At 27.3% G+C, this 57671-nt stretch carries 56 protein-coding genes (1 of these 56 running past the window's edge); 8 read left to right on the top strand and 48 right to left on the bottom strand.

Annotated features, from left to right (window positions below; translation table 11 throughout):
• From RGC78_RS09435 to RGC78_RS09385, 11 genes are all read right to left on the bottom strand, one after another.
• Positions 1–735: the 5' portion of a V-type ATP synthase subunit B gene (locus tag RGC78_RS09435; RefSeq protein ID WP_252213723.1), read on the bottom strand. The gene continues 645 nt to the left of window position 1, outside the view; only the first 735 of its 1380 coding nucleotides appear in the window; its start codon is at positions 733–735; the stop codon falls past the left edge of the window.
• Complete coding sequence (locus RGC78_RS09430; protein ID WP_252213724.1) at positions 728–2506, bottom strand: V-type ATP synthase subunit A; 1779 nt, start codon at positions 2504–2506, stop codon at positions 728–730. The genes RGC78_RS09435 and RGC78_RS09430 overlap by 8 nt, the downstream gene beginning before the upstream one ends.
• Positions 2507–2523: 17 nt before the next feature.
• On the bottom strand, positions 2524–2835 hold the full coding sequence (locus tag RGC78_RS09425; protein ID WP_003373988.1) for a V-type ATP synthase subunit F: 312 nt from the start codon (positions 2833–2835) through the stop codon (positions 2524–2526).
• Positions 2828–3829 carry a V-type ATP synthase subunit C gene (locus RGC78_RS09420; protein ID WP_252213725.1) on the bottom strand — a complete coding sequence of 334 codons (1002 nt, stop codon included), beginning with the start codon at positions 3827–3829 and terminating at the stop codon, positions 2828–2830. Before RGC78_RS09420 ends, RGC78_RS09425 begins: the two co-directional genes overlap by 8 nt.
• Positions 3830–3841: 12 nt before the next feature.
• A complete protein-coding gene (locus tag RGC78_RS09415; protein ID WP_252213726.1) occupies positions 3842–4432 on the bottom strand; it encodes a V-type ATP synthase subunit E in 591 nt (196 codons plus the stop codon).
• 34 nt (positions 4433–4466) lie between these two features.
• Entirely contained in the window at positions 4467–4952 is a 486-nt protein-coding gene (locus RGC78_RS09410; RefSeq protein WP_252213727.1) for a V-type ATP synthase subunit K, read from the bottom strand.
• A 13-nt stretch (positions 4953–4965) separates the two neighbouring features.
• The gene (locus RGC78_RS09405) at positions 4966–6930 is read right to left on the bottom strand and encodes a V-type ATP synthase subunit I (protein WP_252213728.1); all 1965 of its coding nucleotides are present in this window, start codon (positions 6928–6930) and stop codon (positions 4966–4968) included.
• Complete coding sequence (locus tag RGC78_RS09400) at positions 6917–7243, bottom strand: ATPase (RefSeq protein WP_252213730.1); 327 nt, start codon at positions 7241–7243, stop codon at positions 6917–6919. The genes RGC78_RS09405 and RGC78_RS09400 overlap by 14 nt, the downstream gene beginning before the upstream one ends.
• Before the next feature lie 206 nt (positions 7244–7449).
• Positions 7450–9114 (bottom strand): B12-binding domain-containing radical SAM protein, encoded by a 1665-nt coding sequence (locus RGC78_RS09395; protein WP_252213732.1) that lies wholly within the window; start codon positions 9112–9114, stop codon positions 7450–7452.
• Entirely contained in the window at positions 9089–9652 is a 564-nt protein-coding gene (locus RGC78_RS09390) for a hypothetical protein (RefSeq protein WP_252213734.1), read from the bottom strand. Before RGC78_RS09390 ends, RGC78_RS09395 begins: the two co-directional genes overlap by 26 nt.
• A 194-nt stretch (positions 9653–9846) precedes the next feature.
• Positions 9847–11151, bottom strand: coding sequence for a hypothetical protein (locus RGC78_RS09385; protein ID WP_252213736.1), 1305 nt, complete (start codon positions 11149–11151; stop codon positions 9847–9849).
• A gap of 196 nt (positions 11152–11347) precedes the next feature.
• On the opposite strand from RGC78_RS09385, the gene spoVB reads away from it, so the two are divergent.
• The gene (spoVB, locus tag RGC78_RS09380; protein ID WP_252213737.1) at positions 11348–12847 is read left to right on the top strand and encodes a stage V sporulation protein B; all 1500 of its coding nucleotides are present in this window, start codon (positions 11348–11350) and stop codon (positions 12845–12847) included.
• Between the two features lie 175 nt (positions 12848–13022).
• Here spoVB and RGC78_RS09375 read toward each other — a convergent pair whose 3' ends face one another.
• The 5 genes from RGC78_RS09375 to RGC78_RS09355 form a co-directional block, all read right to left on the bottom strand.
• Entirely contained in the window at positions 13023–14630 is a 1608-nt protein-coding gene (locus tag RGC78_RS09375; protein ID WP_252213739.1) for a putative polysaccharide biosynthesis protein, read from the bottom strand.
• Positions 14631–14639: 9 nt separating this feature from the next.
• Positions 14640–15608, bottom strand: a complete 969-nt coding sequence (locus tag RGC78_RS09370; RefSeq protein ID WP_252225416.1) for an RluA family pseudouridine synthase — start codon at positions 15606–15608, stop codon at positions 14640–14642.
• A gap of 30 nt (positions 15609–15638) precedes the next feature.
• Positions 15639–16820 (bottom strand): M20 metallopeptidase family protein, encoded by a 1182-nt coding sequence (locus tag RGC78_RS09365; RefSeq protein WP_252213742.1) that lies wholly within the window; start codon positions 16818–16820, stop codon positions 15639–15641.
• A gap of 24 nt (positions 16821–16844) precedes the next feature.
• Positions 16845–18959 (bottom strand): cell division protein FtsA, encoded by a 2115-nt coding sequence (locus RGC78_RS09360; protein WP_252213744.1) that lies wholly within the window; start codon positions 18957–18959, stop codon positions 16845–16847.
• Positions 18960–19528: 569 nt separating this feature from the next.
• Complete coding sequence (locus RGC78_RS09355) at positions 19529–21535, bottom strand: ATP-dependent helicase (protein WP_252213746.1); 2007 nt, start codon at positions 21533–21535, stop codon at positions 19529–19531.
• A 183-nt stretch (positions 21536–21718) separates the two neighbouring features.
• Here RGC78_RS09355 and RGC78_RS09350 point away from each other — a divergent pair, with 183 nt between their 5' ends.
• Complete coding sequence (locus tag RGC78_RS09350; protein WP_252213748.1) at positions 21719–23197, top strand: nicotinate phosphoribosyltransferase; 1479 nt, start codon at positions 21719–21721, stop codon at positions 23195–23197.
• 117 nt (positions 23198–23314) lie between these two features.
• Here the strand turns inward: RGC78_RS09350 and RGC78_RS09345 are convergent, their stop codons facing one another.
• The 3 genes from RGC78_RS09345 to RGC78_RS09335 form a co-directional block, all read right to left on the bottom strand.
• Positions 23315–23521, bottom strand: a complete 207-nt coding sequence (locus RGC78_RS09345) for a hypothetical protein (protein WP_252213750.1) — start codon at positions 23519–23521, stop codon at positions 23315–23317.
• Between the two features lie 281 nt (positions 23522–23802).
• Complete coding sequence (locus tag RGC78_RS09340; RefSeq protein WP_252225422.1) at positions 23803–24120, bottom strand: hypothetical protein; 318 nt, start codon at positions 24118–24120, stop codon at positions 23803–23805.
• Between the two features lie 247 nt (positions 24121–24367).
• Positions 24368–24685 carry a hypothetical protein gene (locus RGC78_RS09335; protein WP_252213754.1) on the bottom strand — a complete coding sequence of 106 codons (318 nt, stop codon included), beginning with the start codon at positions 24683–24685 and terminating at the stop codon, positions 24368–24370.
• A gap of 276 nt (positions 24686–24961) precedes the next feature.
• On the opposite strand from RGC78_RS09335, the gene perR reads away from it, so the two are divergent.
• Positions 24962–25378, top strand: coding sequence for a transcriptional regulator PerR (gene perR / locus RGC78_RS09330; RefSeq protein ID WP_205449880.1), 417 nt, complete (start codon positions 24962–24964; stop codon positions 25376–25378).
• Positions 25379–25502: 124 nt separating this feature from the next.
• Positions 25503–26411: a hypothetical protein gene (locus RGC78_RS09325; protein WP_252213756.1), complete on the top strand. Its 909-nt coding sequence runs from the start codon at positions 25503–25505 to the stop codon at positions 26409–26411.
• Positions 26412–26548: 137 nt separating this feature from the next.
• Here the strand turns inward: RGC78_RS09325 and RGC78_RS09320 are convergent, their stop codons facing one another.
• From RGC78_RS09320 to RGC78_RS09275, 10 genes are all read right to left on the bottom strand, one after another.
• Positions 26549–27136 (bottom strand): hypothetical protein, encoded by a 588-nt coding sequence (locus tag RGC78_RS09320; RefSeq protein WP_252213758.1) that lies wholly within the window; start codon positions 27134–27136, stop codon positions 26549–26551.
• Positions 27137–27250: 114 nt separating this feature from the next.
• On the bottom strand, positions 27251–27514 hold the full coding sequence (locus RGC78_RS09315; RefSeq protein ID WP_205449878.1) for a hypothetical protein: 264 nt from the start codon (positions 27512–27514) through the stop codon (positions 27251–27253).
• A gap of 31 nt (positions 27515–27545) precedes the next feature.
• Entirely contained in the window at positions 27546–28070 is a 525-nt protein-coding gene (locus tag RGC78_RS09310) for a hypothetical protein (protein ID WP_309556537.1), read from the bottom strand.
• 183 nt (positions 28071–28253) lie between these two features.
• Entirely contained in the window at positions 28254–28850 is a 597-nt protein-coding gene (gene yihA, locus RGC78_RS09305) for a ribosome biogenesis GTP-binding protein YihA/YsxC (protein ID WP_252213762.1), read from the bottom strand.
• On the bottom strand, positions 28840–31173 hold the full coding sequence (gene lon / locus RGC78_RS09300; protein ID WP_309556536.1) for an endopeptidase La: 2334 nt from the start codon (positions 31171–31173) through the stop codon (positions 28840–28842). Before lon ends, yihA begins: the two co-directional genes overlap by 11 nt.
• Before the next feature lie 303 nt (positions 31174–31476).
• Positions 31477–32766, bottom strand: a complete 1290-nt coding sequence (clpX, locus tag RGC78_RS09295) for an ATP-dependent Clp protease ATP-binding subunit ClpX (RefSeq protein ID WP_252213766.1) — start codon at positions 32764–32766, stop codon at positions 31477–31479.
• Between the two features lie 38 nt (positions 32767–32804).
• Complete coding sequence (clpP, locus tag RGC78_RS09290; protein ID WP_252213768.1) at positions 32805–33404, bottom strand: ATP-dependent Clp endopeptidase proteolytic subunit ClpP; 600 nt, start codon at positions 33402–33404, stop codon at positions 32805–32807.
• Positions 33405–33557: 153 nt separating this feature from the next.
• Complete coding sequence (gene tig, locus RGC78_RS09285) at positions 33558–34841, bottom strand: trigger factor (RefSeq protein ID WP_309556535.1); 1284 nt, start codon at positions 34839–34841, stop codon at positions 33558–33560.
• A gap of 92 nt (positions 34842–34933) precedes the next feature.
• Positions 34934–35731, bottom strand: coding sequence for a hypothetical protein (locus RGC78_RS09280; RefSeq protein ID WP_309556534.1), 798 nt, complete (start codon positions 35729–35731; stop codon positions 34934–34936).
• 98 nt (positions 35732–35829) lie between these two features.
• Entirely contained in the window at positions 35830–36036 is a 207-nt protein-coding gene (locus tag RGC78_RS09275) for a hypothetical protein (protein WP_252213774.1), read from the bottom strand.
• Positions 36037–36357: 321 nt separating this feature from the next.
• On the opposite strand from RGC78_RS09275, the gene RGC78_RS09270 reads away from it, so the two are divergent.
• Positions 36358–37128: a histidinol phosphate phosphatase gene (locus RGC78_RS09270; protein WP_286673965.1), complete on the top strand. Its 771-nt coding sequence runs from the start codon at positions 36358–36360 to the stop codon at positions 37126–37128.
• A 167-nt stretch (positions 37129–37295) separates the two neighbouring features.
• On the opposite strand, the gene hisE is transcribed toward RGC78_RS09270, so the two are convergent.
• From hisE to hisZ, 10 genes are all read right to left on the bottom strand, one after another.
• Positions 37296–37622 carry a phosphoribosyl-ATP diphosphatase gene (gene hisE / locus RGC78_RS09265; RefSeq protein WP_252213778.1) on the bottom strand — a complete coding sequence of 109 codons (327 nt, stop codon included), beginning with the start codon at positions 37620–37622 and terminating at the stop codon, positions 37296–37298.
• Positions 37623–37643: 21 nt separating this feature from the next.
• Positions 37644–37973 carry a phosphoribosyl-AMP cyclohydrolase gene (gene hisI, locus RGC78_RS09260; protein WP_252213780.1) on the bottom strand — a complete coding sequence of 110 codons (330 nt, stop codon included), beginning with the start codon at positions 37971–37973 and terminating at the stop codon, positions 37644–37646.
• A 51-nt stretch (positions 37974–38024) separates the two neighbouring features.
• Positions 38025–38786 (bottom strand): imidazole glycerol phosphate synthase subunit HisF, encoded by a 762-nt coding sequence (gene hisF / locus RGC78_RS09255; RefSeq protein ID WP_252213782.1) that lies wholly within the window; start codon positions 38784–38786, stop codon positions 38025–38027.
• Positions 38787–38823: 37 nt separating this feature from the next.
• Positions 38824–39537, bottom strand: a complete 714-nt coding sequence (gene hisA / locus RGC78_RS09250) for a 1-(5-phosphoribosyl)-5-[(5-phosphoribosylamino)methylideneamino]imidazole-4-carboxamide isomerase (RefSeq protein ID WP_252213784.1) — start codon at positions 39535–39537, stop codon at positions 38824–38826.
• Positions 39534–40154, bottom strand: a complete 621-nt coding sequence (gene hisH / locus RGC78_RS09245; RefSeq protein WP_252213787.1) for an imidazole glycerol phosphate synthase subunit HisH — start codon at positions 40152–40154, stop codon at positions 39534–39536. Before hisH ends, hisA begins: the two co-directional genes overlap by 4 nt.
• Positions 40155–40175: 21 nt before the next feature.
• On the bottom strand, positions 40176–40763 hold the full coding sequence (gene hisB, locus RGC78_RS09240) for an imidazoleglycerol-phosphate dehydratase HisB (RefSeq protein WP_252213789.1): 588 nt from the start codon (positions 40761–40763) through the stop codon (positions 40176–40178).
• Positions 40753–41805, bottom strand: a complete 1053-nt coding sequence (gene hisC, locus RGC78_RS09235) for a histidinol-phosphate transaminase (RefSeq protein ID WP_252213791.1) — start codon at positions 41803–41805, stop codon at positions 40753–40755. Before hisC ends, hisB begins: the two co-directional genes overlap by 11 nt.
• A complete protein-coding gene (gene hisD, locus RGC78_RS09230; RefSeq protein ID WP_252213793.1) occupies positions 41806–43092 on the bottom strand; it encodes a histidinol dehydrogenase in 1287 nt (428 codons plus the stop codon).
• A gap of 61 nt (positions 43093–43153) precedes the next feature.
• Positions 43154–43777 carry an ATP phosphoribosyltransferase gene (gene hisG, locus RGC78_RS09225; protein WP_252213795.1) on the bottom strand — a complete coding sequence of 208 codons (624 nt, stop codon included), beginning with the start codon at positions 43775–43777 and terminating at the stop codon, positions 43154–43156.
• A 2-nt stretch (positions 43778–43779) separates the two neighbouring features.
• Positions 43780–44928, bottom strand: coding sequence for an ATP phosphoribosyltransferase regulatory subunit (gene hisZ, locus RGC78_RS09220; protein ID WP_309556533.1), 1149 nt, complete (start codon positions 44926–44928; stop codon positions 43780–43782).
• 282 nt (positions 44929–45210) lie between these two features.
• Between hisZ and RGC78_RS09215 the strand changes: the two genes are divergently transcribed.
• A complete protein-coding gene (locus RGC78_RS09215) occupies positions 45211–45597 on the top strand; it encodes a hypothetical protein (RefSeq protein WP_252213799.1) in 387 nt (128 codons plus the stop codon).
• 420 nt (positions 45598–46017) lie between these two features.
• Here the strand turns inward: RGC78_RS09215 and RGC78_RS09210 are convergent, their stop codons facing one another.
• The 8 genes from RGC78_RS09210 to RGC78_RS09175 all read right to left on the bottom strand — a co-directional run bounded on the left by RGC78_RS09210 (position 46018) and on the right by RGC78_RS09175 (position 54497).
• Positions 46018–46524: a GNAT family N-acetyltransferase gene (locus RGC78_RS09210; RefSeq protein ID WP_252213801.1), complete on the bottom strand. Its 507-nt coding sequence runs from the start codon at positions 46522–46524 to the stop codon at positions 46018–46020.
• Between the two features lie 126 nt (positions 46525–46650).
• Positions 46651–47808, bottom strand: coding sequence for a tRNA uracil 4-sulfurtransferase ThiI (gene thiI / locus RGC78_RS09205; protein ID WP_252213803.1), 1158 nt, complete (start codon positions 47806–47808; stop codon positions 46651–46653).
• Positions 47808–48953 carry a cysteine desulfurase family protein gene (locus RGC78_RS09200; RefSeq protein WP_252213805.1) on the bottom strand — a complete coding sequence of 382 codons (1146 nt, stop codon included), beginning with the start codon at positions 48951–48953 and terminating at the stop codon, positions 47808–47810. Before RGC78_RS09200 ends, thiI begins: the two co-directional genes overlap by 1 nt.
• 564 nt (positions 48954–49517) lie before the next feature.
• Positions 49518–50369, bottom strand: coding sequence for a DegV family protein (locus RGC78_RS09195; protein WP_252213807.1), 852 nt, complete (start codon positions 50367–50369; stop codon positions 49518–49520).
• Between the two features lie 269 nt (positions 50370–50638).
• The gene (locus RGC78_RS09190) at positions 50639–51076 is read right to left on the bottom strand and encodes an ACT domain-containing protein (RefSeq protein WP_252213809.1); all 438 of its coding nucleotides are present in this window, start codon (positions 51074–51076) and stop codon (positions 50639–50641) included.
• Positions 51073–51972: a homoserine kinase gene (gene thrB, locus RGC78_RS09185; RefSeq protein ID WP_252213811.1), complete on the bottom strand. Its 900-nt coding sequence runs from the start codon at positions 51970–51972 to the stop codon at positions 51073–51075. Before thrB ends, RGC78_RS09190 begins: the two co-directional genes overlap by 4 nt.
• A 3-nt stretch (positions 51973–51975) precedes the next feature.
• Positions 51976–53439 (bottom strand): threonine synthase, encoded by a 1464-nt coding sequence (gene thrC / locus RGC78_RS09180; RefSeq protein ID WP_252213813.1) that lies wholly within the window; start codon positions 53437–53439, stop codon positions 51976–51978.
• 119 nt (positions 53440–53558) lie between these two features.
• Complete coding sequence (locus tag RGC78_RS09175; protein WP_252213815.1) at positions 53559–54497, bottom strand: DUF6414 family protein; 939 nt, start codon at positions 54495–54497, stop codon at positions 53559–53561.
• A 271-nt stretch (positions 54498–54768) separates the two neighbouring features.
• Between RGC78_RS09175 and RGC78_RS09170 the strand changes: the two genes are divergently transcribed.
• Positions 54769–55752: an alpha/beta hydrolase fold domain-containing protein gene (locus tag RGC78_RS09170; protein WP_309556532.1), complete on the top strand. Its 984-nt coding sequence runs from the start codon at positions 54769–54771 to the stop codon at positions 55750–55752.
• Between the two features lie 264 nt (positions 55753–56016).
• Here the strand turns inward: RGC78_RS09170 and RGC78_RS09165 are convergent, their stop codons facing one another.
• Positions 56017–56574 (bottom strand): DUF3867 domain-containing protein, encoded by a 558-nt coding sequence (locus RGC78_RS09165; RefSeq protein WP_252213819.1) that lies wholly within the window; start codon positions 56572–56574, stop codon positions 56017–56019.
• 189 nt (positions 56575–56763) lie between these two features.
• Between RGC78_RS09165 and RGC78_RS09160 the strand changes: the two genes are divergently transcribed.
• On the top strand, positions 56764–57534 hold the full coding sequence (locus RGC78_RS09160; RefSeq protein WP_252213821.1) for an alpha/beta hydrolase: 771 nt from the start codon (positions 56764–56766) through the stop codon (positions 57532–57534).
• The last annotated feature ends 137 nt before the right edge of the window (positions 57535–57671 follow it).

The following is a 57671-nucleotide window of genomic DNA, read 5'->3' as shown; positions in this document are numbered from 1 at the left end:
AACTAGAACTTGCATTCCTTTTTCATAAGCTAAGTATTCAGCACAAGTAAGAGCCATTCTTGGTGTAGCTATTCTTTCGATAGCTGGGTCAGATGCTAAGTTCATAAATAGAACTGATCTATCGATGGCACCTGTTGATTTAAATTCATCTACGAAGAATTGAGCTTCTTCGAAAGTGATACCTATAGCTGCAAATACAATCGCAAACTTAGAATCTGAATTTAAAACTTTCGCTTGTCTTGCAATTTGTGCTGCAAGTTCTGCATGTGGAAGTCCTGCTGCTGAGAAAACAGGTAACTTTTGTCCTCTAACTAGAGTGTTAAGTCCATCAATTGCAGAAACTCCTGTTTGAATAAATTCTGATGGGAAGTCTCTAGCCATAGGGTTAATAGCTTCACCATTTATATCTACTCTTTTTTCGGGTATTATGTCTGGACCATTATCATTAGGTCTACCCATACCATCAAATACTCTTCCTAACATGTCTTCAGATACACCAAGTTCAAGTGGTCTACCTAAGAATTTAGCTTTAGTACCTTTTAAATTTATTCCTGAAGATCCTTCGAATATTTGAACCATTGCTTTTGATCCATTAACTTCCAGAACCTTACCTCTTCTTTTTTCACCAGTATGAAGTTCAATTTCAACTAGTTCATCATACTTAACGCCTTCAACACCTTCAACAACCATCAAAGGGCCAACAACTTCAGTAACTGTTCTATATTCTTTAAGCATTTGCTACCCCTCCTTTGCTTATTAGGTTATCAATTGCAGTTTTTAAGTCTACAGCGATTTGATCAATTTTATCTAAATCATCTTCGTGTATGTACTTACTTCTAGCAATTCTATCTTTTAAGTCTTCCATAGCTAAGATATCATTTAAGTATACTCCAGCTTCTAAAGCTCTTTCTGCTTCTTTTCTATATCCTAATATAAGACTTAGCATCTTATATTGTTTCTTTAATGATGTATAAGTATCAATTTCATGGAAACCATTTTGTTGTAAATAGTCTTCTCTGATTGATTTAGCAACATCTAATTTTAATCTATCTTTTTCAGATAATGCATCAATACCAACAAGTCTTACGATTTCTTGTAATTGAGCTTCATCTTGAAGTATAGTCATAGCTTCTAATCTTAATGCTCCCCAATTTTCAGCAACATTACCATTCATCCACTTGTCTATTGTATCAGCATATAATGAATATGATGTTAACCAGTTAATAGTTGGGAAATGTCTTTGATATGCAAGTTGTGCATCTAGACCCCAGAACACTTTAACTATTCTAAGTGTTGATTGTGATACTGGTTCTGAAATATCTCCTCCTGGAGGTGATACTGCACCGATTGCTGTTATAGAACCAATTCTTCCATCATTACCTAAACATTCAACTTTACCAGCTCTTTCATAGTAGTCAGCAAGTCTTGATCCAAGGTAAGCTGGATATCCTTCATCACCAGGCATTTCTTCAAGTCTACCAGACATTTCTCTTAATGCCTCAGCCCATCTTGAAGTTGAGTCAGCCATTATTGATACTGCGTATCCCATATCTCTGAAATATTCAGCTATTGTAATACCTGTATATATTGAAGCTTCTCTAGCCGCAACTGGCATGTTTGAAGTATTCGCTATAAGAACTGTTCTCTTCATTAAACTTTCGCCAGTCTTAGGGTCAATAAGTTCTGGGAACTCATTAACAACGTCTGTCATTTCGTTACCACGTTCTCCGCATCCAACGTAAACAACGATTTCTGCATCTCCCCATTTAGCAATTTGATGTTGTGTTACTGTCTTACCAGCTCCGAATGGTCCTGGAATAGCAGCAGCTCCACCTTTAGCAACAGGGAAAAATGTATCTATAACTCTTTGTCCTGTAAGCATTGGCTCAACTGGGTTAATCTTTGCTGAATATGGTCTTCCTTTTCTTACTGGCCATTTTTGCATTAATTGAACTTCTCTATCGCCTTTTTCAGTTTCAACTATAGCAATTGTTTCAGTAACTGTGAAGCTACCAGCTTTAATTTCTTTTATTTTACCTTCAACTCCAATTGGAACCATTATTCTTTGTTCAACAACTGGTGTTTCTTGTACTGTACCTATTACAGTTCCAGATTTAACTTCATCTCCAACTTTTGCTGTTGGTTTAAAATCCCACTTCTTTTCTCTATTTAATGAAGGAACTGATACTCCTCTAGTTAAGAAGCTTGACTTAGCAGCCTCCATAAATGCATCTAGCGGTCTTTGTATTCCATCAAACATTGATTCAATAAGTCCTGGTCCAAGTTCAACACTTAAAGGTTCTCCAGTTGTAACAACTGGATCCCCAGGTCCTATTCCTGAAGTTTCTTCATATACTTGGATTGATGCCTTATCGCCTCTCATTTCGATGATTTCTCCGATAAGACCCTTTTCTCCAACCTTACAAACGTCATATATATTAGCTTCATCCATACCTTCAGCAACTACTAAAGGTCCTGAAACTTTAATTATCTTTCCGGTCTTCACCTTACCAACCTACCTTTCTATAAAATATTAACGCCTACAGCTTTTTCTACGTTATCACTTATTCTTTGCATACCTATATTTAATGTTCCTTGATTGCTTGGAATTAATATTACAGCAGGAAGTACTTCTTTATTGTATCTTTCAATTGTTTCTTCGATACCTTGTGCAACATGTTCTGTTACAAAAACAACTGCGTAATCATTCTTTGCTAATTTATCAACAGTTTTTTTTGCTTCTTCGTTTCCAACTACAGGGAAAACGTCGATACCTAAAGCTTTAAAAGCTAAAACTGAATCCTTATCACCAACTACACCTATTTTCTTAAACATAAATATCACGCAGCCTTTCTCTAATTACTTCCGCAGAAATATTATTGAGTTTGCCAACCATTACAATTCTTATAATCTTTATTTCTGTTTCTTTTGCATAAATATAAGCTACTAAAGGCTCGACTCCAAAAGGTATTATTTTAGCGTCTTTCATCATATCCATGATATAGTTATCAACTAACTTTTCTAATAAACTCACAGAACCTGTCTTTGTATAGTACTCTATACCTGATTTTATTAAATCATTATAATCAGTGAACGAAAGCTTATTAGATATGTTTTCTACTGCATCATTTAACATTCCTAATAACTTATCTTTATCTAAAGAACCTCCTTCAATAATAACTGAAGCAAAGAATTCCCTGCCTTTGTTTTGCTTTTTAACTCTTAAAAGAGTTTTCAAGTTTGTAGAATCTATAAGAGCTTCTACGTATTTATTAACAAAGTTATCTTTTATTTCATTCTTAATTTGTACTAATTGTTTAAACATATATTTATCTAAAATAATGTCAAGTATTTGAGGATCTTTAGTATTTTCAAATTTATCCTTTGACTCTTCTATTGCTTCTCTCATAACTTTAGGTAAATCTCTTAATTCATTATTTTCTACTAAATACTTTAATCTTGAAGCTTCAATAGTTCCAACATGAATTAATAGATAAGATAAATCTTTCTTTAAAAAGATACCTTTTAATATTACTTTTATATTTTGATAATCATATTTAATACTCATTAAGTCAACAAGAGATTTCATTGGACTTATTTCATACATTAAATGAAACAATCTTTTTAATTCTTCACTTAATATAATTTCATAGTCTTCTGCTCTCTTAACATTTGTCATAACATTGGCATACTCTGTTTCTTGAAGCACTTTTAATGCTTCATTGGCAGAATTGGAATCGATCATTCTGTCAATCTTTGATTTATCAAGGAGTTTTGTTTCGTATACTCTTAGTCTCGGTATAACTTGACTAAATTGCATTATATCCATTAGTTAACCTCCTTAACTAAACAATACTCTTGCTACTTCAAGACCCATTTCATCTTTTAATGAATTTACTAAAGCTTCAAAAGTATTATTTATTTCTATGCCATCTTTCTCTAATACGAATCCGCCTTTAAAGTTTCCAGCTTTATCACTTAGAGTTATATTTCCTTTTGAACCAATTTCTCTATTTAATTCTGCTACAAAATCAGAATCAATCATTTTCTTCCCTTGTTCATTTAATATTAAATTTTCATCTCCTGAAATATTGCTATTTAATATTACAGTTTTTACAAATCCTTTAAAATCATCACTTGATGCATTACAAAGTTCTTCTATAGTAGTTTCAAAAACTTCACTAATAACTGTTTGTTTTGATTTTAACTTCTCGTTTCTTGCTTGTAATTCTGCACTAGAAATGATTCTTTCTTCTCTTGCTACAGCTTCTGTTTCAGCTTTTTTTACAATAATCTTTTCTTCCGAAGCAGCTTTTTCTTGCTTTTTAGCAATTATCTTACTTTTCTTCTCTTCAGCTTCTGATAAGATTATTCTTTTTTTATCTTCCGCATCTTTTACGATTTTAGAAGTTAAATTATTTATGTTAGACATAATCTTCACATCCTAATTCTATAATAAGCTATTATTAAAATACACCATTTACTAATAAGAATGATACAACGAATCCTAATAATGCATAAGTTTCAACCATCGCTGCAAGAACCATACCTTTAGTGTTGTGTTCTGGGTTTTTAGCTAATATTTGAATACCAGCAGCTGCTGCTTTACCTTGAGCAATTCCTGACCATAAACCAGTGATAGCTATTGGTAAACAAGCAAATAATAAGTATAAACCTTGTGAAAAAGTTGTTTCTGGACTTAATTGTAAAAATACTAATAATCCTATAACGAATCCATAAAGACCTTGTGTACCTGGTAATAATTCAAGAATTAACGCTTTACCAAATTTTTCTGGTTGTTCTGATAATAATCCTGCTGCTGCTTCACCTACGATACCAACACCTTTTGATGATCCTATTCCTGACATTCCTACTGCTAAAGCAACACCTAGTGCTCCCATAACAAATCCACCGTTATTTTCTAAAAAAAACTTAATCCAACTCATATCCATTTTAAATGTCCTCCTACTCTTCTCTTAAATTAATGTATTCATTTTTTGCTTCAAGTGGCTCAAATGCTTTTCCACCACCATCGTAAAATTTTGAGAAATATTCTACATAAGTAAGTCTTAATGTATGAACATATCCACTTAATAATGATAATAATAAGTTTACTGTTTGGAACATGATAAATATTAATGGTGCAAACAGAATAGTTCCTAAAAGTGAATTACCATTATCTGATACCATTCCCATAATCATGTTTATAGCTCCTGCTATAGATCCACCTGATAAACCTATTGCCATAAGTCTTGTGTATGATACTAAGTCACTTATGTATCCTGTAATACCATATAATTCATAAAGACCTTGGCCTATTTTTCCACCTGTTGATTCCATTTGTCTTCCTTGTGTTAAAACAATTAATATAGAACCAATAATGGCACCTGCTATAGATGCTGTTTTTAGTACTGGTATATTAAGCATTGATCCAGCTCCAATTCCTCCAATAGAACATAGAGTTATAAGCCATGATCCAACATCCATAAAAGCATCTAATTTCTTTCCTGCCCTTATTAATACAGCTGCTTTTATAAATAATCCAAACACAATTTGAATTGCACCAAATACTACTGACATAACTAGTATTGTCATAACATCTGTACTTGTATCAATTAAACCTTTAATACCTATTAAGTCTCCAAAGAATGAACCATAAATTAATCCAAATATAATTGTTGGGAAACTTAAATACATAAAGAACTTAACCATTTTTTTCGTTTCTGCATTAAAATTAAATAACTTTAATGCTCCAAGAGTTCCTAATAACAATAATAATCCATATCCTGCATCTGCAACCATCATTCCAAAGAAAACCAAATAGAATGGTGTAACAAATGGAGTGGGGTCTATATCATTATACTTAGGTAAAGCATACATTGATGTTACTGATTCGAATGATGCATTTAAATCATTGTTTTGCAATTTAATAGGTACATCATCAATTTCTTCTTCTTTAACATCTTCAAAAGCTAAATAGTAATCCTCACCTAATACATCCTTAGTAATTTGAGTTAACCTATCATTTTTTTCACTAGGAACCCATCCTTGTAATAAGACTGTTTTATCAGTCTTCAAAAATCTATTAGTAATAGATTTTCTATTTACTAAGTTATAGTAATATTCATAAGCTAATTTCAAGCTTTCTAAATTTTCCTCAAATCCTGCTAATTCTTCTTTTACTAAGAACTTTTCAGAATCAATTAAGGACATTCTTTCATTATATTCTTGAATAAGCTTTAAAGGGAGTTCTTTCTCATCTGTTTTAAACGGACTAAATCCAAACCCTCTTAGTACCTCTTCCACTTCTTCTTTCTTATCCTTATGAGCTAAAAGGAAGAAGTAAGTGTCTTGATTGTCTTTTGATATAATTTCTAAATAACAATCACTCAAATCATTTTTCAATGCTTCCTCATATTGGTTAGCAATGCTTCCTAAGAAATATTCAGTTACTTTTAAATCATCTAAAGATCCTAATGCTAAATCAAAATTCTCATATGGTTTTAAACTTTGAACATTTCCTTGTAATCTAGTCTTTTCATTGTCTAATGAAGCTAAAGTATGCTCTTTTTCTTTAACTTTATCATAGACACCTTCCCATTCTCCATTTAATACTTTTTTTTCTAGTTCTTTAGGAGTTAATGAAAGTTTTTCTGTACGTAAAGACTTTATTAATGATTGTTTAGGCACATAGTCCTTTAAGAACTGTAGGGCAAATTTAGCTTTTGATAATTCTTCTTCCCACCTTGATATGTCAGAATCAATTTCATCCTTATCTAACTCATTAAGAACTTCATTTTTTTCTTGAATATTCTCATCTTGTAGATTGATAAATTCAACTTCTGCGAAGTTTTGTACTCTTTCAAGAAGTTCATTTTTCTTTGATTCAAAGGCTAACAAGGTGAACTTATTCATCTTAACTATTGCCATGAATCTTCACTATCCTCTCAATCACTAATTTAACAGCATTATTTTTCTTATCTGCAGATATATGTAGTATATCTTCTGATTCTTGCTTGCCCTTATTTATTATAGGCTCTGCTTTTTTATTTGCTGCTTCTACAGCATTTGAAATAATTTTATTTGCTTTTTCTTTTGCAGAAGATAAAGTATCAAGATATTGCTTTTCTGCTTCATCTGTAGCTTTCATAACAATATCTTTAGCTTCATTATTAGCTTCTTTAAGAATTTCTTCTGCTTGAGCCTCAGCTTTTTTTATTTCTTCAATTGCTTCTAATGCCAAAATATCACCACCTTCATGCCCTTAAATATAAAAATAATATATATATTAATACTTTATATAGTATTAATTACTTTGTGTCTATTTTATTATACACTCTTTTTGTATATTTTCAAGAATTTTAAATTATTAAATGCTAAAATCGGTCAAAATTCAGTAAAGTATCTGTTATGTAAATGTTATCTTTATTTTACATCCTTTTACTTCTTCTAACTTATTTTTAGATTTATATAATCACCAGTATTATTAAACAAATAATAACTTTCTGATATTTGTATATTTCCATTTAAAATATACTCCTCAATATTTATTGAGAATTTTTCTAAATAATACTCCTTAAATGAATATTTATGCTTTAATTTATCTTTTATATCTTTTTCATCTTCTTTTTTAATATTACTTCTTAAAAAATCTGGTAATCCACGCTTTTTATTGAATATTAAATAATCAAATTTTAGTATTTCATTTAATATATCGTTATTATCTTTCAAAACTTCATTATTAAAGTCTAAAAATACTTTATAATATTCTATATTTCCAATGTTTTTATTAAAATATCCTTTTCTATGAAAAAATTTTCCTAGTGAATAATAAAATTCAAATGGTGTATCAAATTTACTCTCAAAAAATCTAATAATATTATTGAATTTTTTGGAATTATAATATTTATCTACCATAGCTTCTACCTTTTTTAATTTTAGTAGTTCATCATAATTAATGCAATCAGTCTTTAATATTTCATATGGTGGATAAGGCGAAAATTTCATTTTATACTTTTCAGCTTCTTCTCTCATTGAAGATCCCTTTAATAGTTTTAAAAAACCTAATTGAATTTCTTCTGGTCTTATTTTATAAACATCATTAAAAGAATTAACAAATGAATCATAATCCTCCCCTGGAAGACCAGCTATTAAATCTAAGTGTTGATTAATATTTTTTATAGCCATAAGTTCATCAACCTTTTCTTTTATGTCTTCAAAATTAACAAATCTATTTATATTATTAAGAACCTTGTCATTTGTCGTTTGAACTCCAACTTCAAATTGAAATCTTCCCTTTGGTGCTTTTGATAATAACTTAATTTCTTCTTCTTTTAAAATATCTGCTGATATTTCAAAATGAAACTTTGTTTCTGTATCTGTTTCTATCAAAAACTTCCATATAGCCATTGAAAATTTATAATTACAATTAAATGTACGATCTACAAATTTAACTAACCTAACTCTTTTATCGATGAAATACTGCAATTCCTTTAGTACTCTTTCAATATTTAAAAATCTCACACCATGACTTGTTGATGAAAGACAATATTTGCAATTAAAAGGACATCCTCTTGAAGCCTCATAATAAACTATCTTATTATCTAAATTTTCATAATCTTCATATGGAAATACTAAGTCATCCATAGACATAAGAGGTCTTTTTTCATTAGAATATACATTTCCATCTTTTTTATAGTGAAGACCTTTTATCTCATTTACATTCTTTAAACCAAGTTTATATAAAATAAAATCTCTATATGTCTTTTCACCTTCACCTTCAATAACATATTCTCCAATGTTATTTTCTAAAAACTTATGTGAATCAAATGACACCTCTGGTCCTCCATATAAAATTTCAATATTTTCATCAACATTCTTAATAAGATTAGACAGTCTTGTAACCATTTCTACGTTCCATATATAAACTGAAAAAGCAACAACATCAGGCTTTTCATTAATAATTTCTTCTAATATCTTTTCTTCTCTATCATTAATAGAAAATTCCCTTATTATACTTTCACAATCCATATCTTTAGTAAAATTTCTTAAATATCTAACTGCTAAATTACTATGAATAAATTTAGAGTTAATTGCTGTAAGTAATATCCTCATTCGTATTTGTCTCCTCTACTTCTTTAGAGTTTATTTCATTTTTAAGTTTTTTAGCTCTTATAAAAAACATATCCTCCCAAACTTTTATCTCTTCTATATCAAAATATTTTAAAAGTATCTTTTTTATATCTTCTACATTTGAACTTATTATTGGATTCAAATTTTTAAATGTAAATTCTTTTACTTTACCCTTTGGAAGTATAACTCTTATTTTATTATTAAATAATTTACCTCTTTCTTTATTAATATCCCAAATTAATATTTCTCCATTCTCTTTTATATAAGAATTAATTTCTTTAATTAACTTTTCTTTTTCTATGTTACTCCAAAATCTATTTAAATTAAAAAAAAGTGTACATGCGTCATATTCACTTCCTTCTAACCCCTCTTTATCATTACTAAAAACATAATCAAGTGACAATTCTGATTCTACTTCTTTGGAAATACTGTATATTACACCAAAATTTTCTTGTCCAACATCTAATACGTCACCTTTTAAATTAATGTCTTCTAAATTAATAACTAATGTTTTCCCCATAAAATTCCCCTCTTTTCCCTCTAAATATATATTCTATCATTATTAAGCGTATTATTAAAGTTATGGAAACAATTTTTTTAATAATATTAAGTCTAAAAATTTAAAATTTCATAAAAAAGTTTAATTAAAATAAGAAACCACTCTATAATATTTACTTTTATAGAGCAGTTTCTATTTCACTTTAAGGCTTTATTTTAAATACTCTTATTCTTTTTATTATTAAATCTAATTATATTTAGTATGAGCAAACTAAATAAAAGAACTATTATAAATATCCAAACTGGCTTTGGTAAGTTGAAATTTAGTCCTAAATTACCACATTGTAATTTATATATGCAACCTATACCTGAATCTAATATATATATATTACCACATGAGTATTTTATTCCTTTTACATCACTTTCACCTTTTAATTTTAACAGCTTGTATAAAACACCATTTGAATTTACTGAACTTATAACGTTATTCTTTTTATCATAAAATACATTAGAATCTTTTTCTAAAATTTTACCTTCTTTATCTATTGCTAAACATTTAATACTATTAACTTTAGAAAATTGATATTCTGGTCCATCAACAATTTTATTAGGTGGATTATTTATTATAGGCATTAATTTATTTTCATCATTAAATCTTGGTGAACTTATTGGATCCCCTCCACTAAAATCTGGCCATCCATACCAGTTTTCTTCCTGTAATTTGTATAAATAATCAAAATCTCTTTTAACAGGTCTTACTCCTTTCTCCTCCATACCACCAACTATTGCTATTAAATTATTATTGCTATCTAAGTCCCACCCTGTTATATTTCTTATTCCACATGCATATAGAGAGGTCTTATTAGTTTTTAAATCTATTTTTATAACAGATGCGTTTCCAAATTTTTCAGCACTTATTTTTTGACCTCTAATACTTGAATTGGTATATGGCATATATGCCCCTGTTTTTTCTTCTCCATAATTTTCACCATTCAATACAATATTTATAGGACTCTTATCGTATGGAATTTTGTTAAAATCTATTTCTCCATTACCTTCTGCAATTCCGGAATTAGTTGCTGCTCCAATTGATAAAAGTAAATTTGAATCCTTAACAATAAGATTTCTATCAAGATTTTCACCGTTTGTTGGTATTTCTTTTAGAATTACCTCCAGAAATTTACTTGCCATATTATAATGATAAAGTTCATCATTTGAAATAAAATACATATCATCCTTTGTACAAACTATACTTTCTATAGAAAACGACTTATTTTCTACCAATGTTTCTTCTCTTCCATCATCTTTTAATAATTTTATATAGTTCTTATACGCCACATATGTATTTTCATATTCATCTTTATCAAAAGCCACTGCATTCTTACAATTTTTTGATGAAATACTCCAATCTATATTATCTTTTAAAATGTTTACTCTATAAATTCCTGAAAATTTAAACAATAAAAAAGCTAAACTTACTATTATAACGGAACTAAATAAAAATTGACAAAATCTTTTCAAATCTTAACCCCCTCAATATAAAATTAACCATATATTTTCCCTTGTTAAATTTATATTTTAAATCTAATAAAATATACCCTTAAGCTTAACCTTTTAAATTAAAATGTTTATCATATCTTAACTTTTAATTTAAAATGTTCATATTTAGTCATTACTTTGAATATGCTTTATTGTAATTTAAAGGAGTGAATTAGATTTGAGTAAGGACAACTTTTTAAAGAATTCTTTTTTACTGACGGCTTCTAATATAACAACAGGAATTCTTGGATTTATATTTACTATATATTTGTCTAAAATACTTGGTCCCGAGGGTATGGGCTTATATAACTTAGTTATGCCAATTTATAATTTGTTCATATGCCTTATGAGTGCAGGAATCGTAGCTGCTATTTCTAAAATATCTGCAATATATAAACAAAAAGGAGAATATAAAAATATAACTAGAACTATACGAATTGTTTCTCTTTTTAACATAACCTGGGCTCTACTTATTGGCATAATGGTTTTTTTTGCTGCACCAATAATAGGTAAATATGGTGTTAATGATGTGCGAACTATTGATGCTATACGTGTTATATGTCCAGCTATGGTTTGTATTGCAATTTCAAATATTTTTAAAGGCTATTTTTATGGAACATCGGAAATAAAAGCACCTGCTATTATTGATATTTTTGAAAAAGCTATGAGAATTGTAACTGTAAGTATTTTAATATTTTTCTTAAAAGCTAAGACACTTCAAAATATGGTTACATTAGCTACTGTTGCATTATGCATTGGTGAATTTCAAAGCTTATTATGTTTATTTATTTACTATAAATACACTGTAAAAAAAATTCCAAAATCATATGAAAAACCAGAAGGTAGATTTCAATTATTGTTTGATGTAATAATAGTAGCAATTCCTTTATGTTTAAATGGCTTCCTAAGCAATATTTTAGCTACACTTTGCACTTTAGTTGTACCTAGGAGATTAGTATGTGCTGGTTTTAATTATTCTGAAGCCTTAAGCTTAATAGGTAAATATAATGGTATGGCTATGGGATTGATCGCTATTCCTCTTATTGTTGTTTCAACTATAAATACTTTGCTTATACCAGATCTTTCGCAAACTTTAAGTCAAGGAAATCAGTATAAGGCTTCTCTTCGTATTAGAAAAGTAATTAAACTAGCCTTTTTACTTGGACTTTCAACGACTATAATATGCAATATCATTCCTGATGAATTAGGAAAAATTTTTTATGGCAGAAATGATTTAGGTCCATATATAAGAGTTGCATCACTTGCTGCACCGATTTTCTTCACTTCTACTACTATGTTTGGAATTTTAAATGGTCTTAATAGGCAGGGTGTTATTCTTAGAAATTCATTAATTGAAGCTTCAATTGAGTTAGTATGCTTATATGTATTTACATCAATACCGTGTATAAATATTTTTGGTAATAGTATAACTCTATTTATAGCTTGTGGTATTGGATTATCACTTAATTTATACGAAGTTAAGAAACATATTAATATAAATTTAAATTTTACAAATGTAATAATATACTTACTTCTTGGTATTTTAAGCTTTTTAATTATTAATATATTCGCTAAAAATGTTTTAGTTAATTTACCTATAGTAAATAGTTTTATGGTAATTGGTTTAACTTTTATAATATTTTTATATCTTGGAACCTTTGGAGAAAGCGATGTTTAATAATGTATTTACTACTTATTTTAATTAAAAACTGGGAAATTAGAATTTTTAATTTTTGACAAACATAAAAAGTTCATGTTTCTAAACTCTACATTTAGAAACATGAACTTTCTCCTTAATTATGTTATATCCTATTTCTCAAACTCACATCAAGATTCTATTCAAACATAGCCAATTATTTTAATTTTACTCTCAAAAATCTTGGCAAGATATTATATGCTTTTTGAGAGAATGACGTAATATCATTTTTTCTGATGCCGCCTAATATTATCATCAAGTACAAGTATGCAAATCCACCTACTGAAATCATAAGCATTGTTACTAATCCTTGTGCTATTCCTCCAGCATCTAACAATATGAGTAATACTCCAAAAGGTTCTTTAATTAAGTATATGCCTGCAACCATTCCTATTGAAGAAAGAATCGGTTTTAAAGTATGCTTAAACATTGGTAATCTCATTTTTAATGTTTTGCTAAGTTTTCGTTGATTTAATATAAAAGGTATTGCAAACCATAGAAAATTACCAAAAACAGCACCTAATACATTGATCTCTGGCATTCCAACCAATATGTAATTTGTAACTATTTTAGCTACTATACCTATCATAAATGTTCCTAAAACAAAGTAAAGCTTATTCATACTTTGCAATATAACATTTTGAATTTGTACAACGGCCATTAATATTACAACAACAGAACCGTATATCATTAATTCAAATCCTTGTTCTGAGCCATATAATAATAAATAAATTTCTTTACTTAAAACGGCAAGTCCTACAGCTGCTGGTATTGTCACTGCATAAGTTATTCTAAATGCAAAATTTACTTTTCTTCTAATCTCTTTTTTATCTTTTATAGCTACTGCACTTACAATTGCAGGTAATACTGTTGTTGCTAGTGCTGTAACTATTACTAACGGAACAGAAAGTAATGTTTTGTACGTTCCAAGTATTCCGTAAAGCTCATTAGCTTGTTTTTCTAAAAAACCAGCATAAGCTAATCTATTTTTTACATTTACCATATCAATTAAGCTACCCAAGTTTTGTAATCCAGCACTTAATGTGATTGGTACTCCGTATTTGACTAATTTCCTAACTATTCTCTTATTGCTTACCCTTTTAACAGGTGACTCTGCACCAAAGGCTTCCCCTTCATAATTTTTCTTATAATATACATATATCATATAAAGGCACGCTATTATTGCACCTAATGTAGTACCTACTGTTCCACCAGCGCTACCATAAGGAATGCTTATTTTTACTAAAACATAAGCAAATGCTAAACTCACTCCAACATTTATTATTTGTTCTAATACTTGAGATACAGCTATTGCTGTCATATTATTTTTACCTTGAAAGTACCCCCTATATGCTGACAATATAGAAGTCACAAAAATACTTGGAGCTAAAAATAGCAGACCATATGCCGCTTGTGGTGTTCCTATTGCATTTGCTATAGGCGTAGATAATATCATGATAAGTATACTTATTATACCGCCAACACCAGCATAAAGTATTGTAGATATCTTTAGTGCCTTAATTGCATCTCTTTTATTTTTCATAGCTGTAAGCTCAGCTACAACTTTTGCAATTGCTGGCTGAGCTCCTAAAGTAGTTACTGCATATGCAAATATGAATACTTCATAACACATTTGGTATATTCCAAGGCCTTCAAGACCTATTGTTCTTCTTAATAACGGAACATAAAATACAGACATCAGTTTAGCTAAAAGTCCTGCTGCTGAAAGAATTACAAAGCCTTTAGTAGATGATTCTTCTTTCATATTAAACCCCTATCTAAGTGAAAATTTAAATACATCACTCTTTATCTTCTTTAATATCGGAGGTAAAGCATTAACTACAGTTTTATTTGTTAAATAAGCTACTTTACCTTTCATTTCTTTAAAAACTAATTTATATGCATATAAATATTGATATTCTAATCCATACTTGTTTTTGAAGAATGAATTTAATTTTCTATCTCCATATTTGTCATCACCAATTATAGGACTTCCTAAATGTGATAAATGAGCTCTTATTTGATGGCTTCTTCCTGTAATTAAATTAATTTCAAGTAGTGAATATGCACCATTAGTTTGTGTTGTAGTAACTTCCATTGCTATTTTTTTAGAATCTGGTACTTCTTTTTCATATACCTTAGATATATTTGTATCTTGATTCTTTAATATATATCCTGTATATAATCCATCTTTTACCTTTCCCTTAACTAAAGCTACATAATATTTTCTTACTCTATCTTCTCTTATTGTTTCATTGATAGATTTTAATCCCTCAAATGTTTTTCCAAACATAACCAAACCAGATGTGTTTCTATCTAATCTGTTACATGGTGCAGGTGTAAATGTAATTTCATTTTCTGGAACGTATGATCCTTTTTCTTTTAAATATGAAAGTACATAATCTGTTAATGTAGGTTCTTTTTCATCTTTATCAGGATGTACTAAAATACCTGGCCATTTTTCAACTACTAATAAATTTTCATCTTCATATGCTGTTTTCATTCCACTAAAATTTACTTGAATAAATTTTTCTTTCTTTTCCGGATTACTCTTTATATATTTTATTTCAACAATATCTCCTTCTTCTAAGAAATACTTTTCACTTTGTTTTTTACCGTTAACTCTTATATCTTTTTTTCTTAAAGCTTTAAATATTGCACTTAGTGGAACGTCCTTTAATAACTTTCTTAAAAATTTATCTAATCTTTGACCGGCTTCATTAGCTCCTATTTCGATTTTCAAATATTATCACTCCTATAATTTTTCTTTTGGTTACTTTGTTAAATAATTAAATGCTGTTAAACACTGAATTGCTACACCAAGTGGTATACAATCTTCATCTATATTAAAAAGATTACTATGTGCAGGTTCAGTGGTTTTCTTTTGTTTATTTCCTGATCCTAGAAAATAAAATGCTCCTGGTCTTTCCATTGCAAAATATGCAAAACTTTCAACTCCCATATGAGGTGCTTTTTGTTCAACTACATTTTCATTTTTTAATATATGACTTGCAGAACTCTTTAACAATTCTACCATATAATCATCATTGTATAGACAAGGATAGCTTTCTTCTATCTCTATTTCTGCTTTTGCTCTTGAAGACAAAGCAATTCCATTAACAATTTCTTTTAATCTTTCGCTTGCAAATATTCTGTCTTCTTTTGTCATCGTTCTAATTATTCCGCTTAATGTAACTTCCCCTGGAATAATATTTTGAGCTGTCCCCCCATTTATTGTTCCAATAGTAATTACTGATGGATTTACAGGCGATATTTCTCTACTAACTATACTTTGAAGTGCAATTACTATATGACTAGCTACAACAATAGGATCAATTGTTGTATGTGGTGCAGCTCCATGTCCCCCTTGACCTGTAATTTTTATTTTAAATGGATTAGATGCAGCATTAACAACGCCTTTTTTAACTTCTATATTTCCAATACTTACATTTTCATCAACATGAAGACCCAACACATAATCAACCCTTGGATTTTCTAGTACTCCATCTTGTATCATATATTGAGCTCCACCAACAGTTTCTTCAGCAGGTTCAAATAATAATTTCACATTTCCACTAAATTCACTTTTGTATTTATTTAATATTTGGGCTACTCCTAAAAGTATTGTTGTATGTGCATCATGTCCACATGCATGCATTTTCCCACTTACTTTTGAGCTATACTCACAAGATTTCATATCTTGAATAGGAAGTGCATCCATGTCTCCTCTTATTGCTATAGTCTTATTGCTGCCTACTTTTTCTCCTTTTATAATTCCACAAACTCCAGTTTTTGATACCTCTATATATTCAATGCCTTCTGTTTTTAAAAAGTCTTTTATAAGGTCAGAAGTTCTATGTTCTTCAAAACCAACTTCTGGATGCTCATGTATATCTCGTCTTATTGATATCAATTTGTCTTTTATATCATTAGCCTCTTTTTTAAAATCTATCATAAACACATACTTCCCTTCTAGATATTATGACCAATAAACTTCTATAACATCGCCCTCATCTATTCTAGCTGTATATGATGAATTTTCCCCATTAACTTTAGAATTTATTGTGCCCTTTGAAATTGTTAAATCAAAATCTATATAGTCAAAAATATCAACAAAAACATATTCATTTTTGCCTTTTAATACTATCTCTTTATTATTTACAATAACTTTTATTTCATTAAATTTTTCCTGAAATTTATCTTTATCTACATCATTATTTAAATTATCATCAGTACTTAATTCATAATCTTCATTTAACTTAGACTCTTCGTTTTCTTTTTTAAGTTCTTCATTGCTATCGTTTATTGGTTCAATATCTTCTAGTTTATCATTCTCTATTTGTGTTTCAACTAATGAACTATCTTTTTTTATAAGTCTTTCTCCATCTTGAGCTTCATATTCCTCATGTAACAAAACATCATCTTTGAACAAGCTTATTTCATCATTATTTAAAACATATTCTTTTATTTCAGAAACTTTATTTGGTATAAATACTCTAAGTTCATCACTATTTTTCAATTCATAATGTATATCTTCTATTTTATTATTTATTGTTATTATAGGTTCCAAATTTATAAGTTCATCATTAATATAAATAGTTATAGAATTTATATTTTCAATATAATCACGTACTTTAGGACTCGCATTATTACCATTCTTAGCATATTGTACTTCTATATTATCATTAGCCTTAACTTCTGTTTCTAATGCAGATTCATTTCCATTTATAAATATCTTAGCACTAGTTCCATATTCTCCAAATACAATTCTTTTACGTCCATTATATTTAAATCTTATACTCTTTCCATTTTTAGCTATAAGTAATGAGGGATTAATTCCCGCTTGAAGTAATACATCCATAACTGTATGCTTGTGAGAATTAAATAAACTAACAGGTGTATCATTTAATATAACATCAATAAAATCTGTACCTAAATTTCTTAATGCTATAAGTCCTATTCCTAGTACTGTAACCCCTGCTGATCCCAAGGAATTATCAGATATGCATTCTGTAATAGCATTTCTATCTTTAATTGCAATTCTTTGAGGTGGTAAATTTAAATTCACACTTATACATTCTAATAGTCTAGGTGTATGTGCCCCTCCACCAACTAAAAATACAGCACTTGGAGACTTTCCACCATTTAATTCTAAAATCTTACTTGAAATCTCTTCTGATATCTTTTTTACTGATGGATCAATTAATTTAATAATATTTGATGATAAAATTGTATTTTCAAGGCCTAACACATCAGTATAAACAATTTCTTTAGATTCATTTACAGACTTTTTTATAAATTCTGCTGTATTAAAATCAACTAAATACTCTTGTGCTATTATTTCAGTAACTTCATCTCCAGCCATGGGTACCATACCATATGCAGATATTGTTTCTTTATTACTTATTGCTATATCTGATGTTCCCGCACCAACATCTATAAGAGCAATATTTAATAACCTTAAATTTTTAGGTATAGCAGCTTCTATTGCTGCAATAGGTTCTAATGTTAAATTAGTTACTTTTAAATTTACCTTATTCATTACAGAATAAAGAGAATCAATGACAGATCTCGGTAAAAATGTTGCTATTACTTCTGCTTCAATAGTTTTCCCCTTATGTCCTATTAAATTAGATATAACAAAGCCATTTAAATAAAAGCTTTTAACAGAATAACCAACACAATATAATTTTCCATCAGCACTATTATCTATTTCTTCTTCTGCATTTTTAACAACACTAAGTTCTAAACTCCTTACAATTTCCTTATCAATTTCTTGATCTTCATCTATTTCTATTTCTGCCCTTGAATTTACAGTTCTTAAAAATCTCCCAGCAGCTGCTATGGATACTTCTGTAAGTGTAATTTCTATTTTCTCTTCTAATACTCTTTTCACTTTTTCAACCACAGAAGCAACTAAATTAATATCATGAATTTGACCATCTACCATGGCTCTTTCTTCATGTTCCATATATTCTTCACATACTACTTCAAATTTTTTATCTCTTATTATCCCTACAGTTCCTATTATAGATCTTGTTCCTATATCTAATGAAAAAATTATATCTTTAGGATTAAAATTTTTTAACTCCATCTAAACACAACCTTTATCGTACAAATTTAGTAATTATTCCTCTTAAATATACTATAAATTATATATTATAATCTAATCACATTCAATTAATCATAATTCTCACAATTTCTTTATTATCCAAATAATTATACTATATATTTCATAAAAGTTATAATAAAATAAAATTATACAAAATATTATTATTTTTTTGCATGAAAATAAGCATAAAAATGAAGTATTAAAACTCCATTCTTATGCTTATTTAATTTTATTTTTCTTATATTTTTCTCGTTCTTCTTTTGGATTTATTATTTTACCAACTGCAATGAGTATAACTGCTGCTAAAATTAATATAACAATCCATAATTTAACATTCATAACGAAATCACCTTATCTCTTAATATAATGCATAAATCATAAATATTTATCTAAAAGTATATATTCTATAAATTAATATAAAATCCTTTAAAATAATATTAACTAAATATATAACTATTTATTACAAATAATTTATTCTATTATTCTTTAACATTTTTTACTTTAGCAAGAAAGCAGAGGCATATAAAAACAATATTTTATTTACAAAACTATTAAACAATCTTTTGTATTAAATTATTTTCTGCTAATACCTTTAAAGAAAAACTTCTAATAATTCCATCTTTAAAATTTATAGTAACTTTATCATCTTCAATTGATTCTATTTTACCTAAGCCATAAGTCTTTTGCATTATATCATCACCTATTTTATATCCATAAGTATCCTTAGGCAGTTTGTCAAATCCTGATTCACCTATAAATCTAGATATTTCCTTAAATTGTCCTCTTCTATTCCTTGGTGCAAATAAATAAAGATTATCTATTGTTCTTGTTATTCCAACATAAAAAAGTCTTCTTTCTTCTTCTATGTTTTCTTCTTTGCTAGAGGAATGTGGAATAGTATCTTCATTACAATTTATAAGATATACATTTTTAAATTCCATGCCCTTTACTCCATGAATTGTACTAAGTATTACTCCTTCTCTTTGATTTTTATTTTTACTTTCTTCTATTTCATTACTTACATTTTCAATGTGAACTAAAAAATCAAATATATTTTTAAATCCTTCTGCGGATAATTTGAATTCTTCAATTACTTCTTCTAAATCATCTAAGTTCTGACTAAATCTTTCGCAATAAGATTTCAAATAATCTATATATTCTAGATCCATAACTATATATGAAATTGCAGAACCTAAAGAAACTTTATTTAAATAATTAAAGTCTTTCTTTAATTCATCCAGCTTCTTTCTTTGAAATGGTGGAGTATCATCTTTGTTTATTAATATATCAATCAAATTTTCCTGTATAGTATACTTTCTCACATAATCTATATTGTGCTTACTTATATATCTAAATGGTTTATTTATAATCTTTAGAAAACTCTCTTTATCAAAGGGGTTTACAACAAATTTTAAATAAGCTATCAAATCTTTACATATAAAATGTTCAAAAAAATTATATTGTCTATCTAACAATTTAAATGGAATATGATTTTTAGTAAATGCATCTATAACACTCATAGCTTCCATATTAGTTCTATAAAGAACAGCATTTTCTTCATATTCTATATTATATTTTTTTTCATTTTTAATTAAATCTACTAAAATATCCCCTTGAGACTTTTCGTTATAAGGAGTATAGAATTTGATTATTCCATTTTCTTTTTTATTAGATAATATTTTTTTATTATTTCTTTCTTTATTAAACTTTATTAATGCCTTAGACTTTTCAACTATATTATCTTTACTTCTATAATTAATCGATAAATAATGTTTTTTACTATCTTTAAATATCTCATCAAAAGTAACCATATACATTGGTCTAGACCCTCTAAATGAATAAATACACTGATCTTCATCTCCAACAGCAAATAAAGAATTATCTTCACCATAATTTATTAATTTTAAAAATTCAATTTGTAACTCATCACAATCTTGAAATTCATCAACTAGAATATATTTAAATAATTTTCTATAATAACTTAATGCCTTTTCATTATTTTCAAGTAATTCTAACGCTTCTATGGCTAAATCGTCAAAATCTATTTTTCCATGCTCTTTTTTATAATATTCATAACATTCTAAAGCATCTTCAAATATTTCTCTAGATACAGATGGTTTGAAATCACTCAGTCTTATTCTTGAAGTTTTATATAATGATATATTATTTAAAACTTCTTTAATTTTATCTTCATTAATGTCATCAAAATACTTTGTTAACACTTTATTTATAAGCTTGTTTACAATACTTCCATCTATTATATCTATACTTTTCCCTGTTCTTAAAAGAATTTTGTAAAAGAGTCCATGAAATGTGCCAAAGAATGGTGATATATTTTGTTTAAATCTATTTTCATATCTTTCTTTCATGTTTTTAGCTGCTGCTTTAGTAAATGTAATTACTATTATACGTCCATTACTAACTTTTAGTTTATTAACTAAATAATATATTCTGTTAATTATTACAGTAGTTTTTCCAGATCCAGGAGCTGCAATAATTAATGCATTTTTATCCTTAGTTATCACTGCTTCATTTTGATATATATCCAGATTATACATTAACTTCCTCTTTCCTTACTTAATTCTTGAATTATTATATAATAACGCAATAAATAACTATATTGTAATAATTATATTATAGATGTACAATAATTTTATTATATACTTTTATAGATACTTTCACAAACTATAGGTAGATAACTTAATTATAGTATTGTGAACTTTACTTAAAGGAGACTATTCATGGAAAATAAATTTAATGTTAGATACGAGAGAAATCTTACAATGTTAGTAGATTTTTATGAATTGACTATGGGAAATGGTTATTTCAATAAAAATCTTCAAAATAAAATTGCATATTTTGATATGTTCTTTAGAAGAGTTCCTGATGGCGGTGGTTATTGTATCATGGCTGGAGTTGAACAATTAATAGAATACTTAAATAATTTAAAATTTACTGATGAAGACATTATGTATTTAAAAAATAAAAATATTTTTTCAGAAGATTTTCTTAAATATTTAAGAGATTTTAAATTTAGTTGTGATGTTTGGGCTATTCCAGAAGGAAATCCAGTATTTCCAAATGAGCCATTAGTAACAGTAAAAGGTCCTGTAATCCAAGCACAACTTGTAGAAACAATGATACTTTTAACTATAAACCATCAAACATTAATAGCAACAAAAGCTAACAGGATTTGTAGAGCTGCTGGTAATCGTTCTGTAATGGAGTTTGGTTCTAGAAGAGCTCAAGGATATGATGGTGCTATTTATGGTGCTAGAGCTGCAATGATAGGTGGATGTGATTCAACAGCATGTACTATTTCAGATAAAATGTTTAATATTCCTGCTGTAGGTACAATGGCTCATAGCTGGGTACAACTATTTGACAATGAATATGAAGCATTTAAATCATGGGCTGAACTTTATCCAGATAATTGCTTATTATTAATAGATACTTATAATGTTATAAAATCTGGTATCCCTAATGCAATAAAAGTTTTTGATGAAATATTAAAACCACTGGGAAAAAGACCTACGGGTATTAGAATAGATTCTGGTGATATAACCTATTTAACTAAGCGTTGTAGACAAATGCTAGATGAAGCTGGATACGATGATTGTAAAATAGTAATCTCAAACTCACTAGACGAACATATAATTAGAGATGTACTAGAGCAAGGCGCTTGTATAGATTCATTTGGTGTAGGTGAAAGATTAATAACTGCAAAATCAGAGCCTGTATTTGGTGGTGTTTATAAATTAGTAGCTATAGAAAACGATAATGAACTAGTACCTAAAATTAAAATCAGTGAAAATGATGAAAAAATAACCAATCCTGGTTTTAAAAAAGTAATTAGAATTTTTGATAAATCTTCTCATAAAGCTTTAGCTGACCTAATAGCTTTAAAGAATGAACAAGTGGATGAAAGTAAAACATTGACTATATTTGATCCCGTTCATACTTGGAAGAGAAAAAAATTAAAAAATTACTATGCTAAAGAGCTTCAAGTTCAGTTATTTGATAGTGGCAATTGTATTTATGAATCACCTAGTGTGCTTGCAATTAGAGATTTTGCTAAAAATGAAACAAATAAATTATGGTCTGAAGTTCTTAGATTTGAAAATCCACATACTTACTATGTAGATTTATCTGAAAATCTATGGGCATTAAAGCAATCACTTCTTCATAAATATACTAAATCATATGAAACTCAAGATTAATCATTATGCTCTGTTTTAGCATAATGTTGATGTATTTAAAACAGATCCAATTATTAGGCACAATCAAAAAAATATCCTATATTTTTAACTTTAAATATAGGATATTTTTTATGCTAACTAATAGTTACTTTCATCATTATAAATAGATTTTTTTAAAAAGCTATATTCTTCTTTTATTATATCTTTGAAATTTATTCTATTTACTGATAAGTATTCTTTAAAAATACATTGTCCATCATCTTCAATATCACTTGTTAACATTGGACATGAATCATAACATTCATGATACTCCTTAGAACTTGACCAAAATGGACACTTACCCATAAACTCACACCCTTTTTTTGTAAGAAATTGTTTCCATCAGACTCATTATATTATAAAATATAACAAAAATAAAGTTTTTTAGCATTTTTACATATTTTTATAATATTTTTCTTTTTTTCTTTCTATTTATAAAAATATCTTAATGTTCAAAGCTATATAAAATTAACATTTATATAACCTTTATCTAAACATAATGTAATTTTTTCAAATTAAAAACTCTCTATTTCTTCTATAAAAAAATAAAGCTATACTATTAAAAATTAATAGTATAGCTTAAACTTCTAATTATTTTTATTTACTGTTATATTTATGATTTCATTTTGGAATGCTTTCAACAATGCCTTTTCTAATACCTTTTGGTTATCAAAGTTTTCTATATCTTTGCATACTGCAAATACCTTATTAGTCTCACCTTTGAAATTCATATAAGTTAAAGTTACATTTGGTTTATCATACTCTACATCTATAACTTTTATCCCCCAAGATATCTGAGCAAAATCATCTTTTATATTTAATTGATTTAGTTCTTTTATCTTTTTTACTTCTTTACTTGGATCTGTAATTATTATTAATTCTTCTCCAACTTTATATTTTCCCATAACTTTTTCCTCCTTATACATGAGCTGCTTAATTATAAGTAGTTTTTGTATATAACGTTAATTAATTAACAAATATATATTATTTTTTATTATTTAATTTTTCTTATTATATCACATATTATATATAATAAAACAAAAAAGTGAAAAAACATTAATTTACTTTATGTTAGAAAATTTCTACATGTAATAAATTAATTTTTTTCACTTATAATAAAATTGTGTTCATATATAGTTACTTCTATAAACACTAGCTATTTTTATCAACTGCTATATTTATTATTTCATTTTGGAAAGCTTTTAATAATGCTTTTTCTAATACCTTTTCGTTATCAAAATTTGCTATATCTTTGCATATTGCAAATACTTTATTTCTTTCACCTTTAAAATTTATATATGTTAAAGTTACATTAGGCTTATTATATTCTACATCTACAATTTTTACGCCCCATGCTATTTGTGCAAAGTCCCCATCTATTTTTAAACAAGTTAACTCTTTTAATTTTTCCATCTCTTTATTAGGATCAGTAACTATTATTAATTCGTCTCCAACTTTATATTTTGCCATATCGTACTCCTCCTCTATAATAATATAATTTTTAAAATAGATTGTTAATAAATTAACAACTTGTCCTACTTATATTTTAACAGAATTTGATAAAGTATACAATAGGTAATTTACAAAATATTAATAATATAATATTTTTTATGAATATTTTCCGTATATTTCTTATTATTTAATAATTATTACTACCTATTTCATTATTAAGTAATAATAATAATTGACTTTTAATTATTATTATTATATACTTTTAATATATTACAATAAACGGAGGTGTTTACAATTAACGAAATAGCTTTAATTTTCAAAGAAAAAAAGCTTAAATTGACACCACAAAGATTAGCTGTATATAATTATTTATTAGGCACTGCATCACACCCATCTGCCGAAATTATATATAAAGCTATTCATGAGCAATATCCAACCATGAGTTTAGCTACTGTATATAAAACACTAAAAACTTTAGTAGATGTAGGACTTATCCAAGAAATTAATGTTGGGGAAGGAAATTTCAGATATGATAGAAATCCTAATTCACACCCACATATACAATGTTTAACTTGTGGAAGAATTGATGACTTTGAAGATTTAAACTTGGATTATATTAATCAATTAGCAGAAGATCATTCCAAGTTTACAGTTTGTTATAATAGAGTTTATTTTTATGGATACTGTAAAGATTGTCAACATTTAAAATAATAAAAAAATAAATTATAAATATACCCATTTTTATAATCTTAGATTATTAAAAATGGGTATATTTTTTATAAAGTTAGAATTAAAAAAATATTATGTACATATAATTTAATTGAGGTGATACATAATGAAATTATTAATAATCAAAAAAAAATTTATTCTAGCTTTAATAGTTGTAATAATTATATCTACAACTATTATTATAAACAAAAGCAATACTTTACAAACCATTGCTCCTATAGATTCAACTAAAAACATAGATACCGATTTGACTTGTGATGGTCAAAATGAACATATAGAATTTATTAAAAAAGATAATACTGTTGATTTAAACATTTCTCATAATAGTAATAACACTTATCTATCTACTAAAATTAATGACAATGTACTTTTTTCTTTAAATAACCATTGGTCACCCAAAATTTATTTATATGATCTTTCTAGAGATGTAAGTCCAGAAATAATTCTACAAGGTGTAAAAGAAAATAAAAGCATATGTTATATATTTTCTTGGAAAGATGGTGAATTTCAAAATCTATATTCAAGTGATAAAAATATATTTGGCATATTAGACTCTAAAAATAATAAAACGCCTCAATGTTTTTCATTGTCAGCATCCAAAGGAAATTCATCTTCAAGCAGTTTTATGATAATAAATAATGAAGTATTAGATACAACAAACGAGGCTTCTACTATTCCGTCACTAAACAACATAACTAATTTCATCAAATTAATAGAAACACCTTATGAATTAGATGATTTACCTGATATATTTTCCCCTAAAATAGATAGTAACGATTTAGCTACTTTATGGAATTTAGATAAGGAGAATCATTCATATTCTTTTCAAGATGCATTCTTTTATGATTACGATTGGGATTCTTATAGTAATGCTACATCTTTAAAATGGAGATTAACTTTTGAAAAAAATAAATTAAAGGGAGAAGAGGGAGATAAAAGTGAAGTTATTTTTTATCTAGATTCTACAATAGAGGACTCTAATTTTAAAATCATTTCAATAAAAAGGATTAAATAAAAAGGCCGCTAATGCGGCCTAAAAGGGGGATGGGGGGGGTGCTTAATAAAAAGGTATTTTTTATTAAGCTTTTGGAGAATATATTCTCCGTTACAGTAATATTATTAACAACAATTCCATTTGTTATACATAGTATTTTAAATATCTTTAAATGCACCATTTTTATACAAATCTATTATCTTATCTATAAAATTAACTTTTTCTGGATGAACAAACCCCCTTAAAGATATTAACATTTCTAAATTACTATCTTCTTCTTCAATTTCTTTTTTATGATGAGAATTTGATCTTTTATTTTTCTTCTCACTTATATTTTTTTCTTGAGTGTTTATGTCATTTGATTTATCTGTAAAATCATTCATAATATCATTTGATGTATTCATAAAGTCACTTGTAATATCATTCATTGTATTTATGTTATTATTTCCATTCATAGGATTCATGTTATTCATGTTCATATTGTTCATATTCATGTTTCTTTGATTTGCATTTCCGAAATTACCTAAATTTATTCCTGCCATATTTGCTAATGGTGCTAAATTAGCTAAATTTAAGCCATCTATATTCATAGATGCTAAAAGACTATTTATATCAAAATTTCCTCCTAACATCCCCATTAATTGAGCTGGATCTATTCCAAATGGATTGACATTATTATTTCTAAAATTATTGCTTCCCATATTATTATCAACTGGCTGTTTTTCCTTACGTTTATGTTTAGCCATCAAAATTCCTCCAATTATAATTCTCCTAATTTAATATATGTATAATACAGTAAATATGTTTATACTTTTACGCATTTTTTTGGAGGGCTTAAAATTAAGCCCTCCATCCACTATCTAGCAGCAGCAAACATTTCCTGAATTGTTATATCCTGAATTGAAGAAACATCCACCAAATAATATAAATAGTAAGATAATTAAATATGATGAATTACAATTTAGTAATCCTGATCCACATGCTATTAATAAGAATATAATTGGTGCAACACCACATCCTCCACCTAAGAAGCCAGATCCAGTATTATTGTTTGTGCAGCAAGGTGTACAACAGCAATCATTCATTTTCTTTTCACAGCAACATTTATTCTTCTTTTTAGACATATATATCTCTCCTTCCTAAAAATTCAGAATTCTAGCAACAACAATTGCCAGTAAAATTACCTAAACCTGATGTAAATGGGCTTATTCCAGCACCACCGCATCCTGCATTATTTCCACCCCATCCATTACAAAGGAATAGAATTACTAATAAGAATAGATATGCACTACAGTTTCCTAATAATCCGCTGCCAGTTGCATACCCTTTGTTGTTACAACAGCAATTGTTATTGCTGCAGCAGCACTCTTTCATTGGACGTCCACAACAACAACAACAACAATCATCATCGCATCTACAGCAATTATTATTATTCATATAACTATTATTTCCACCGCCTAAGAAGCCATTACCACCACAGCCACAATAGAATAATATTAATAAAATCCAAATCCAGCTACCTAATCCACAGCCGGTACCAAATCCACCATTTCCACAACCTGGGTTGAATCCTGGATTTCCTCCGATGTTATTTCCACAACAACAATTATTGCTAGTATCTGAATCACAACAATTATCATCACATGAATTTAAGCCATTTAGGATATCATTCATCTCCATATATATTCCTCCTTGGAAATTTTTTATTCTTGATACTATATACTATTCGCTCATATTTAATTTGACACTATTTTTAAAATAAAATAAAACTCCATCAAAAAATTAATTTTGATGGAGTTTTAACTCTTTTATTTATTAAATTTAAACGCTAGTTTTCAATATAAATACGTTATTAGAGTATATTTAATCAATATCTGTAGCAAACTCTAAAAAAAGCTTGTCAATTAACTCTTCTGTTCCTTTTTTATTTAAAGATGAATAAAAATATAATTTATCATCTTTTGTTAAATTTAATGTATCTCTTATTAGTTTTTCACTTTTTTTGAACTCTGAATTTTTAAGTTTATCACTTTTAGTTGCAACTACAACTACATCATATCCAAAATGCTTAGCCCACTCATACATCATTATATCATCACCAGTTGGTTTATGTCTTGAATCTACAAGACATACTATTCTTTTTAATTCTTCTCTATGAGATAAATACGTCTCTATAGTCTTTCCCCAAGTGTCTTTTTCACTTTTTGATACTTTGGCATATCCATATCCAGGTAAATCAACTAAATAAAAGTCATTATTTATTAAAAAGAAATTTATAAGTCTTGTCTTTCCTGGTGTTCCACTTACTTTAGCTAATTTTTTTCTATTAGTTAAAGAATTTATTAAAGAACTTTTTCCAACATTAGATCTTCCAACAAAAGCAACTTCATTTCTACTATCAATTGGGTATTGATGTGGTTTTACGGCTGAAATAATAAATTCTGATTGTTTAATTCTCATTAGTATCCTCTCCAATTAGCGCATTTTTTAATACCTCATTCACTTGACTTACAGGAATGATATTTAATTTATTTTTTATTGAATTCGGTATCTTTTCTATATCTTTCTCATTTTCTTTTGGAATTATTATAGTATCTATACCAGCTCTAAATGCTGCTAATGATTTTTCCTTTAATCCTCCTATAGGAAGTACTCTACCAGTTAAAGTTACTTCCCCTGTCATAGCAATATTATGCTTAACTTTCTTACCTGATAAAGCTGACACTAACGCTGTAACCATTGTTACTCCAGCAGACGGTCCATCTTTAGGAACTGCACCTTCTGGTGCATGTATATGAATATCTTTATTTTTATAGAAGTTTTCTTCTATTTGAAATTTATCTGCGTTCGCTCTAACATAACTATAAGCAGCTTTTGCAGATTCTTTCATTACATCACCTAATTTCCCTGTAAGTTCTAGCTTTCCGCTTCCCTTCATAGCCATTACTTCTACCGGTAATGTATCTCCACCATATGCTGTCCATGCCATACCTGTAACTACACCGATTTTATCTTCTTTATCTATCTTATCAAATTCATACTTTCTTTTACCTAAAAGCTTTTGTACCTTGCTTTTATCAATTGTAATCTTTGATAGATCTTCACTTAACATTTCTGCTAAAGCTTTTCTTATAATAGAATTTAAATTTCTTGTAAGTCCACGAACTCCTGATTCTCTAGTATATCCTTCTATTATTTCATTAATTGCCTCATCTTTAAGTTCTACCTTATCAGAATTAATTCCCATTTCCTCAAGCACTTTTAGTATTAAGTGATTTTTAGCTATATTGAATTTTTCCTCATAAGTGTATCCAGATACCTCTATTATTTCCATTCTGTCTAATAAAGCTCTTGGTATAGTTTCTAAAGAATTAGCTGTAGCTATAAACATTACTTTTGATAAATCCATATCAAGTTCTAAATAATTATCTCTAAAAGTCTTATTTTGTTCACTATCTAATACTTCTAAAAGCGCGTCAGATGGTTCTCCCTTATAACTTGAACTAATTTTATCAATTTCATCAAATAATATTAAAGGATTCATAGTTTTAGCTTCTTTTAATGCATAAGCTATTCTTCCTGGTATAGCTCCAACATAGGTTTTTCTATGTCCTCTAATTTCAGCTTCATCTTTCATTCCGCCAAGAGATATTCTTGAATATTTTCTATTAGTAGAATGTGCTATTGACTTAGCTATTGAAGTTTTTCCTACTCCAGGAGGGCCAACTAAACATAAAATAGGTCCTTTAGAATTTTTACTTATTTGTTTTACTGCTAGATATTCTATAATTCTATCTTTAACATCTTCTAATCCATAATGTTCATTGTTTAATACTTCTCTGGCTTTTATTATGTCTATGTTTTCCTTAGTTTGCTTATTCCAAGGTATGTTAAATACCCAATCTAAATATGACTTTATCAAATTTCCTTCTGAAGAAGATGAAGAAGTACTTTTAAGTCTACTTAATTCATACTGAGCCTTTTCTTTAACTTGCTTTGGAAGTTTTGTTTTATTAAGTAAAGTTTCGTACTTATCTATTTCTTTCTTTTCTTCATCATCCATTCCTAATTCTTCTTGAATTGCTTTTAATTGCTCTCTAAGGTAAAATTGCTTTTGTTCTTCATCAATATGTTTCTTAACTTTTTTTGAAAGCTTATTTTGAATTTTTAATATATCTGTTTCAATTTTAACTCTAGTTAATACCAGCTCTATTCTTTTCTTAATATCTATTGTTTCTAATACTTCTTGCTTTACATCATCTTCAGTAACAGAGTAAGATGCTATTATGTCAACAAACCCACTAGGATCCTCTAAAGGTTCTGTTGATCTTATAATATCTGCATAGTTATCATCCGATAGCTTCAGCAAATCAATAAACTCTTCGTCTAAAAGTTTTATATAAGCTTCTAATTCTTTATTAACCTCTATTTCCTGTTCTATAATTTCTATAGAACCTTCAATATATTCATTATCATTCGCCACATATTCAACTATTTTTCCTCTTTTTACACCTTCAACAAGTACTCTAATTGTATTGTCAGACATTTTAAGAATTTGTTTTATTTTACAAAGTGTTCCTATATCATATATATCTGCTCTCTCTGGATCCTCTATTTCAGGATCTTTTTGAGTAACGAGAAAAATTTCTTCATTATTTAACATAGCTTCTTCAACTGCTGCTACTGATCTTTTTCTTCCAACATCAAAATGTGCTACTATATTTGGAAAAATAGTTAACCCTCTTAAAGGTATCAGCGGAAGTGTATATAAATTTTGTGTCATTCAAACGCCCCTCCATCTTAATTACTTCATTTAGTATACACATATTAAGTGTATATTTCAATAAATATACATAATTTAGGATTAGTCTAAATTATAAACTTGTTACAACTAATCTTAAATATTATTATTATAAATTATTATCAAAAGTTTTTCTAGCTTTTGCTGTTATTTCGTTTTTATAATTAAATTCTGCAATATCCTTGTATGATAAATTCATTTTTTTATTACGTCAATACTAATTCATTTTCAAATATCTATATAAGAACAAAAATACTGATATCTAAATAGATATCAGTATTAAGATTAAGCTGATTCAATATCTTTTTTAACTCTATTTGATGCTAAAGTTCCCCTTGTTTTACCTTCCGGTAATCTTTCTACTTGAGGATTTTCTTTGTTTTTAATGCATTCTTCAGTTATAGTAACTTTCGTTATTTGTTCATCCGAAGGTATTTCATACATTATTTCTGTCATCATTTCTTCTATGATGGCTCTTAACCCTCTTGCACCAGTCTTTCTATCTATAGCTTCTTCTGCAATAGATGTTAGTGCTTCATTGTTAAACTCAAGTTCAACATCATCTAATTCAAATAGCTTCTTGTATTGTTTTACAAGAGCATTTTTCGGTTTAGTTAAGATGTTTATTAAAGCATCTTTATCTAATGATTCTAAAGTGACTAATATTGGAAGTCTTCCAACAAATTCAGGGATTAATCCAAACTTAAGTAAATCTCCTGGCATTATTTCTTTTAGAAGTTTACCAATGTCCTTTTCATGTTTACCTTGAATTTCAGCACCAAATCCCATAGAACTTTTTCTTGTTCTATTTTCTATTATTTTATCAACGCCATCAAAAGCACCACCACAAATAAATAATATGTTAGATGTATTTATTTGAATAAATTCTTGATGTGGATGCTTTCTTCCACCTTGAGGTGGTACTGAAGCAACTGTTCCTTCTAATATCTTTAGTAATGCTTGTTGAACACCTTCGCCAGATACATCTCTAGTTATTGAAGGATTTTCAGATTTTCTTGCAATTTTATCTATTTCATCTATATAGATAATTCCTCTTTCTGCTCTTTCAACATCATAATCAGCATTTTGTATTAATTTAAGAAGAATATTTTCAACATCTTCTCCAACATATCCAGCTTCTGTTAATGTTGTAGCATCAGCTATTGCAAATGGAACATTTAAAACTTTAGCAAGTGTTTGAGCAAGTAACGTTTTACCAGAACCTGTTGGTCCTAACAATAGAATGTTACTCTTTGACAATTCTACATCTGAATCTTGCTTATTAGTATTAATTCTTTTGTAATGATTGTAAACAGCTACTGATAATGACTTTTTAGCTCTTTCTTGACCAATTACATAAGAATCTAAATATTGTTTTATTTCATTAGGTTTAGGTACACTTTTGGTATCAAATTCCACAGTTTCTTCAAATTCATCTGCTATAATTTCTGAACATAAATCTATACATTCATCACAAATATATACTCCTGGACCTGCTATTAATCTTTTTACTTGGTCTTGAGTTTTACCACAAAATGAACACTTCAACTGTTTCTTTTCATCATATTTAGCCATATATTCACCTCACTTAGTACAATAAATAAATTACACTCTTATTTATCTTTTCCAGTTTCGTTCTTAGTTATTACTTTATCTACTAAACCATATGTCTTAGCTTCATCTGCTGTCATAAAGTTATCTCTTTCAACATCTGCTTCAATTACTTCTAAAGGTTGATCTGTATTTTCACTTAAAATCTTATTTAAAGATTCTTTGATTTTTAATATTCTATTAGCATGTATTTGAATATCTGTTGCTTGACCTTGAAATCCACCAAGTGGTTGATGAATCATTATTTCTGCATTTGGTAAAGCATATCTTTTGCCTTTAGCACCACTTGATAATAAAAATGCTCCCATAGAAGCAGCCATACCTACACATATAGTAGAAACATCTGGCTTTATATATTGCATAGTATCGTATATAGCCATACCAGCAGTTATTGAACCTCCAGGACTATTTATATATATAGATATATCCTTATCTGGATCTTCACTTTCTAAAAATAATAATTGTGAAACTATTAAATTAGAAGAATCATCATTTACTTCACCACTTAACATAATTATTCTTTCTTTTAACAATCTAGAAAATATATCGTAAGAACGTTCTCCTCTACTTGTTTGTTCTACAACCATTGGAACTAAACTCATATAATTCCCTCCTTTTTCATATAACAACATTTGAAATTGATTCTTATATAAATTATATAAAAAAATACCCAAAATGTTAATCTTAAATTTGAAATAATTGCCAGAAATACTTCTGGCAATTATTTTTCAAACTATAAAATTGTATAATATCTATTATTTACAAGATTCTTTTATTAATTTAAGAGTATTTTCTATAATTATATCTTTTTGAATCATACCTTTTTGAGCTTTTAATAAAATGTTAGCCATCTTTTTAGGATCCTTAGGTCCATACATTCTACCTAACTCTAATGCTTTTTCATTTAATTGTTCATCAGTTGCTTTTACATCTTCAGATTTAGCTATTGCTTCAAGAATTATGTCAGCTTTAACTTTTCTTTCAGCATTTTCTTTCATGAATTCTCTCATTTTTTCAATTGTATTTCCAGTGAATTCCATATATTGATCTAAGCTTAATCCTTGATATTGTAATCTTGATTCAAGATCCTTCATCATAGAATCTATTTCTTTTGTTAACATTACTTCTGGAAGATCTATTTTTGAAGTTTCAATTATTGAAGTTATAACAGCTTCTTCAAATTCTCTTTCAGCTCTTGCATCATTAGATTCTTCTAATCTTTTCTTTATATTTTCTTTTAATTCTGCTAATGTATCAAATTCAGATACTTCCTTAGCAAATTCATCATCTAATTCTGGTAATTCTTTAACTTTGATTCCTTTTACTGTTACTTCAAACATTGCTGGCTTAGCATTTAATTCTTCTTTACCATAGTTTTCAGGGAAAGTAACATTAACTTCCTTCTTATCTCCTATAGATAAACCTATTAATTGTTGTTCAAAGTTATCAATGAATGTACCTGATCCTATTTCTAATGGGTAATCAGTACCTTCTCCACCTTCAAATGCTTCACCATCTACGAATCCTTTGAAGTCGATTATAGCTATGTTTCCATCAGCTACTGTTCCTTCTTCTTTAGTTTCAATTCTTGCATTTTTAGATTGCATTTCTTTTACTTGTTTTTCAACTTCTTCTTCAGATACTTCATATGAAGGTTTTTTAATATCTAAACCTTTATATTCTCCTACTTCTACTTCAGGATATGTAGTAACTGTTGCTGTATAAACAAGTTCTTTACCTTCTCCAATTTCAACAATATCAACCTTTGGATAATCAACTGGTCTGATATCTTCAGCCTTTAATGCTTCATTATAACTTTCATCTATAGCTATATTAACAGCATCATCATAAAAAATTTCAATGCCATACATTTTCTTTAGTATTGCCATTGGAACTTTTCCTTTTCTGAATCCTGGCACATTGTATCTACCTTTGTTTTTATTATATGCTTTAGTTAATGCGGCATCAAATTTTTCTGCTTCAACTTTTATTTCTAATTTAACCACATTTGTTTCTATCTTTTCAACTTTAGCTTCCATCTTATTAATTCCTCCTAAAATAGTATACATCTAATTTAACTAGGTTATTATACCATAAATCCCTGTTTCTTATCAAATTATTTATATAAATATTACTGTTTAGCAATATTGCAATTTACATCTATGTAATAAATATTACCATCTACAGTAATTTTTATTCCTTTTTCTTCACGTTCAAGAATTTCTATTTTTGCTCCAGCTAAATCCCACTTTATTACATCACTATTATTACTTATATTTGTTATCCATAAATATTGTTTTATTGCTGCTGTTCCAAAATAAGGTCTATTACTAACAAAAACTATATTATCATCATTAACAAACTTGGGATTATAATTCCATAAATATTGTGGATTACTCATAATAGTTGATTCTCTTGTGAATACGTCACCCTTTGATGATTTATATTCTTCTTTTGATATAATCTGAGAAGTCCCATCTACATTATATAAAGTAATTGTTTGATCATTTTCCAATATCAATATTTTTTTTCCAGATTGACTGATATCATATACCAATGCCTTATCACTAGACTCTATATTTGTAAATTTTATATCTTCATTTTCTTTAATATATATAGCTTTAACTTTTTGCCCATTTTTTAAAGTTATTTCAAAAGATTCTTCTTCAGATTTAGGAAGTTCTGGTTCTTTTTCTACTTGGTCAATCCCTTGCTCCGATAAAATCTCATCATTCTTTTGAATTGAATCACTATCTATCCATGCCTGTATCTTTTGTTTTACATTTGAATAATCTGTAGTGTTACCTAACACTTTAATCATTGATATAATAACCACTAAACTAATTATTATAAATATTATTAAAAAATTTCTTTTTCTTCTTTTCATGCGTTTTTCATATTCTCTACTAAAAATACTTGGTTTAGCCAAAACTTTCCCTCCAAAATACATATATTATAACCAACCAAATTAATTATATATTATTATTTCTTTTAAATCTATATCTTAATTTATATTTAATATTTTCTTTATAATTTATGCTTACTGCACTTTTTACTTTTACACCCAGTACATTTATTACAATCAACAGATTGGTTATTCTTAGTACAACATCCACCACATTTTAAAAGACCTAATTCTTTAAGTTCTTCCATTGATAAATTGCATACATTTTCTGAATACTCCTCATAATCTGGAGTACCCTTTAATAATTCTTCTTTTTTTATTTCTATCATATTTTTTAATTCTCCTACTATATTTTTTGTTTATTCACATCTCCTTATGATTTGTTATTAAAATGAATTTTATGAAAAATATTGTTTTAGTAACCCTAAATAATGTATAATTACTTTATACTCAATTACATAATATTACTTTATTTATCATATTGTAATATAAAACCTTCTTCAAAATCCCATGTTGTTCATTTAGTTATTTTTTAGATGGACATAATATTTAGTCTGCATTTTAATTATGCAGACTTTTTTAGAATAAACTTATTATAATATATATATCATATATTTCTACATTAATATATAAAAATTGGAGTGATTAAATTGATATTTGATAGCCATATTCATACAATATTTTCATCTGACAGTGATATGAAAATATCTGATGCTATATCAAAAGCAAATGAATTAAATATAGGACTTACACTAACTGAACATTTAGATCAAGATTATCCTGATAAAGATCTGTTCAAATTAGATATTCCTAATTACTTTGATAATTATTCAGAATATAAAAATAATAATTTACTTTTAGGCATAGAATTAGGCTTAACTCTTCCTTCATTTAATACAATAAACGAAAAAGCAAAAAATTTTAATTATGATTTTGTACTAGGATCAGTACATGCTGTTTATGATGAAGATATTTACGTTGACTATTGTAAAAGAGATGATCTTACTAAAAAAGAATTCTTTCATAACTATCTTGAATTCATGCTAAACGTAATAAATAAATATGATTGTTTTGATTCATTAGCACATTTTGACTATCCTTGCAGATATACTAAGTTTGAAAACAATGAAATTGCTTTATGCGATCATGGTGAAATACTTGATAAAATATTTAAAACATTAATTTCTAAAGGAAAAGTACTAGAGATAAATACTCGAAGACTTGATACTAATGAAACATTTCATAATATGATAGATATTTACAATAGATATAAAGAACTTGGTGGTAAATATATAACCCTTGGTTCAGATGCTCATAATGTTAATGACATAGCCACTAATTTCAAAAATGCACTTTCGCTAACAGAAATACTAGGTCTAAAACCCATTTATTTCAAAAATAGAAAACCTGAATTTTTTTAAAATAATTAGACTAAAAAACTCCAATATAGTTTGTTTAATGTAAACTTAAATAAAATATCTGTTTTTATAGATGTTAATATGTGAATAAGTGAAGTGGCAATTAACTTTACTCATTCACATATTAACATCTTATTAAAACAAATCCTAAATAAAGATTATATTAACTTTTAGTATTCTTTTATTGCTTTTCTTTCACCTTTAAAATTATTAATCCTTTCACTTCTTTTTTTTAATTCATTTTTTATATTTTCTAAAGGTATATTAAGCTCAGCCATTAATACAAGTATATGATAAGTTAAATCACATATTTCATTTACTTGTTCCTCTTTATTGCTTTCCTTACTGCTTATTATAACCTCTGTGCACTCTTCTCCAACCTTTTTTAAAATTTTATTTATTCCTTGCGTAAAGAGATAATTAGTATACGATCTATTTTCTCCACTAATTTTTCTTTCTAAAATTGTACTATATAAATTTTTTATCTCATTTTCCATAAAAACCACTCCAATTCTATATTAAAAATCTCTATAAAAACAACTTTTGTTTCCAGTATGACATGCTGCTCCCTTTTGATTTACAGTAATTAAAATAGTGTCATTATCACAATCTATTTTTATTTCCTTTATATATTGAAAATTCCCTGATGTAGCCCCTTTATTCCAAAGTTTCTTTCTACTTCTACTATAAAACCAAGTAGTATCCCCTTCTAAAGTTTTCTTCAAACTTTCTTTTGACATATATCCTAACATTAATACTTCTTTACTTTTATAATCTTGAATTACAGCCGGAATCAGACCATTCCCTTTATCAAAATCAACAATATTTATGCGCTCCTCAATATTCATATAAACCTCTCTAATATATTAAAAATTAGCTTTGTTTTAAATTTAAATTCTTTATACTCTAATGGGTATTTTTTTATTAATCAAATATTTCTTCACATCTTTAACTGTTAATTCACCATAATGAAACAGCGATGCTGCTAATGCTGCATCAGAAATATTATTTTTAAACACCTCATAAAAATCTTCTAAACATCCACATCCGCCTGAAGCTATAACAGGTACACTGGTTATATTGCTTACTGCTTTTGTTAATTCTAAATCAAAACCATTTTTAGTACCATCAGCATCCATTGATGTTAATAAAATTTCTCCTGCACCAAGTTTTGTTACTTCTTCAACCCATGATAATAAATCAATACCTGTATCTATTCTTCCTCCATTAACAACCACATTCCAGCCTGAATTATCCATTCTTTTTTTACCATCGATAGCTAGTACAATGCATTGATTTCCAAAATAAAATGCACTTTCTTTTATTAAATTTTTATTCTTAACAGCTGCTGAATTTAAACTGACTTTGTCTGCTCCAGCTCTTAATATAGCTTTTATATCTTCTAATGAGCTTAATCCGCCTCCAACAGTAAATGGAATAAAAATTTGCTCAGCTACCTCTTCTACTACTTTAAGCATTATTCCACGTTTTTCATGAGTAGCTGTTATGTCTAGGAATACTAATTCATCTGCTCCCTGATCATTATAATGTTTTGCAAGCTCTACTGGATTTCCTACATCAATTAATCCTTTAAAATTTATACCTTTTACTACTCTTCCATCCCTTACATCTAAACAAGGAATTATCCGCTTAGTATGCATGTACTCACCCCCTTTTTAATAAATAATTAAATTATAATTATCTTGTTATATCTATTGCTTCCTTTAATGATAAGCTACCCGAATATATGGCTTTTCCTGTTATTGCCCCATAAACATCAATTTTTTTTAATTCTTTAATATTTTCAATATCTTTTATTCCACCAGATGCTGTTATATCTATATTTACAAGTTTTTTCAATTCAATAAGCATATCAACATTAGGACCCTCTAATGTTCCATCTTTACTTATGTCTGTAACTATTATATTTTTTACACCTAGGGTCTCCATATTTTTTGCAAAATCTAAATAATTAAGTTTGCTTTCTACAAGCCATCCTCTTCCATAAACATATCCATTTTTGCAATCTATACCAACTGAAATTTTTTCTCTATAACACTCAATAGCTTTTTTTAAAAGTTCTTCATCTTCTATAGCTATGGTTCCAAGAATAACTCTAGAAACACCATTTTCTATTAGTTTTTCTATAGTTTTAAAGTTTCTAATTCCTCCACCAACTTCTATAGGAATAGTCAATGTTTTGGCTAGTTTTAATATTATCTTCTCATTAACGCAATATCCAGATTTAGCACCATCTAAATCAACTAAATGAAGATAATCCGCACCTAAACATTCAAATTCTTTTGCTATATTAAAGATATCATTTGCAACTACTTCTTTTTTATTATAGTCACCTTGATAAAGTCTCACTGCTTGACCATCTATTATATCTATTGCAGGTAATATTATCACTTAATCAACTCCCCAAAGTTTTTTAATAACCTAAGTCCTACATCTCCACTCTTTTCCGGATGAAACTGTGCACCTATAATATTTTTATGTCTAACAATTCCAGGAATTTCATTAATTCCATATTCAGAATAAGCAATTAAATCCTCTTCATCATATCCTTGTGCACAATATGAATGGACATAATATACAAAATCACCTTCTTCAACACATTTACAAAGTTCATCTTTTTTATTATAAATAAGATTATTCCAACCTATATGAGGTATCTTTACATTATTATTTTTATCTTCTTTCAATTTAACAATATTACCTTTTAAAAGTCCTAATCCTTCTTCTTCATACCTCTCAAATCCTTTTTCAAAAAGAAGTTGCATTCCAAGGCATATTCCAAGGAGCGGTTTTCCATTTTCAGCTTCTTTTTTTATTATAGTATCTAAAGACTTTTCTTTTATATTGCACATTGCATCTTTAAATGCTCCAACTCCTGGTAATATAATTCCTTTAGAATTTTCAATTTCATTCTTATTACTTGATATTTTATTTTCTATTTCAAGGTTATTTAATGCATTACTTATACTTTTCAAATTTCCCATTCCATAATCGATTATAACTATCATGTAATTTTTAGCCCCCTTAAATTACAATATTCCCTTTGTAGATGGTACTTTATTTAATTCATTTCTTTCTTTTGCCTCTCTTAAAGCTCTTCCAAGTCCTTTAAATAAAGCCTCTATTTTATGATGATCATTTTTTCCATATAAAATTTTACAATGTAATGTTATTTCTGAATTTAATGCAAAAGCTCTAAAAAATTCCTCAACCATTTCAGTAGATAATCCCCCTACTTTTTCTCTAGTAAATTCACAATCAAATACTAAAAAACCTCTACCACTTATATCTAAAGATACTAACGACAACACCTCATCCATAGGCAGAAAAAAAGTTCCATATCTATTTATTCCTTTCTTGTCTCCTATGGCTTCTTTAAATGCTTTACCCAAAATTATTCCAATATCTTCAACACTATGATGATCACACACATTTAAATCCCCATCACAAGATAAATAAACATCCATATTACTATGAAATGAAAATAATTCTAACATATGATCTAAAAAACCAATTCCAGTATGAATTTTATTTAATCCATTTCCATCTAAATTAATATCTATTTTCACCTTAGTTTCACTAGTATTTCTTTCTATTTTAGCTATTCTATTTTGCATATTGTTCTACAACTTGATATATAAAAATTTCTCTTAATACATTTACTAGTTTTCTATTTTCTAACTGTGAACCTACTGTTATTCTAAATGTATCATCAGAAAAATTTCTAATTAATATCCCTTTCTCATTTAATCCATTTAATAAGGCATACTTATGTGATGTTCTTCCAAATATAAAGTTACCTTTGGATGGATAAAACTTTATCTCCATTGAAGCATCCTTCTCTATAGATTTAAGTTGAAGTAATAATTTTTCTCTATGAGCAATAATTACTTTAGAATTTTCTATAACTCTATCTGGATATTTCAATGCAGTTAATACCATAGCTTGAGAGTACGAATTAACTGTATATGGTATCTTTTTTTTACTTAATTTTTCTAATATGTTTTTATTAGATATTAAAAATCCTACCCTTAAAGCAGCTAAACCCCATGCTTTTGAAAGTGTTCTTGTAACAATTAAATTTTTATATTCATTTATATATGAAATCATACTTTCTCCATTAAATTCATAATAAGCTTCATCTACCAGTATTGGAATATTGGGAAATCTTTTTAATAATTTGATAATATCATTATTACTTAATGATAGACCTGTTGGATTATTGGGATTTGAAAATATAATCAAATCTACATTTTCCCTTTCCCCCAATTTAATAAATTCATCTAAATTAAATACTATATTTTCACCTAGTTTATACTTAACTATTTTTCCTCCAAATAAGTCAGTATAAAAATCATACATTGTAAAATCAGGATCTAATGTGAGTACTTTCTTACCATAACCTATATAACGGCTTATAACTAATTGAATCACTTCATCAGATCCATTTCCAACTATAATATTTTCACTTTGTGTTCCAGCATACTCAGCATATAGATTTCTTATTTCAAGCATATTATTTTCAGGATATCTGTGAAGCTCTATAGTAGATAAATTACTTTTCATTTCTATCATTATATTATTATCCATGTCTATATAACTTTCATTGCTATTTAATCTTATTTGGTATTCTTGATCTATATCTATATATTGATTCATTTATACAAGCCTCACTTTCACTGAATTTGCATGAGCAGTTAATCCTTCTTTATTAGCTAATGTTATTATTTTTTCTCCATTTTCTAAAATAGCTTTTTGAGAATAATATAAGAAAGATGATTTTTTAATAAAACTATCTACAGATAATGGTGAAAAGAATCTAGCTGTTCCACTAGTTGGTAGTACATGATTGGTTCCTCCAAAATAATCTCCTATTGGTTCTGGTGAATATCTTCCTAAAAATACGGAACCAGCATTTCTTACCTTCCCTAAATACTCCATTGGATTATCAACCATGAGCTCTAAATGCTCTGGAGCCACAAGATTTGATATATCTATGCATTCATCTATATCTTTACATATTAGAGCTTTACCAAACTTCTTAAGAGAATCTCTTATTATATCTTTTCTTGTAAGATTTTTAATTTGTAATTCTAATTGTTTTTCTACTTCATCATATAGTCTTTTTGAAGTTGTAACTAATATAGATGAAGCTAATTTATCATGTTCTGCTTGAGACATTAAGTCAGCAGCTATAAAACTTGGATTTGAGTTTTCATCTGCTATAATCAAAATTTCACTAGGCCCTGCAATCATATCTATATCCACAGTTCCAAATACTAATTTTTTAGCAAGTGCAACAAATATATTTCCTGGACCAACTATCTTATCTACTTTTTTTATACTTTCTGTACCATAAGCTAGCGCACCAATAGCTTGTGCCCCACCAACTTTATATATTTTATCTACCTTTGCTATACTTGCTGCAACTCCTATATATGGATTTATCTCCCCATCCTTATCAGGTGGAGTTACCATTATAATCTCATCAACTCCAGCTACTTTTGCAGGTATAACATTCATCAATACCGAAGAAGGATACGCTGCTGTTCCACCAGGAACATATACGCCAACTCTCTCTAATGGAATAACTCTTTGCCCTAAATAAACCCCTTTATCTTTAGCCATAATAAATCCATTTGTTTTTTGCTTTTTATGATAATCTTCAATATTTACTTTGGCCTCTTGTAGTGCTTGAATAAATTCTTTTTCAACACAATCAAAACATTTTTCTATTTCTTCACTTTTAACCTCTAATTTTTTTAGTTTAACTTTATCAAATTCATTAGTAAATTTAAATAACGCCTTGTCTCCAAATCTCTTAACTTCTGATAGTATAGTGCTTACATTAAACATAACATCATTTTGTATTGAACCTTCTCTTTGATTTAATTCTTTAATTAATTCACCCTTATTTGCTTCATTAACTTCCATTAAATTTAACAATTGAATCGCCCCCAATTTACTATTGTTAATTATTATATTGTCTTTTAGCATATATAACTTATCAGATTACATCTCTTACTCTATGAAGAAATTCCCTTATTTCATTTTGTTTCATTTTAAAACTAGCTTTGTTTACTATAAGCCTTGCACTTATATCAAATATATTATCCAAAACAATAAGTCCATTTTCTTTTAAAGTAGTTCCAGTCTCCATAATATCTACAATCCCATCACATAGCCCTAGTATTGGTGCAAGCTCTACTGACCCCTCTATTTTTATCACTTCTACATCCATTTGTTTCTTTTTAAAATACTCTTTTGCAACATTTGGATATTTACTTCCTATTTTTATATGTCCAGTCTTTTTAAAAACATCATTTTCAGGCAATGACGCTACTATAAATTTGCATTTTCCAATCCCTAAATCTAATACTTCATAACAATTATCTCCACTTTCCAAGATAGTGTCTTTTCCAACAACTCCAACATCAGCAACACCATGTTCTACATATGTTATTGAATCTGCTCCCTTAACTAAGAAATACTTAATATCTCCATTCCTATCATTAAAAACTAATTTTCTTCCTTTATTTTTTAATTCACCTGGATCAAAATTGGCTTTTTCTAATATTTTTATACTTTCTTCTTCTAATCTCCCCTTCGTAAGTGCAATACTTATTGCCATATTTATCTTCCCCCATATTTAACTATTTTAAATTCACTTAGCTCTTCATCATGAAATAATTCCACTACTTTTCCCTGTTTTCGCAGTTCCTCACTTTTCTTTATAGCTTGTACTACATCTTTGTTACCATAAAAAAAATTATAAATGTCTCTATTTTTCTCCATTATCTCATTATTATCTATATTTTTTATCACTACTAAATCAACATCAATTGAAAACCCTATTGCTGGCAGATCAGTGCCATAAGATTTTATTAATTTATTATATCTACCACCCGCTAATATACTATCTCCAATGTCTTCCCCATACCCCCTAAAAATTATTCCTGTATAATAATTAAGTTTAGGTACCATCCCTAAATCAAAGGTTATATTTTCTTTATATCCTAGTTCTTCTAATTGAATATATAACTCTTCTAAATAACTTATACTTTTTAAAAGTGCATTATTAAAGGCTAATTTTTTTCCTTCTTCAAGCACTTTTCTATCACCAAACATCCAAGGTAATTTATTGAAAAATTTTCTATACTCTTCTTTTATATCTAGTCTTTTTAGAAAGTCTTCTAAATTTTTTAAATTTTTTCCTTCTATCAATTTAGCTATCTTTTCTTTATTCTCCTTACTGATATTTAAATCGTTAAATGCAGAATTAAAAAATTCTATATTACCTATTTCTAATTTAAAATTCTTTAGCCCTAATTTTTTTAATGACTCTAATGCTAACACCAATATTTCTAAATCCTTATCAATACCATTAATCCCCACTAACTCAATACCACAATCAGTATATTCATTTCTTCTACCACCTAAACTCTCATGAACTCTAAAAACATTTGATATATATCTAATTCTTATAGGTAAAGCTTCACCTTTTAATTTAGTAGAAACTAATCTTGCTATTGGTATTGTCATATCTGGTCTTAAAACAAGTATTCTTCCCTTATTATCAAAAAACTTATACATCTCTTCTTCTTTTAAGCTTTCTGGATAATAATTAAATGTTTCATAAAATTCTAATGTTGGTGTTATTACTTCTCTGTATCCCCAATTACTAAATAAATCATCTATGTTTTTTTCTAGGTGCCTTTTTATTTCACATTCATTTAAGACAAGATCTCTTGTCCCTTCTGGAAGCATATTTCTTTTATTCATTACTCCACCCCACTTATTGCTTTTACTTTAACGCGTTAAATCGATATTGTAATTAATAATACTGTATATTTTTGTTAATGTCAATATTAACCATAGATTTTATTAACATTTATTTTATCATATTAACTATAATTTGTTAATTCGATATTTTTATTGTTTTATAATTAATATATTAATAATATATTTTCAATAACCGTAAGTAGGATGGAATATTTATTGAATAAAAAATATTTTAATTAATATAATAATTAATCTATCAATATTAATATAGGAGATGTTTGTATGAATATTTTTATTTTAATTTGTAATATTTGTATACCACTAATAATGATTTGGATAGGGATACTATATAGATATAATTCATCTAAAAAGATAAATAAAACTTTGGATTTAATTGCACCTATAGCAATGTTATTTTCAGGTATTTCTCATGACAAGAAATGTTCTAATAATAAAAATATATTAATATCAGTTAATAAAAAGTGTAGTTTAATATGGAGTATTTCTGGATTTTCTACATTATTTATTTGTTTGATATTATTAATATTAAATAAATCTGATATTAATAATATAAGTATTATATTATTAGAGATTGAATGTTTTATTTTTGTAATTATATATTTGACTGTAGAACATTTATTAAAAACTAAATTTTATAAAAAAAATTAATCAGCGAGCTTAATAATAGACCATTTAATTGGTTCTGGTGCAAAGATTATTGAAAGACAGAACTATTAAATTTACTGTTAAATTATTTTCATGAGATGGATATGATGCATGTGAATTTTTATTGCGTGAGTATTTACTGATAGAAATGCGTAATCAAAAATTATTTAAACCAGATTATTTTACAGAAATTATTCAAAAAAAGAATTAATATTTAAATTATTGGTGCTATTAAATAATTATTTATTTTTTCAATTTAAGCGGTCTCCGAATTGACAAATTTTAATCTTGGATCTATGTCAATATAGTAGACATAGATCCATATATTTTAGTATAAGTACCCAGTTACATTAAAAATTTTCTTATAATAATTAAAGTAAAGATTCCCATCTACGAGCTTCATACTATAATATAAATTTATTTTTAAAGCCCACATTCATCAATTTTTTGTATTGCTTCTTTATCTAATCTATGAATTATCCACTCATTCATTTGCTTAGCACCTATGCTTTCATAAAAGTTAAGAGATGATTCATTCCAATCTAAACAAACCCACTCCATTCTCTCACATTTTTCTTCCTTAGCTATATGTACTAGAGTTTCAAATGCTTCTTTTCCAATGCCGTTTCCTCTATATTCAGGATCTATGTAAATATCCTCTAAATATAATCCTGCTCTTCCTATAAATGTTGAAAAATTAAAGAAGTATATTATATACCCTATAACTTTATTATTAAATTCTATAATCAAAGCATGTGCCCTGTTATTTTCAAAAATTGATTCTCTAAGTGTTTCTTCAGTAGCAACAACTTCATCTAGCATCTTTTCATATACTGCTATTTTTTTAATAAATTCTAATATAGCCGGTATATCTTCTTCTGTGGTTTTCTTAAATTTAAGCCCTTTTATTTTTGTTTCTATATATCCCATATTTTACCCCCCTAATAAATTCATATTTATTTTATTATACCAAAAATAAACATCTAAAGGATACGCCTCCAGATGTTTTTAAGTTAATCATATTTAAATATTTGTTGATAAAAACAGAACCAAATATTAATAAATAATAACCTCCATTTCATCAATAGCTTTTCTTACAAGTTCATTTATATTTAGTCTCTTTTCTTCTTCTCTTATTGAATCAACTCTTGGTTTTGTTTTTGGATGTTTAGGCACAAAAATAGTGCAACAATCTTCATAAGGTAATATTGATGTTTCATATGTTTCAATCTTTCTTGCTATATCCATTATATCTGTTTTATCCATAGCTATTAATGGTCTAAAAACAGGTCTATCTGCACAATCATTACTTACTATAAGACCTTCCATTGTTTGACTTGCAACTTGACCTATACTTTCTCCAGATGTTACTGATTGAATTCCTTTTTCCTCTGCTATTTTACAAGCAACTCTCATCATAAATCTTCTCATTATTATAGTAAGTTCATCTTCTCTACACTTCTCTAAAATTTCCATTTGTATTTCAGTAAATGGAACAACATATAAATTTATCTTTTCAGTATATGAAGCTAAGATTTTTGCTAGCTCTTTAACCTTATCTTTAGCTCTTTCTGATGTATATGGATGACTATGATAGTAAACACAATTTAATTCTACACCTCTTTTAGCCATAAGATACCCTGCTACAGGTGAATCTATTCCTCCTGATAGCATAAGTATCGTGCTTCCATTCATACCATATGGTAGTCCTGCTACTCCTTTTTTAATGTCTGTATTAGACCATACATATGCATTTTTATTTCTTATTTCAACATTTATTAAAATATCTGGAGTTTTTACATCTACACTTATTTCTTTATCACAATTATTTAATATATAAGCTCCTATATCCCTTGATATATATGTTGAATTTTCACCAAAATTTTTATTAGCCCTATTAGTGTTTACTTTGAATGTTTTTCCTTTAGCTTCATTAAGTTTTTCAAGTCCTGCTTTTTTTATACAATTCATATCCATCTCTACTACATCTACTAATGCTACTTCAGATATGCCAAAAACATTACTTAATCTCTTAATACTCTCATCAATTTTATCAGTTTTTATAAAATACCTGCCACTATCTTGTATAAATTCTATTTTTATTCCTTCTAGTTTTTTTCCTATATTATCTCTTAATCTCTTTTCAAATTTATTTCTATTTAGTCCTTTTAAAAATATTTCTGGTGCATATTTAACTAAAATTAATTTTTCCATTATCTCTTCATTCTCCTTAAAAATTTAAGACCTTTTTCTAAGACTTCTATCACATAATCTACTTCCTCTTCAGTATTATCATAAGAAAATGAAAATCTAACACCGCCTAAAATTTCATCTTTAGTTAAATTCAGAGCTTTTAAAACATAGCTCCCACTATTTATCCTACCTTTAGAAGAACATGCCGATCCTGTGGATACATATATATTTTCTTCTTCTAAAAAATGCAATAAAACCTCTCCTCTAACTCCTTTAAATGATATATTTAGTATGTACGGTGAGAAATCATCATTCAATAAACTGTTAATTTTAATATCTTTAAACAATTCTAATTTTTCAATAAATCTTTGTTTTATTTTGTAGACTTTATTATAGTTACTATTCAAATTATCATTTACTATTTTAGCCGCTACTGACATCCCCATAATTCCTGATATGTTTTGAGTGCCTGCTCTAGCTCCAAATTCTTGTTCACCACCTTCAATTAACGGATTTAATATATTTGACTTTTTAATATACATAAACCCACAACCTTTTGGACCATAAAATTTGTGACTACTAGCAGTTAAAAAGTCTATATTCATTTCTTTTACATCTAACTTAAGTTTCCCATAACTTTGAACTGCATCCACATGAAATTTAGCTCTACTGCTATTTTCTTTTATTAGCTCACCTATTTGTTTTAAATCTTGTATTACCCCAACTTCATTATTAACATGCATTATTGATACAAGTGCAGTTTCTTTAGTTATAGAATTTTTAAGATCATTTAAATCTACTTTTCCATTACTATCTATTTTTAAATATGTTATCTCAATTCCATTGCTTTCCAAATTCTTTATTGTATTTGCAATTGAACTATGCTCAAATGGTGTTGTTATAAAATGAGCGCCTTTTTTTAATATACCTTTAATTACTTGATTATTTCCTTCGCTTGCACCAGAGTTAAAATATATTTCATTTTCATTTGCATTTATTGTCTTTGCTAAAACTTCTCTACATTCTTTAAGCTTTCTTTCACTTTTCAACCCTAATCGATGAAGAGAAGAAGGATTACCATAATACTCTTTCATTCCATAAGTGACTTCTTCTATAACTTCATTTAAAGGTTTAGTAGTTGCACTATTATCAAAATAAACTTCCATTATTTTTTCGTCCTTTCATTAAATATATGGCTTATTAATCATTAGATTTTTTTATTGTATTTTAAGAATATTTAAAATAACGCTTGTTCATGAGAAGCTTTATTAAATAAATAGTATACATAATATTCTTAGATCAAAACTTTCTCTCAATAAGTAATCATTGTTTTATACTAATTATTATTTTACACTACAATACTAAAATTGTCTCAAAATAAGCCTAATCTTTTTTTATATTTTGTACTAATCTTTTTAATTTATTAGTTTTATAAAAGCTTTTGTAAAACTTACTTCACCACATTTTAGATTAAAGTTTCTAATTTTATATTTCGCCACACTTTTTAATCTTAAATTTTTTTATTTCTTAATAATAAAAGGTTATGTTTTAGCAGCCTGTTGATATATGTATAAGCAAAGTGAATTTAGTAATTGAACTTAGGAATACTAAAAATTAATATATCAACACATATTTAAAACACAGCCTAATAAAAAAATCGCTAAATTTAAATTATTAATAATTTAAATTTAGCGATTTTAATTAAACTTGTCTTTGTTATATATAAGAATTTAACATTTAGTATAGTATGCAACCCCCATACTGCCTGGACCTACATGTAATCCTATTATAGGGCCTATATATTGAATAGTAACAGGTATATCTAATTTTTCTTCTAGTCTTTTAGCAAGTTCTAATCCTTCACTTTCACAATTAATATGATGAACTATAACTTCGCCTAAACCTTTTTCTTTAACATTCTTTATAACTTCATTTACTATTGTATCAACTGCTTTTTTCTTTGTTCTTACTTTATCAAATACTGTAGTTTCCCCATTCTCTACTGTTAAAATAGGTCTTATTTGAAGTATTGTTCCAAGTAAAGCAGAAGCTCCGCCTATTCTTCCACCTTTTTTTAAATACTTTAGTGTATCTGGTACAAATAAAAATCTACTATTTTCTTTTACTTGTATTGCTGCTTTAACAACTTCATTTATACTATTTCCAAATTTAGCACTTCTTGCAGCCTCCAACACTTGATATCCCATCTGCATACAATTAGTTGTTGAATCTATTAGCTCTATTTTTGCATCAGGATATTCTTCTAAAATCATTTCACGAACTAAATTAGAACTTGAATATGTTCCACTCATCTTTGATGATAAAAATATTCCTACAACATCATGTCCATTAACTACTTTTTCCTTAAATATTTTAAAAAGTTCATCAATACTTGGTTGTGATGAAGTTGGAATTTCATTGCTTTTTTCCATCTCTTCATAGAATTCTTTGTTATTTAAATCAATTTCTTTATAACTTTTTCCATTTAAAATAACATTCAATGAAGCAATTGAAATATCATATTCTTCAAGTAATTTTTGTGGAATACAACTAGTACTGTCTGTTACTATCTTTACTGCCATGGTTATCCCCCTAATATATGTAATTTTTATAACTACAATTATATCATATTTATTAGTTATTTCCCTATATTATCGGTTTCTAATCTATATTTTTACACATTAAGAAAAAGACGTAGTAATATATAATGTTCGTATATTACTACGCCTTCTTCTTGTTAATAAATTAGATTTATTTATACTAAATTATTTATATTTAGTAACATTTTAATAAATCTTATTAAAATGTTACCTTATAAGCCCCTTTTAGTTAATCACATAACTTTTTAAATTTATTCCATTGCTACAAATTCTATTTTTTCAACATGTTGTATTCCTGACAAACCATTTAAAAGTGTTTTTATATCTCCTATTAATGTAGACATATCAATTGTAACACTTATATTTGCTATTCCATTTATAGGTATACCTTGATTTATAGTTAGTATGTTACCACCTTGTTCTGAAATATAATTTATTATTCCAGATAAAACCCCTGTTTGATCTTTAACTATTAAATTGAAAGTCACTTTTTTGCCTTGAGAAGTCTCTGCAAAATCAAATATATAATCTTTATATTTATAATATACACTTCTACTTATCCCTGCTATTTTCGTAGCTTCAGTAATTTCTTTGACCTTGCCATCTTTCAATAGCTTTTGAGCAAAAACAACTTTTTCATAAACATCCGGTAAAACTCTTTTGTCTATAACTAAGTAATTTCCTTTCATCGACAATCTCCTTTTATTACAAATGCCCCCTTGTTATCTGCTTGTAATTCTAAAACTCCCCATTTAATACTATGATCTTCTAAATATTGCTTAATATTATTGCTAAAGCCATTAGCCCCATTATCGATTATAGACATAATAGTTGGTCCTGCACCACTCAAATAGCACCCTAATGCTCCAAGCTCATAACATTTATTATAAACGTCATCAAAGTGAGGTATCAACTCTTTTCTATAATTTTGATGAAGTGCATCATTACAAGCACTTCTTATTAAATCATATCTATCAGTAGCAAAGCAAGAAATCATAAGTGCTGCTCTCCCAATATTATAAATTCCATCTTGTCTTGAAATTTGTTTTGGAAGAACTTTTCTTGCTTCTTCAGTAGATAATCTGAAATCAGGTATTATAGTTATAAATTTAACTTTATCTTTAATTTCTATTTTATTATATACAGTCTTATTATTTTCAATTATTGCAACAACTATTCCCCCAAATAGAGCTGGTGCAACATTATCCGGATGACCTTCTATTTCAACAGCCATTTCTAATAGTTCATCCTTTGAAAATTTCCCCCCTAAAATTTCATTAGCTCCAACTAATCCCCCAATTATGCAGCTAGAGCTACTTCCAAGTCCTCTTGATATAGGTATATCTTGCTTTAATATAGATATTTCAAGCCCATTGATTACATAACCTGCCTTATTAAAGCAATACTTCATAGCTTTATATATTATATTATCTTCATTACAAAATTCTTCTGGTATCCCATTAAAATTTAATCCATCATTTATTTCTCTAAAGGCAAATTCATTATATAATTCTACTGCCATTCCTATTGAATCAAATCCTGGTCCCATATTTGCTGACGTAGCTGGCACTCTAACTTTAATCATAATTTATCCTTCAATTCCAAGATAAGAAAGTAATGCTTTTTTCATCTCAGACTTATCCCAAACTTCATCATGAAGAATTTCATATTCCGATAAATTAACCAAACTATATGGTATATTGTTTTTTGTAATTTCAGATAACTTCTTTAATACCTCAAAATCATCAATTTCATCATTTGAAATATTTAGTGCTTTACAAATACTTCTTGGGAATTTAAATGGACTAGCAGTTGATGCTATCAACACTTCTTTAGTATCATTAGTTTCTGCTTGATATTTATTTTTAACAACATAACCAACAGCCGTATGAGTATCCATTAAGTAATTATCTTTTTCATAAACTTCTTTTATTGCATTAGATACTTCTTCTGTTGTAGCATATTCTCCATAAAACTCTTTCATAAATTTTTTCATGTCATCATTTATTTCGTATACGCCATTTTCATTCAATGAATTCATAAGATTATTTATAACTTCTGAATTTCGTCCACTTGCCTCGAATAACAATCTCTCAAGATTAGATGATACTAAAATATCCATTGATGGTGATTCCGTTAATACAAGTTCACGTCTCTTATCATAAATACCGCTTTTAAAGAAATCTGTTAAAACTTTATTTTCATTTGAAGCACAAATAAATTTATCTATAGGAAGTCCCATTTGTTTCGCGTAGTATGATGCTAATATGTTTCCAAAGTTCCCTGTTGGAACTACTACATTAATTTTTTCATCTTGTTTTATAACCCCTTTTTTCACCAAGTTGAAATACCCATAAAAATAATATACTATTTGTGGAACTAATCTCCCTATATTTATAGAATTTGCAGATGATAAAGCAAATCCTTTCTTTAATAAGTTATCTTTAAAATCATTATCTCCAAATATTTGTTTTACAGATTTTTGTGCATCATCAAAATTTCCATTTATGCCGATAACTTTAACATTATTGCCTTGTTGAGTTATCATTTGTCTTTCTTGTATAGCACTTACACCTTTCTTAGGATAATATACCACTACTTTAAATCCATCAACATTTTTAAATCCTTCTAAGGCTGCTTTTCCTGTGTCTCCTGATGTCGCTGCTAATATTACTATATCTTCCTCTTTATTGCAAATCTTTTTTGCTCTTTTCATTATCTGTGGAAGAAATAGTAATGCTGCATCCTTAAATGCACAAGTTGGACCATGATATAATTCTAAAAAGTTATTATGTACCTTAACTTCAAACCTATTATTATATGATTCATTAATTGCGTTCTTTAAATCTTCATCATCAATATCAGTAAAATATTCATTAATAATTTCAAATGCTAATTCTTCATAACTAAATTCCTTTTTATTCTTTAATGATGAATATACACTAGGAAAACTTTCAGGTACATAAAGTCCTCCATCTTTAGAAATTCCATTTATTATTGCCATTGCAGAGGATACCCCATATTCCACTCCTCTAGTACTTATAAATTCCATTCAATCACCCCAATTTCTTTATCTAATTATATATGCCTTTTCTTAATATATATATATTATCATGTCCTTATACAGAAAACAAGTGTTTTTATTTTAAATACAAATAAGCATAACTATTCTCAGATAGAAATGCTTATTGGCATTAATTGTATTCCCTTATTTTCAACTTTGCAACAAGGTCTTTCAGGTACTATTATCCCATTATCTTTTAAACATTCTAAAAGCGAATCACAATAATTTAAAAGATCTTCATAAAACTTTTCTGTACCTGTTTTTCTTAAAAAATTTATACATCCTGATCCACAGCATGTTTTTACTACCTTGCCAATTACTTTACATTCACAATTTATTTTATCAAAGATATTATAATCGTTATTCATAAAATTGTTTTTATTAACAGTTAAAACAGTAGTACAATCCCCTGTGGTCATAATTAAATCCTCAGTATTATTTAAAGTCAGTGTTCCTTTTAAGTTATTTAATAATTTTAAGAGAACTGAAAAATTTATAAATTTATATTTTTCTTTATCTAATAATGGATCTAATTTGTCACACCCTATAGCACTTAATAAAGCAATTAAAGTTTCTACATAAGACACAATTGATTGATTAGTTATTTGTCCTGTAATTTCTACTAATTCTCCTGATTCAACTTCATCGTTTAATATATTAATAGCATTTCTAGAATGCAATATTTCCCCTTTATTAAAAAAATTATTAAGATTTCCATTAAGAACAAATGTTGTATATGTCCTACGTATTTCTTCTTCTAACCTTACGTTTCCTGTACCATTAAAATCTTTCCATACTTGATTATGCTGTTCTGCATTTACCAAATTGCCTTTATTTTCATCTCTATATCCTTCTCTTTCGTTTTTTCCTTCAGTTTCCTGTTGAAAAGAACCACTCCTACTATCAAAATGAACTCCTTCAGAAACTTTTGCATCTCTAATTCTTTTTTGAATTCTTGTATCTATATAACCTGATAAAACTAAAGAAGATAAATTTCTAACTAAGTTTTCATCTAAATATATAAGTATATCAAAAGGATTATTCATATATTCTCTCCTTATAAAAAAATCACTAAGCGACTGTAGAGCGTTTATTTTTTTACGCATCTGCCTTTTTAAATTCATTTGAAAAAATCTAGCAGGCGACTGTATTCTCTATTTTTATTATCTATAAATTATTTATATGATTTCTATTAACATATTATTTCTCCTAAAATCTTAAATAAATCATATATATTTATTAAATTAATACATAGTATAATCATTATATACTTATGATATAATAGTTATTATATTAATTTTAAGTTGTGGTGTTTTTATGCGTATTATAAAAAAAATTTTTAAATTTTCATTAATAATTATATTAATTTTAAGTATTAGCTTAGGAATAATCTTTAGAAAAAAAATTCAATTAACTTATACTATTGTTAAAGATGTAATTTCTTTAAAAGATAATTTTTCGTTAAATAAAGAATTTGAATTCTCACCGACTAATGATGTAGATTATAAAGATATAATCTATAAAGATACTAATAATGTACAATTAAAATTAGATATTTATAAACCTTTGAAAAATATCTATAAGAGTTCTCCTGTAATTCTATATGTACATGGTGGAAGTTGGGTATATGGTGATAAGAGCATTCCTCAATTTATCACTCCAATACTAGATATATTTAGAAATAATGGATTTACTATAATAAGTACAGAATACGAACTTATGCGTTCGCATGAAAATTTCGAAAAACAAATATGTGATATAAAAGATACTTTAAGATGGATTTACAAAAATAGCGAAGACTATAATATGAATCCAAACCAAATTGGAATTATAGGTATGTCATCTGGTGCTCATTTATCATTGATGAGTGCATATACTTCAAATGATGATTTTACTGATGATGTAGATTTAGCTAAGTATCCTTCAAAAGTGAAATATGTCATTGATTTTTTCGGTCCTACAGATCTTAATTTGTTAGATACATCTGATTTGAATTGGGACTTAACAAATATTTTTAATTCTATAAATGATAGAAGCTCTATAGCCTCTGAATTTAACCCTATTAATTATATTAATTCTAACATTCCAGATACTTTGATAATTCATAGTAAGAGTGATTCCCTTGTTCCTTATGAAAGTTCTTTAGACTTATATAATAAATGTGTTGAGGAAAAAGCATCTGCTCAATTAGTACCTTTAGAAGCTACTTCACATGATATGTCAAACATATTTACACAAGATATAATCGATCTAACCAAAGAAGTATTAAAGTTTATAGTAAAAAAATCTCCATTATATTAATTAATATAATGGAGATTTTAATTTTAGGATATGTGTTGATATATGCAATGGGGAAAGTGGCATATATCAACACATGATTATAGCATTGCTCCTTTATCAATAGATATATCTTTTTAAAATTGTTCCTTATGCCCACATACTTTTCTTTCATAGTTAAAACTACTCTATCATAGTGCTTCTTATTTCTTATTTCCATATAAAAAGTCCTCTTCTAAACAATAGGTTTTAATATATTCTTTCTTTAAAAGAGGGTTTTATTCACATTTAATATTCATATGATTTAATGTTTTCAGATAATACAACTTTTAATTTATCATTTTCTATAACTTTTTTATATGAACATATAAATTCATTTAATTCATTATCACTTAAATCTATCTTTTGAAGACTTATTAACCTCATTTGATCTTCTTCTATTAATGCTGTTAGATTATTTTTCTCATTACTTATTGTGTATTCAGATACTGTTTTCACTTTAATTCTGCTCTTATATTTTTCTTGAAATCCCATGGTTTTTCTAATAGACTCATAACCATTTGGCATTTTATTTAAATTTATACCTGCCATTTTTAGTTGTTCTTCAATCATAGAAGAGTCTATTCCATATCTCTCTAAGAATTTCTTCTGTATATTTAATAACTTATCTTGTGAAATGTTATTTTCTCCCATATATGTCATGATATTTTTAGAAAAATCTTGCATTGTTAAATTTCCAGCAGCTAATTCATAATACATAGAATAAATATAACTTTCAAATTTATCTACATCTTTATCCTTAGCTTTATTTTTCAACTCATTAAAATCTATAATTTTGTCATCCATATATACTCCTCCTTATTTATCATTATATACTAATACACTTATTTATATATTAACAAATCTATTTATTAGTGTAAATTTTTAAATTTATAAATTATTTTACAATATACACTATATAAATTCTATGGTAAGTATTATAATATATCTCATAAAAATACTTAAAATATAATTTTTAGGAGGATATAATTACTTATGATTATTTCACAATTTCTAAATTCATTTGATGGGACTAAGCTTTATGTAAGAAAAAGCTTAGTTGATAATGCTAAAGCAGTGCTTATTATAGCTCATGGCTTAACCGAACATTGTAATCGTTATGAACATTTGATTAAAAATTTAAATATGGATGGTTTTAGTACTTATCTTTTTGATCATAGAGGACATGGAAAATCTCATGGTACAAGAGGTCATTGTAATAACTTTGATGAAATAATTCAAGATATAAATTTTATGGTAGATATAGCAAAAAAAGAAAATAAACATCTACCAATATTTTTAATTGGACATGATTTAGGGGGATTAGCTATAGCAGAATTTGCAATAAACTATCCCAATAAAGCTAGTGGACTTATTATGTCTAGCGCTTTAACAAATAATACTAATGATACTTATATTGCAAATGATGTAGAAAAACTAATTTGTAGTGATAAAAATGTAGTAAATAATTATATTAAAGATTCTTTAATATTAAAAGAAGTCTCAGATAGCTTATATACTGAAATTCAAAAAGCTCTTAAATCTTTAAATAAAGATTTACATAAATTTGAATTTCCAGTATTAATTCTTCACGGAAAAGAAGACAAGCTTGTTTCATGTAAAGATTCAGAGAAATTCTATAATGCAATAAAATCATCTGATAAAACAATTAAAATTTATGATGGTTTATATCATGAAATTCTTAACGAACCTGAACGTGATTATGTGATTGATGATATTAGCCAATGGATAAAATCACATTTATAACATATCAATATTCATTAAACATATATCCACATAAAAAAACATTATAATTATTGGCTATGTTTTAAAACAGTGTTGATATATGCAATAGGTGAAGTGGCATTGTAAATGGACTTTTAGAACCCTTAATGAGTATTGTT

Source organism: Clostridium aquiflavi (assembly GCF_031344075.1).
GTDB lineage: Bacteria > Bacillota > Clostridia > Clostridiales > Clostridiaceae > Clostridium > Clostridium aquiflavi.
The sequence above is the reverse complement of the archived record's forward strand: the minus strand, read 5'-3'. Positions and strand labels throughout refer to the sequence as shown.

Bases quoted from the DNA above. Each gene is read 5' to 3' on its own strand.
- RGC78_RS09425 (WP_003373988.1), bottom strand. From the start codon at position 2,835: ATGTTTAAGAAAATAGGTGTAGTTGGTGATAAGGATTCAGTTTTAGCT.
- RGC78_RS09420 (WP_252213725.1), bottom strand. From the start codon at position 3,829: ATGGATATAATGCAATTTAGTCAAGTTATACCGAGACTAAGAGTATAC.
- RGC78_RS09415 (WP_252213726.1), bottom strand. From the start codon at position 4,432: ATGTCTAACATAAATAATTTAACTTCTAAAATCGTAAAAGATGCGGAA.
- RGC78_RS09410 (WP_252213727.1), bottom strand. From the start codon at position 4,952: ATGGATATGAGTTGGATTAAGTTTTTTTTAGAAAATAACGGTGGATTT.
- RGC78_RS09405 (WP_252213728.1), bottom strand. From the start codon at position 6,930: ATGGCAATAGTTAAGATGAATAAGTTCACCTTGTTAGCCTTTGAATCA.
- RGC78_RS09395 (WP_252213732.1), bottom strand. From the start codon at position 9,114: ATGAGGATATTACTTACAGCAATTAACTCTAAATTTATTCATAGTAAT.
- RGC78_RS09390 (WP_252213734.1), bottom strand. From the start codon at position 9,652: ATGGGGAAAACATTAGTTATTAATTTAGAAGACATTAATTTAAAAGGT.
- RGC78_RS09375 (WP_252213739.1), bottom strand. From the start codon at position 14,630: ATGAAAGAAGAATCATCTACTAAAGGCTTTGTAATTCTTTCAGCAGCA.
- RGC78_RS09365 (WP_252213742.1), bottom strand. From the start codon at position 16,820: ATGATAGATTTTAAAAAAGAGGCTAATGATATAAAAGACAAATTGATA.
- RGC78_RS09360 (WP_252213744.1), bottom strand. From the start codon at position 18,959: ATGGAGTTAAAAAATTTTAATCCTAAAGATATAATTTTTTCATTAGAT.
- RGC78_RS09355 (WP_252213746.1), bottom strand. From the start codon at position 21,535: ATGTATAATCTGGATATATATCAAAATGAAGCAGTGATAACTAAGGAT.
- RGC78_RS09350 (WP_252213748.1), top strand. From the start codon at position 21,719: ATGGAAAATAAATTTAATGTTAGATACGAGAGAAATCTTACAATGTTA.
- RGC78_RS09345 (WP_252213750.1), bottom strand. From the start codon at position 23,521: ATGGGTAAGTGTCCATTTTGGTCAAGTTCTAAGGAGTATCATGAATGT.
- RGC78_RS09340 (WP_252225422.1), bottom strand. From the start codon at position 24,120: ATGGGAAAATATAAAGTTGGAGAAGAATTAATAATAATTACAGATCCA.
- RGC78_RS09335 (WP_252213754.1), bottom strand. From the start codon at position 24,685: ATGGCAAAATATAAAGTTGGAGACGAATTAATAATAGTTACTGATCCT.
- RGC78_RS09325 (WP_252213756.1), top strand. From the start codon at position 25,503: ATGAAATTATTAATAATCAAAAAAAAATTTATTCTAGCTTTAATAGTT.
- RGC78_RS09320 (WP_252213758.1), bottom strand. From the start codon at position 27,136: ATGGCTAAACATAAACGTAAGGAAAAACAGCCAGTTGATAATAATATG.
- RGC78_RS09315 (WP_205449878.1), bottom strand. From the start codon at position 27,514: ATGTCTAAAAAGAAGAATAAATGTTGCTGTGAAAAGAAAATGAATGAT.
- RGC78_RS09310 (WP_309556537.1), bottom strand. From the start codon at position 28,070: ATGGAGATGAATGATATCCTAAATGGCTTAAATTCATGTGATGATAAT.
- yihA (WP_252213762.1), bottom strand. From the start codon at position 28,850: ATGAGAATTAAACAATCAGAATTTATTATTTCAGCCGTAAAACCACAT.
- lon (WP_309556536.1), bottom strand. From the start codon at position 31,173: ATGACACAAAATTTATATACACTTCCGCTGATACCTTTAAGAGGGTTA.
- clpX (WP_252213766.1), bottom strand. From the start codon at position 32,766: ATGGCTAAATATGATGAAAAGAAACAGTTGAAGTGTTCATTTTGTGGT.
- clpP (WP_252213768.1), bottom strand. From the start codon at position 33,404: ATGAGTTTAGTTCCAATGGTTGTAGAACAAACAAGTAGAGGAGAACGT.
- tig (WP_309556535.1), bottom strand. From the start codon at position 34,841: ATGGAAGCTAAAGTTGAAAAGATAGAAACAAATGTGGTTAAATTAGAA.
- RGC78_RS09275 (WP_252213774.1), bottom strand. From the start codon at position 36,036: ATGATAGAAATAAAAAAAGAAGAATTATTAAAGGGTACTCCAGATTAT.
- hisE (WP_252213778.1), bottom strand. From the start codon at position 37,622: ATGGAAAATGAGATAAAAAATTTATATAGTACAATTTTAGAAAGAAAA.
- hisI (WP_252213780.1), bottom strand. From the start codon at position 37,973: ATGAATATTGAGGAGCGCATAAATATTGTTGATTTTGATAAAGGGAAT.
- hisF (WP_252213782.1), bottom strand. From the start codon at position 38,786: ATGCATACTAAGCGGATAATTCCTTGTTTAGATGTAAGGGATGGAAGA.
- hisH (WP_252213787.1), bottom strand. From the start codon at position 40,154: ATGATAGTTATAATCGATTATGGAATGGGAAATTTGAAAAGTATAAGT.
- hisB (WP_252213789.1), bottom strand. From the start codon at position 40,763: ATGCAAAATAGAATAGCTAAAATAGAAAGAAATACTAGTGAAACTAAG.
- hisC (WP_252213791.1), bottom strand. From the start codon at position 41,805: ATGAATCAATATATAGATATAGATCAAGAATACCAAATAAGATTAAAT.
- hisG (WP_252213795.1), bottom strand. From the start codon at position 43,777: ATGGCAATAAGTATTGCACTTACGAAGGGGAGATTAGAAGAAGAAAGT.
- hisZ (WP_309556533.1), bottom strand. From the start codon at position 44,928: ATGAATAAAAGAAATATGCTTCCAGAAGGGACAAGAGATCTTGTCTTA.
- RGC78_RS09215 (WP_252213799.1), top strand. From the start codon at position 45,211: ATGAATATTTTTATTTTAATTTGTAATATTTGTATACCACTAATAATG.
- RGC78_RS09210 (WP_252213801.1), bottom strand. From the start codon at position 46,524: ATGGGATATATAGAAACAAAAATAAAAGGGCTTAAATTTAAGAAAACC.
- thiI (WP_252213803.1), bottom strand. From the start codon at position 47,808: ATGGAAAAATTAATTTTAGTTAAATATGCACCAGAAATATTTTTAAAA.
- RGC78_RS09200 (WP_252213805.1), bottom strand. From the start codon at position 48,953: ATGGAAGTTTATTTTGATAATAGTGCAACTACTAAACCTTTAAATGAA.
- RGC78_RS09195 (WP_252213807.1), bottom strand. From the start codon at position 50,369: ATGGCAGTAAAGATAGTAACAGACAGTACTAGTTGTATTCCACAAAAA.
- RGC78_RS09190 (WP_252213809.1), bottom strand. From the start codon at position 51,076: ATGAAAGGAAATTACTTAGTTATAGACAAAAGAGTTTTACCGGATGTT.
- thrB (WP_252213811.1), bottom strand. From the start codon at position 51,972: ATGATTAAAGTTAGAGTGCCAGCTACGTCAGCAAATATGGGACCAGGA.
- thrC (WP_252213813.1), bottom strand. From the start codon at position 53,439: ATGGAATTTATAAGTACTAGAGGAGTGGAATATGGGGTATCCTCTGCA.
- RGC78_RS09175 (WP_252213815.1), bottom strand. From the start codon at position 54,497: ATGAATAATCCTTTTGATATACTTATATATTTAGATGAAAACTTAGTT.
- RGC78_RS09170 (WP_309556532.1), top strand. From the start codon at position 54,769: ATGCGTATTATAAAAAAAATTTTTAAATTTTCATTAATAATTATATTA.
- RGC78_RS09165 (WP_252213819.1), bottom strand. From the start codon at position 56,574: ATGGATGACAAAATTATAGATTTTAATGAGTTGAAAAATAAAGCTAAG.
- RGC78_RS09160 (WP_252213821.1), top strand. From the start codon at position 56,764: ATGATTATTTCACAATTTCTAAATTCATTTGATGGGACTAAGCTTTAT.